This window comes from Desertihabitans brevis, from assembly GCF_003327535.1.
Lineage (GTDB): Bacteria > Actinomycetota > Actinomycetes > Propionibacteriales > Propionibacteriaceae > Desertihabitans > Desertihabitans brevis.
The window spans coordinates 57672-114712 of the sequence record NZ_QOUI01000007.1; the positions used below are offsets into that span (position 1 = coordinate 57672).

Sequence of the window (57041 nt, forward strand, 5' to 3'; positions counted from 1 at the left end):
CCGACCGGCATGGTCTACGCCGACACGACGCTCACCCAGATCGCCGAGCTAGCGGTGCAGCACGACTTCACGGTGCTGGCCGACCAGCTGTACTGCCGACTGGTTTACGACGGCGAGGCCTTCACCCACCTGGCCAACCTGCCCGGGATGTCGGAGCGGACGATCACCCTGCTCGGGCCGTCGAAGACGGAGTCGATGTCGGGCTTCCGGCTCGGCGTCGCGCTGGCCCCGGATGCGCTGGTGGACCGGATGGAGGACGTCCAGTCCTGCACCGCCCTGCGGGCCCCGGCCTACGCCCAGCACCTGCTCACGCGCTGGCTCGCCGACGACCAGGACTACCTGCGGCTGCGGGTCAAGGAGTACCAGGCCCTGCGCGACACCACCGTGGCCACCCTCAACGGCTCCGGGCTAATGCGGGTGCGCCCGTCCTACGGCACCTCCTACGTCTTCCCGGAGGTGCTCACCGACGTCGGCGACCGCGAGCTGTCGCTGCGGCTGAAGGCGGATGCCGGCGTCGTGGTGAACCCCGGGTACCAGTTCGGTGAGGCGGGGTTGGGCCACCTGCGGCTCTGCTTCGCGCAGGACGAGCAGGTCTGGGAGGCCGCCCTGGGGCGGATCCTCGACGTGGTGGGTCGGTACCCGCTGCGATGAGGTGCCTCGACCTCGGTGCCGCGGCCACCGACCCGGCCGTCGCCCCCGGCGCGGCCGCTCCCCGGCCCGGCCGGCTGCGTCCGTGGCGGCTGCGGTGGTGGACCGTGCGCCACCGACTCGCCAGCCCGCTCGACCACGCCTCCGCCCGCGCCGAGCACCTAGAGTCGCTCGTCCTGGTGGTCGACTTCGCCGAGGGCGTCCCGGGTCGGGCGGAGGTCCGCACGAACGGGACCTACGCCACCGGTGAGGACACGGGCACCGTCCTCTCCGCGCTGACCGGTACGGCCTGCACCGGGCGGCAGGTCGACGAGGTGCTGGCGGACCTGCTTCCCGCATCAAGGCTCGCCGCTATGGCCCTCGACGTCGCCGCCCACGACGCGGCGGGCCGTCTGACGGGACAGCCGCTGCACCGGCTGCTCGGCGGGTCGGGCCCCGTCCGCTGGCCCACCCACGCACAGATCCCCTTCGGCACCGTCGCGGCGGCCGGAGAACGGGCCAGCCGCGCCGTCGCCGCGGGCTTCGGGCGGGTGAAGATCCGTGTCGGCGGGGACGTCGATCACGACCTTACGCGGGTCTCGGCCGTGCGCCGCGCCGTCGGCTCCGAGGTCGAGCTGCTCACCGACGCCAACGCCGCATGGGACGTCCGCGGTGCCGTCCGGGCCGCGGAGGGCCTGGCCAGGCTGGACGTCGCCTGGCTCGAGCAGCCCGTCGCCTCCATGACGGACCTGGCCCGGGTGGGCGCCGCCTCACCGGTCCCGGTGCGGGCCGACGAGTCCGCCCGCGACGCCGACTCGGTCCGGGCCCTGGCCGGGACGGTCGCCGGCGTCCACCTCAAGCTCGAGAAGGCCGGCACCGTCGCACGGCTGCGCGAAGCCGTGACCGCAGCGCGCGAGGTGGGCCTGGCCGTGGCGCTCGGCCAGATGGACCAGGGCCGGCTGGGCTGCGCTGCCACCACCGCGTTGGCCGTCGGGCTCGATGTGGCCGAGGCCGAGCTGTGGGGGTGCGCCGACATCCGTCCTGCCGACGACGTCGCCACCGGCCTGCCCCTGGTCGACGGTTCGGTCCTGGTGCCCACCGGTCCCGGACTGGGCGTCGACCTGCACCTCGACACCACACCGACAGGAGAGCTCCCGTGATCACCACCGACCGATCGACCGCCCCCGTCGCCGCGACGGACGCGCTCGACGTCGTCGCCCTTACCCAGCAACTCGTCGCCGTCGACTCCACCAACCCTGGTGGTGACGAGGTCGCGGCACTGGACGTCCTGGGCGGCTGGTTCGCCGCTCGCGGTCTGCAGGTGGAGGTCGACCGCTACCGCGACGGGCACGCCAACCTGGTCGTGCCGGTCGACTTCGGCCCGGGCCCCACGCTGATGCTCAACTCCCACATCGACGTCGTCCCGGCCGGCAGCGGCTGGAGGCAGCCACCCTTCGCACCGAGCGTCGTCGACGGACGCCTGTACGGCCGCGGCAGCGCCGACGCCAAGGGCAGTCTCGCCGCGATGGCGGTGGCGCTGCTGCAACTCGTCGAGGAGCGGGCTGAGCTGGACGGCACCGTGGTCTTCACCGCCGTCGGGGACGAGGAGGCCGGCAGCACCGGCGCCCGCCACCTGGTGCAGGGGCTGCACCCGGACGCCTGCGTCGTGGGCGAGCCAACGGGCCTGCAGCTGCTGTCGGCGCACAAGGGCTCTGTGCGGCCGGTGGTCGAGGTCCGCGGCGTGCCTGCCCATGCCGCCACCCCGCACCAGGGCGTCAACGCGGTCGAGGGCGCCGCACTGCTGCTCGGCAGGCTGCGCAGGTTGTCCGAGCAGCTGCTCGAGCGTAACCACCCGCTGACCGGTGGTCCCACCATGACGCCGGTGCTGATCGACGGCGGGGAGGCACCCAACGCCGTCCCGGAGCGCTGCCGGATCACCCTCGACCGACGGCTGGTCCCTGGTGAGTCGGATGCGGACGCCCTGGCGGAGGTGCAGCAGGTGCTCGACTCCTTCACCGCCGAGCACCCGCGCTGGCAGGCCTCGGTGGTCGCGTGCGCGCCCAGCACCGGCGGGCCGTCGGAGACCCCCCGCGACCACCCGTTCGTCGCCACCGCGCTCGCGGCGATGGAGTCGGTCGGCGAACGGACCGATCTCGGCGGGCTGGTCGTCAACTGCGACATGACCACCTTCCGCGCCGCCGACATCCCGACGGTGGTCGTGGGCCCCGGCACGCTGGCGGTGATGCACGCGATCGACGAGCACGTCGAGGTCGACCAGCTGCAGCGGGCGGTCGCGGTGCACCGCGCGATCATCGAGCATTACCTGGGGTCCGGGCGGTGAGGCTCGCCCTGGCCCAGTGCGCGGCACTGCCCGACGCCGCACCGGGCGACCAGGCGGTCCGGGCCGCGGTCGCGGCGGTGGCCGACGCCGTGGCCGAGGCGGCGGGACGAGGTGCGGACCTGCTCGCCACCAGCGAGCTGGTGATCGGCGGCTACCGCGCCGACCGGTTGCACCGCGGTGAGCTCGACACGGTGCTGGACGGGCCCGACGACGCCCGGCTGCAGCCGCTGCGCGAGGCCGTCCGCACCCACCGGCTGGACACGCTGGTCGGGGCGGCCGTCGCCACCGGGAGCGGTGTACACAACGCCCTGCTGCTGCTCACCGCCGACGGCTCCGTGCGCACCGTCTTCGCCAAGGTCCACCTGTGGGGGCCCGAACGCACGGTCTTCACCGCCGGGCAGGGCCCGGTGCTGCTCGAGCACAGCGGCCTGCGCACCGGACTCGGCATCTGCTACGACGCCGGTTTCCCCGAGTACGCGCGGGCGCTGGCCCGCCATGCCGACCTGCTGCTGTTCAGCTCGGCCTACGCCACCGGCGAGGAAGAACGCCGCTACGACGTCTACCACCCCGCCCGGGCCCTGGAGTCGGGCGTGCACGTCGCGGTCGTCAACGCCGTCGGGAGGCAGGGTGGCGCCGAGCTCTTCGGCCGCAGTCAGCACCTCGACCCCTGGGGACGGGTCGTCGCTGAAGCCGGCCCCACCCCCGGTGTGCTGGTCACCGACGTCGACGTCGCAGCCGTCCGCGAGGCCCGTGCCGACCTCACCTACCTGGCAGACCTGCACCCGCAGTACCGAGTCACCACCGTCGGAAGGACCTCACGATGACCCCCGTCTTCACCCGCGAGGAGCAGGAGCAGCGCCTGCAGCGCTTCCAGACCGCCCTGCAGCAGCAGTCGCTCGACCTGGCCGTGGTCAACACCCCGGAGAACATTTGCTGGCTCACCGGGCACGAGACCTCCGGCTACTACACCTACCAGTGCCTGGTCGTCCCGGCCGACGGCGAGCCCACCCTCCTGCTGCGGGAGACCGAGGTCGTCAACGGCGAGCAGACGACGTACCTCTCCGACGTCCGCGGCTTCGCCGACGTCGAGGACCCGCTCCAGCGGACCTCCGAGTTGGTGCGCGAGCACGGCGGCGGAGCGAGGGTGGGACTCGAGTCGCGGTCCTGGTTCTTCGTGCCCGAGCACCACGCCCGGCTGACCGCCCTGCTAGACGGTGCAGAGGTGGTCGCGGTGGACCAGCTCGTGGCCCAGCTCCGCGTCGTCAAGTCCGCCGCCGAGATCGACCGGCTCCGGGCTGCCGCGGCCATCACGAACGCCGGCGTCCGGGCTGCCGCCCTCGCGGCCGTGCCCGGGGCACGAGAGCGCGACGTCGCCGCGGTCGCGCTGTCCACCATGGTCTCGGCCGGCTCGGAGTACCTGGGGATGGAGCCGTTCGTGGCCTCCGGCCCACGCGCCGGCAACATCCACGCCTCGTGGTCGGACCGGGTGATCCACGAAGGCGAGGGGGTGCTGCTGGAGATGGCTGCCTCGGTCGGGCGCTACCACGCACCGCTGATGCACACGGTGTGGAGCGGTGACCTGGATCCGCAGGCGGCGGCGATGGCCGAGGCCTGCCAGGCGGCCCGGGACGCCACCGTCGCGCTGGTCCGGCCCGGGCACACGCCCGCGGAGGCGCACGCCCGTTGCCGGGAAACCATCGACTCCTTCGGGCTGCTGCACACTTACCGCAAGCGCAGCGGGTACTCCGTCGGGATCGCCTTCGCCCCGGACTGGGGCGAGGGGCACATCCTCTCGCTGCAGGAGACCGAGCACCGGCAGTTCCAGCCCGGCATGGTGGTCCACGTGGTGCCGACGCTCCGGCTGGCCGGACGGGCCGGTCAGGGCTTCTCCGCCACCGTGCTGGTGACCGCGGGGGAGCCCGAGGTGCTCACCCGCTGCGACGCCCGTCCGGGATCCGAGGGGTGACCATGACCCGTGCGGAGGCGCAGGACCCTGACGTCCCCCGGCCGGCTGCCCGCTACCGGGTCGCCCTCCGCCACGGTGACCAGGTGTTCGTGGCCGGGATGACCCCACGCGAGGGCGACCACCTGCTCGCCGTCGGTCGGGTCGGGACGGAGATCGACGTCGGCACCGCACGAGAGCTGGCCGGCGTCGCCGCGGCGCGGTCGCTAGCCGCCGCCGCCAGCTGCCGCGTGGCGGGCGAGCGGCTGGTACCGCTGTCGATGACGGTCTACGTCAGCACCGTCGACCCCACCATCGCGATCTCAGAGGTGGCCGACGGCGCCTCCGACCGGCTGGTCGAGGCGACCGGCTCTCTCCCGGTCCGGGCCGCCGTCGCCGTGGCCGGCCTGCCGGGCGGCGCCCCGGTCGAGGTGTCGCTCGTGGTCGGGGTGGTTCCCGAGGGAGGCGCCCGTGGCTGAACGCCGGCTCACCGTCCTGCAGGGTGAGGTCCCCGTGCCCGCCCTCGACGACCTGCCCGAGCAGGTCGCGGTGACCGTGGTGGACGCCGACGGGCTCGACGCGGCGCTGCAGAGCACGCAGGCGCTCTTCCTCTGGGACTTCTTCTCCGCCGCCGCGACCGACCTGACCCAGCGGGCGCCTCGGCTGGAGTGGGTGCACGTGGCAGCGGCCGGCGTCGATCACCTGCTAAGCCCGGAACTGTCGGCCTCCGGGGTGGTCGTCACGAACGCCGCCGGGGTGTTCGACCGGCGGATCGCCGAGTACGTGCTGGCCTGCGTCGCCGCCCACACCAAGGATCTGGCCGGCACCTGGGCGGACCGGCCAGCGCGGGCGTGGCGGACGCGCGAGACGGGTGACCTGGCAGGGACGTCGGTGCTGGTGGTCGGTGCCGGCGGGGTGGGTCGGGCCTGCGCCCGTCTGCTGCGGGCGGTGGGGATGAAGTGCCGGCTGCTCGCCCGCTCCGCCCGGACGGACCCGGAGCACGGACGTGTGCTGGGGGTGTCGGAGCTCGCCACGGCGGTCGCCACCGCCGACGTGGTGGTGATGGCTGTGCCACTCGCCCCGGGTACCGTGTCGCTGCTCTCGGCCGACATCATCGCCCGGATGCGGCCGGGCAGCTACCTGGTCAACGTCGGCCGCGGACGCACCGTCGACCAGCGGGCCCTCACCGAGGCGCTCCTCTCCGGACACCTCGCCGGGGCGGCTCTGGACAGCTTCGAGGTCGAGCCGCTGCCACCCGGCGACCCGCTCTGGACGCTCCCCCAGGTGCTGGTCTCCCCGCACACCTCGTCGCGGACCGGCCGGTGGCGTACCGACCTGATCGCCCAGTTCACGAGGCTGTGCGCTGGCTGGGCGTCCGGTCTCCCGCTCTCGCCCCAGGTCGACACCCGGCTGGGCTTCGTCCCCGGGAACCGCTGACCGGTCGGCCGTCTGGATTGACGTCGAGCACCGTCCGGGCGGGGGCCGCCCAGGAGCGGCTGCTGAGCCCGCGTCGCGCGACCAGGGACGAGCGCCGCCGCCTTCTGGGCGCGGCTGGCCGGGCTCGCGGTGCGGGCCGTGCTGCGGCTGGGTCGACCGGCTCCCGCCGCTTGACCCCGCCCCTTGGGCAGGACGGATGGTGGACGTGCACCGACGACGACCGAGGAGAGGCATGTCCCGACAGATCGGCCCCGCCGAGTTCGCCCTGGCCACCGGCCTGACACCGAAGGCGCTGCGGCTCTACGCCGAACGCGGCATCCTCGAGCCCGCCTCGGTCGCCCCCGGCTCGGGCCACCGCGGCTACTCCGCCGAGCAGCTGCACCACGGCCAGCTGCTCGGGCTGCTCCGCCAGGCCGGCGTGCCGCTCAGCGAGCTCGGCTCGGCCCGCGACTTCGACCACGCCCGGTGGCGCGACCAGCTGGCACTGCGCCGCCAGCTGGAGGACTTCCACCTCGCGGTCGCCGAGCGGCTCGCCGAACCCGACCTGGACGCCCTCCGGCCGACCACCCGGACGGCGCCCGCCCAGCCGTGGGTCGGCGTCGTCTGCCGCTTCGAGCTGCCCGAGGAACCCGAGGGCCAGCTGCAGACCTTCGCCGCCATGGCCGCCGACCTGCCCGGCGTCCGCCGGACGCTGCACGAGTGGTCCGACGCTCCTCCCGCCCGCTGGTGGACGGCCGCGCCCGACAGCCCGGCCCCGGCCAGCTCGCGGGTCCACGAGATGGTGGTGGCTCGGGAGTCCGCGACCGCGCTGGACGCCGACGCCGAGCGCGCCTTCGCCGAGCACGTCCGGGCCCACCTCGGTGAGCGTGCGGTCCCCCGCACCGGCGTGCTCCCCGAGCGGCGGGAGATCACCTTCGCCCCGGTCGAGCCGCGCCCGCTCGACCCGCTGGAGGAGGCCACGACGGGGTACCTGGAGCTCTTGGCCTTCGAGGAGCACCGGCGTCGCCACCAGCTCGACCCGCTCGGACGGGGTCCGCGGCGGGTGAGCCCCAGCGCCCTGGTCTCCCCGCCGGGGCAGGAGCCACCGACGACGGTGTTCGACGTCCGTCCCGCCGCGGTGGAGGGCTGACACCGAGCGGCCGCGGTCCGGCGTCCGCGTCGGGACCGCGGGTGGGCGCCGGCCCGGGCACAATGGCCCCCATGACCGAGCACGACCAGCGCAGCACCCGGACCGGCGGAGGCCGCCCGTGACCTCCTCGACCCTGCAGCGACGGGGAGCCGCCACCGGCTCCCAGCCGCTCGGCCGGCGGCTGCGGCTGGGCGCGGCCGTGCTCGCCGGACGGGCCGCCGCCCTGGCCTCCCGGCTGTCCGGGCGCGGCAGCGGCGCCTCCATCCGCGGCCAGGTCATGCTGCGGCTCGACCCGACCGCGCTGGCGACGCTGCTGCAGGGACGCCGGATCGCCGCCGTCTCCGGCACCAACGGCAAGACCACCACCACCCACCTGCTGGCGGCGGCCGTCCGCGCCGGGCTGGGCGCCGACGCCGACCGGGTGGTCACCAACGCCGACGGCGCCAACCTGCACCACGGCATCGCCTCCGCCCTCGGGCAGGCGCCGCACGCCGACGTCGCCGTGCTGGAGACCGACGAGCGGGTCGTCGCCGACGTCGTCCGGCTGGGACGTCCGGAGGTGCTGGTGCTGCTCAACTTCAGCCGCGACCAGCTCGACCGCCACCACGAGATCAAGGCGCTGGGTCGCTCGTGGCGCAACGCCCTGGAGGCCGCCGGGGCCGACGGGCCGGTGGTGGTCGCCAACGCCGAGGAGCCGTTGATCGTGTGGGCCGCGCAGACCGCCCGCGAGGTGGTCTGGGTGGACACCGCCAGCCGCTGGCAGCAGGACGCCTCGCTCTGCCCGCAGTGCGGCGCCGGGCTGGCCCGCACCCAGCCCGACCCCGAGACCGGCGAGGGCGGCGACTGGAGCTGCACCGGCTGCGACCTGGCCGAGCCGAGGGCGGCGCTGAAGGTGCGCGACGGGCAGATCATCGACACTGACGGACGCCGCTGGGACCCCCGGCTGCAGGTGCCCGGCGGGTTCAACGTCGGCAACGCCGCCCACGCCCTGGCGGCTGCGCACCTGCTCGGCGTGGGCACCGAGGATGCGCTGGCCGGGATGCGCACCGTCACCTCCCCCGGCGGACGCTTCGCCACCGCCACCATCGCCGGCACCACCGTCCGGCTGGTGCTGGCCAAGAACCCCGCCGGCTGGGCCGAGGCGCTGCCGCTGGCCCGGTCGGAGACCGTGGTGCTGGCGATCGACTCCGCCGCCGCCGACGGCCGCGACGTCTCCTGGCTGTGGGACGTCGAGTACGAGCAGCTGCGCGGGCGCCGGGTGGTCTGCACCGGACCCCGGGCGCAGGACCTGGCGGTCCGGCTGACCTACGCCGAGGTCGACTTCGCCGTCGAGCCCGACCTGGCCGAGGCACTGCGGCTGGCCCGGGCGCACGGATCGGCCGAGCGGTCGGAGCCCTTCGACGTCATCGCCACCTACACCCCGTTCCAACGGCTGCGCCGGATCGGAGGCATCGCATGAGCACCCCCGAACGCGTCCACGTGGCGCTGGTCTACCAGTCCCTGCTCGGCATCTACGGCGACCGGGGCAACGCGACCGTCATCGTCCAGCGGCTGCGCTGGCGCGGCTTCGACCCGGTGCTCACCGTGGTCGAGCCGGGCGACCCGCTGCCCGACGACGCCCAGATCTACCTGCTCGGCGGTGGGGAGGACGCCGCCCAGATCTCCGCGGTCCGGCTGCTGCGCGCCGACGGGGCGCTGGAGCGGGCGGCCGAGCGGGGCGCGGCGGTGTTCGCGGTCTGCGCCGGCTACCAGATCCTCGGCCGCACCTTCACCGTCGGCGAGCACCAGGACGTCACCGACGGGCTGGGCCTGCTCGACGTCACCACCACCCGCGGCCCGCACCGGGCGGTCGGGGAGCTGCTCGGGTGCTGGACCGCCCCGGACGGCCAGGTGCACGAGATCACCGGGTTCGAGAACCACGGCGGCTGGACCGAGCGCGGTCCGGACGCCGAGCCCTTCTGCACCGTCGAGGTCGGCATCGGCAACGGCGACGGCACCGACGGCGCGGTCAGCGGCTCGGTGATCGGGCTCTACCCCCACGGCCCGCTGCTGGCCCGCAACCCCGCGCTGGCCGACCACGTCATCTCCGTCGGGCTGGGACGCGAGCTGGAGCCGCTGCAGCACCCCGAGATCGACGAGCTGCGTCGCCAGCGTCTGGCCGCCGTCCGCGCGGGCCGCTGAGTCGCCCGATTTCGCTCCCGCGACCGCCTGCGGTAGAGTGCTCACTCGCGCGCACCGCTAGCTCAACTGGCAGAGCAGCTGACTCTTAATCAGCGGGTTCAGGGTTCAAGTCCCTGGCGGTGTACCACCTCCAGATCCCCGTCCGGCTCCTGCCGGGCGGGGATCCGTCGTTCCCGGGCGGCCCCTCCCCCGGCTCCTCGCCGTGCGGCAGACTTCCTCCCGCAGGCCGACGGTCGTCCGCGCCGGACGGCCGTCCGATCGGAGGAGGCACGGATGGGCCAGGACGGCACCCGGCAGCTGCTCGTCAGGATCGACGACTACGTCGCCGACCTGTTCGCCCCGCAGGACGAGGCGCTGGAGGCCGCCCGGCGCGACAGCGCGGAGGCCGGGCTGCCCGCGATCAGCGTCTCGGCCGCCCAGGGACGGCTGCTGCAGCTGCTGGCCGGGATCAGCGGCGCCCGACGGGCCCTGGAGATCGGCACCCTCGGCGGCTACAGCGCCATCCACCTCGCCCGCGGGCTGGCACCCGGCGGCACCCTGCTCACCCTCGAGCTCGAGGAGCGCCACGCCGAGGTGGCCCGCCGCAACCTCGAGCGGGCGGGGCTGTCGGAGCGGGTGGAGGTCCGGGTGGGCGACGCCCGCACCAGCCTCGCCGCGCTCGCCGACGCCGGCGTGGAGCCGTTCGACCTGGTCTTCATCGACGCCGACAAGGACGGCTACCCCGACTACCTCGAGGCGTCGCTGCGGCTCTCGCGGCCCGGCACCCTGCTGCTGGCCGACAACACCCTCCGCGACGGCCGGGTGCTCGACCCGACCGACACCTCGACGGCGGCGATCCGCGAGTTCAACCAGCGGCTGGCCGCCGACCCCCGGGTCGAGGCGGTCGTGCTGCCGCTGCTGCGCGAGAAGGTCGACGGCATCGCGATCGCCCGGGTGGTCGGCTAACCGGCGACCGCACCACGCCCGGACGGCCGGCCGTAGGAGAGCCGCCGCAGCAGCGTCTCGGCCGGACCCCGCTCGCCGCGGCGCTCCAGCAGCACCGCACCCGCCACCGTCACCAGCCACACCCCGACCGCGAACAGCGCCGTCGCCGCGCTGCCCAGGACCGCCCCCAGACCCAGCCCCCAGGCCGCCAGCAGCGGGGCGCAGAGCACCGACTGGGCCAGGTAGCACGACAGCGAGCGCTTGCCCACCGCCGTCACCGCCCCGACCACCGGACCGGGCTGATGTCCTCTCAACCGGGCCGCCAGCAGCCCGAACACCGCCACGTAGCCCAGGCCGCCGGCCAGACCGCTGCTGCCCTGCAGCACGCTGAACACCCACGACACCGAGTCCGGGACGGGCAGCACCCCCAGGTGGTCCAGGGCGTGCGCGAGACCCACCACCCAGGCGACCGGCAGACCGATGGCGGCCACCCGGCGGAGCAGGGTCAGGTGCTGCTCGGGGTGCTCCAGCACGCCACGGCGGGCAGCCCAGAACGCCGCCAGCACCGCGACCGGGATGACCAGCGTGAACAGGCCCTGGCCGAGCACCAGCAGCGGCCAGAACGTCAGCCGCGCCGGCACCGAGGCCGGCCAGCTCTCGATCCCGTTGATGGCGGTGATCATGCCGAGCCCGGCGAACGCCGCCTCCGGGGCCGGCATCTGCGCGACCAGGGAGGCGCCGACCACGGCGAGCAGCGAGCCGATGACGATCAGCCCGGTGAGGACCGCGAGCCACACCACCAGCGTGGTGTCGCGGCGCCGCAGGAACCCGGCCACCAGGATCAGCCCGACCAGCCCGTAGGCGCCCAGGATGTCGCCGTACCACAGCAGCGCGGCGTGCAGCAGGCCGAACGCGATCATCCACAGGTGCCGACGGCGGAGCACCCGGCGAACCGTCGGTTCGTCGCTGCCCCGCTCGCGCTGGCGCCGGTACAGCTGGACGATCCCGTAGCCGAAGAGGAAGGCGAACATCGGGTACACCCGCGAGTCCACCACCGTGATGATGACCAGCTGCACGGCCCGGTCGAGCACGCTGCCGTCGGTGGGGTGGACGGTGGAGCTGCCGGCGGCGCTGCCGTAGAGGTGCCACGGGGTGTTGGCGAGGGCGATCAGCAGCAGCATCGCCCCGCGGGCCAGGTCCGGCGCCAGCGAGCGCTGGTCGCCCCGGATCGAGCTCGGCAGTGGTCCCGCGGCGGTGGTCATGACGGGATGCTGCGCCCGGCGTCGCGCCGCCGGAACCCCCGTGCGGGCGAGTTCAGGGACGGCTACGGGCTGCGCCCGACCCCACCCGCGGCCAGACGTCGACCGGCTCAGCCCTTGACCGAACCGGCGGTGAGACCGCGGACGAAGAACCGCTGCAGCGAGAAGAAGACGATCAGCGGCAGCACCATGGTGGTGAACGCGCCGGCGGTCAGCAGGTGCCACTCGGTGCCGAACTCCCCCAGGAGCGTCTGCAGCTGGATGGTGACCACCGAGTTGTCCGGCTCGCTGCGCAGGAAGATCAGCGCCACCAGCAGGTCGTTCCACACCCAGAGGAACTGGAAGATGCCGAAGGCCGCCAGCGCCGGCACCGACATCGGCAGGATCAGCCGCCAGAACGTCTGGAAGTGCGAGGCGCCGTCGATCGCGGAGGACTCGATGATCTCCTTCGGCAACGAGCTCATGTAGTTGCGCAGGATGTAGATGGCCAGCGGCATCCCGAATCCGGTGTGCGCCAGCCACATCGCCAGGAACGTGCCGTTGAGGTCGTAGTCGACGAAGATCTGCAGCAGTGGGACGAAGGCGACCTGCAGCGGCACCACGAGCAGCCCGACCACGACCATGAACAGCAGGTTGCGCAACGGGAACCGCATGAACGTGAACGCGTAGGCGGCGAACGCGGCGATCATGATCGGGATCACGGTCGCGGGCACCGCCACCGCGATGCTGTTGACGAAGGCGTTGGCCATGCCCTGGCTCAGCACCTGGGCGTAGTTCTCGAGGGTGAAGCTCTGCCCGAGCGGGTCGGTGAAGACCGTCCACCACCCCGTGGACTTGACGTCCTGCTCCTGCCGGAACGAGGAGATCAGCACCCCCAGGGTGGGGATGCTCCAGAGCAGGCAGACCACGGCGAGCACCAGGGCCGCCACCCACGGGCGCCTGGCCCGCTGGCCGCTGCCCATCGCCGAGGTCGTGTCGGTGCGCTCCGACGACGCCGCTGCCGTGACGGTCATGCTGGTCCTCCCCTGCTCGTCCACCGGCGGTCGGGCACCTGCCGGCGCGTCACCGTCCCTGCTCCTCGAGCCGGAACTGACGCACCTGGTAGATCATCAGCGGGATGACCGCGAGCATCAGCACCACGACGACGGCGGCGGCCGTGCCGTTGTTGCCGAACTCGAACAGCTGCTTGAAGAACAGGTTGGCGATGACCTCGGTGTCGGAGCGGCCGTTGGTCAGCACGTAGACGATGTCGAAGATCTTCATCACCAGGATGAGGATGGTCGTGAAGACCACGATCATGGTCGGCCAGATCTGCGGCACGACCACCTGGAAGAAGATCTTCACCTCGTTGGCGCCGTCGATCCGCGCTGCCTCGATGGTGTCGTCGGGCACGTTCTTGATCGCCGCCGAGAGCAGCACCATGGCGAAGCCGGCCTGCAGCCACACCATGATGTTCATCAGCAGGAAGTCGTTGATCGAGAACTGGCTCTGCTGCAGCCAGACCACGGGCTCGCCGCCGAAGGCGGTGACGACGGCGTTGAGCAGACCGATCTGCTGGGACCCGGTGAGGTTGGCGTCGTAGACGAAGTCCCAGATCGTCCCGGCACCGACGAAGCTGATCGCCATCGGCAGGAAGATCAGCGACTTGCTGAAGCTCTCCGCCCGCGGACCGAGCCGGTCGGCGAAGATCGCCACCACCAGCCCCACCACCACGCTGAGGGTGGGGACGATGACGATCCACAGCACGTTGTTCAGCAGCGCCGAGCGGAACCCGGCGTCACCGAACAGGTCGACGTAGTTGCCGAACCCGATGAACCGGGTGCTCTCGTCGTTGGCGAAGCTGTAAACCACGGTCTGCACGGCCGGGTAGACCAGGAACAAGCCGACCACCAGCACCGCCGGGGCGATGAAGATGTAGGGCTTGATCCTGTTCTCCCACGGACCGGGCAACCGCTCGACCAGGGCGTTCAGCAGGAAGTAGAGCAGCGTGATGCCGCCCACCCCGGCGATGATCGCGATGACCGCGCCCAGGAGCTTGATCCCCATCGGATCCTCCTACCCGACGCAGCCGACTACTCCGGCCAGCTCTCCTCGATCGCGGTGAAGGCCGCCTCGAGGTCCTTCTCACCGCCGACCCAGGCCACCGTCTCGTCCCAGAAGGTGCCGGCACCGACCTCGGCCGGCATCAGGTCCGAGCCGTCGAAGCGGAAGACGTCGCCCTCCTGCGCCAGCGCGGCGATCTCGCGGGTGCTGTCGTCGGCGTACAGGCTGTTGTCGAAGGTGGCGTGCGGCGAGAGCCAGCCACCGGCCTCGGCCCAGGGCCCGCCGAACTCGGCCGAGCTCATGAACTCCATCAGCTCCACCACGTCGCTGTCGTTGACGAAGGCCGCGGCCATGTCACCGCTGCCGAGGATCGGGGTGCCGTCGTAGCCGTCCTCGATCGGCGGGAAGACGAAGGTACCGACGTTGGCGGCGAGGTCGGACTGGACCTCGTCGGGGAAGAAGGAGGTGACGAAGCTGCCCTGCCGGTGCAGGTAGCAGGTGGGCGGCTCGTCGAACATGCCGTTGGGCGAGACGTCGAACGGGGTGGTGAGGATGGCCTGCCGGCCGCCGGCAACGTTGCCCTCGGTGAAGGCGATGTCGTCGGCGAAGCGCTGGGCGGCCGCGATGATCTGCGGGTCGTTGAAGGGGATCTCGTGGCTCGTCCACTGGTCGTAGACCTCCGGGCCGGCGGTGCGCAGCACCATCTCCTCGACCCAGTCCGTCAGCACCCAGCCGGTGTCGGCACCGGCCTCGGCACCGATGCACCACGGCGTGTTGCCGTCCTCGCGCATCTGCGCGGTGAGGTCGACCATCTCGCTCCAGGTGGTGGGGGCGGTGTAGCCCGCCTCCTCGAACGCCGGGGTCGGGTACCAGGTGATGCTCTTGACGGCCATCCGCATCGGGGCGGCGTAGACATCGCCGTTCTCGGCGGTGACGGCGTCGAGGAACCCCGGGATCAGTGTCTGCTCGATCGAGCCCACGTCGACCAGGTCGTTCAGTGGCAGGAGATCACCGGACTCCCCGAGCTCGTTGACCAGACCGGGCTGGGGGAAGAGCGCGATGTCGGGCGGGTTGCCGCCCTGCACCCGGGTGCGGATCTCGGTGGTGAAGTCGGTCGAGGGCACGTAGGTCACCTCGATCCCGGACTGGGCCTCGAAGTCGGCCAGCGCCGCCTCGAACCCGTCGGACTCCGGGGCGGGGAAGGATCCGAGGATCTGGATCTGGCCGTCGCCCTCGGCGGTGTCCTCCGGCGCGCCGCCGCCGCCACCGCCCTCCTCGCTCTGCAGGCACCCGGAGAGCAGCGCCGCGCTGAGCACCGCCGCCCCCACTGCCAGTCCGCTCTTCCTCAGATCCGCCATTGATCGCTCCTTCTGGACGAGCCAGCCCTCGACTGGGAGGACACTGGACACCTGCACCTTCTCTTCTACCAACTTCCGATCACACCAATCACGTCCGTGACGACATCGTGATCGATCCTTCACCGCTTCTGGGGTGGCTCTCAGCGTCGGCGGGTCAGCCTGCGCAGCACCAGCACGAAGGTGACGACGCCGGCCACGGCCCCGCCGATCAGCGCGATCCGGTCCCACCGCCAGCCGTGCTCGTCCTTGACGTGGGAGGCGGCCTGGTCGAGTTCGGCACGAGCCTGCGCCTTGGCCTCGTCGACCGAGCGCTGCACCACCCGCTTGGGGTGCACGTCGTCGACCAGCTCCCGGACGTCCTCGGCCACCCGGGCGCGAGCAGCCGCGACCTGGGCCCTGGCCTCGTCGATCGTGATCCTGGGCTGCTTCTCCTTGGCCATGCTCACTCCTTCGATCGGCTGCGGTGGTCAGCCTAGTGGTGCGGCTGCGCCGGGGTCGGGCGGGAAGTAGGGTGACCGCCATGACGAGCCAGCTCGCCCCCGGCGACACCGCCCCCGCCTTCACCTTGAGCGACGCCGGCGGTCGACAGGTCTCACTGGCCGACTTCACCGGTCAGCGTGTCATCGTCTACTTCTACCCAGCCGCGATGACCCCAGGCTGCACCACCCAGGCGATCGACTTCACCGCCGCCACCGACTCCCTCACCGGGGCGGGCGTCAGCGTGCTCGGGATCTCCCCGGACGAGCCGGGCAAGCTCGCCCGTTTCGCCGAGCAGGAGGGGATCAGCTTCCCGCTGCTCTCCGACCCGGGCCTGGAGACGCTCAAGGGGTGGGGCGCCTACGGCTCGAAGATGCTCTACGGCAAGGACGTCCAGGGCGTCATCCGCTCCACCTTCGTGGTCGACGTCGACGACGAGGGCGTCGGCACCGTGGTCGAGGCCCGCTACAACGTGCGGGCCAAGGGCCACGTCGAGCGGCTGCTGCGCGACCTCGGCGTCTGACCCGGCCCGGAGCGAGCGTCACCCCTAGACTGACGACGGCACTCCCGCCGGAGTGGTGGAACTGGCAGACACGCAGGATTTAGGTTCCTGTGCCCCTGGGCGTGAGGGTTCGAGTCCCTTCTCCGGCACCCCGCCCGCCAGGGCCTCCCGGCTGACCGCCCGGCGTGCCACGCTCGGCTGGTGCAGACCCGCCTCCAGCTCACCCGCCGCACGGCCCTGATCCTGACCGCCGTCGGCCTGGGCGGGGTCGTCGGGTGCTCCTCCCGGAGCACCCGCGAGCTCGCCGACCGGTGCCGCGCCGTGCCCGGTGTCGCGGAGGTCGCGATCACCGACCGGGTCGGCTTCGCCTCAGCCGCCCAGGTCTCGCTGCTGCTGGCCGACGGCCTGTCCGCGGCCGGGGCGCACACGGCGGTGGCCGAGGTGTGCCGGCTCTGCGACGCCGACGGCTGGAGCGGTGAGCTGCAGGTGCGACGCGTCCGGGACAGCCCCGAGCGGCTGGTCACCAGCACCACGAGCCCGCCCGCCGCCGCGCTGCTGGCGGACTGGTTCACCGTCGGCGACGCAGTAGAGGGATCGGTCTTCCTCAGCACCACCGGGACGCCCGGTGCCCCGGTGGAGCGCGCGACCTGTCAGGTCCGCAGCGCCGACGTCGCCGCCGACCTCGAACGGTGCGTCGGGCTGGCCACCACCTCCTTCGACCGGTGGGTGCTGGAGGACCCGGAGGCGTGGCAGCGCTGCACCGTGCCCGTCCCCGAGCCCGACGACGTCCGCCATTGGCGGCGGCTGGTCGACTCCACAGAGCCGCTGCCGGCACCGCTCCGGCAGGCCTCCTGGTCGTCCAGCCGGCTGCCCGACCTCCGTCAGCTCGAGCTGGCGCTGCGGCTCGCGGACGACCGCCCGCCGGCGGAGGTCCGCGCGGAGGAGGTGCTGCCGGTGGTCGAGCCCATGCTGGCGGCGGCGGGGCTGACGGCCACGGAGGTGGAGGCGACCGGGCTCATCACCTTCGACCTCACCCTGCTCCGGTTCGAGGGCCGCCGGGAGTACCTGGGCAGCTGGCGCAGCGACGGGCGTCCCAGCTCCTCCGCCCCGCTCGACGCCGATCTCGACGAGCTGCTGCCGCTGCCGGGCTGAGCGGGCGCCGGTCCGCGGGTCGCGGCCCCGAGCTGGGCCACACTGGTCGCGATGGCGACCACGGAGGCGGTGCTGCGGTGAGGGACGGGTTGCTGGTCACCGTGGTGGTGCTGCTCGTGCTGGGGCTGGTCGAGGCCGTCAGCAACACCGTGCACCTGGCCGCCGGGCGGGTCGACACCTGGGGGCGCCGCCAGCACCGCGAGCTGCCCCGCACCGCCTCGGCCGCCGTGGTCCGGCGCAAGGTGCTCGCCATGCTCGCCCTCGGCGTCTTCCTGGTGGTCGCGGTGGTCGGTGCGGTCGCCCTCGACCAGCCGTCGGGGCTGGTCGTGGCCGCGGTGGCCGTCCTCGTCGTCACCGGCCTGGACGCCGTCCGCGCCCGGACGCCCGCGGCCCTGTTGCCAGCGCTGCTCGCCCTGCTGCTGCTGGTGCTCACGGTGCACGCCGTGGCGCCGGGCCAGCCGTCGGCCCCCTGCTCCTGCCGCTGAGGCCACACCCGCCGCTGCGACCACCGGGATACTGCGCCTGGGTCCCGCCCCGTGCCGAGCCCGACCGCGTGGCGCCGCGGGCACCGTCGGGCGCCCGGGCCACCCCGGCGCAGGATCCCGGTGGCCCGGCACAGCCCCGGGCTTCGCAGGGCGGCCCGTCCTGGCCCGCTCGGCTAGACTCCTCCGGGCTGCGCGCCGCCGGCCAGCCCGTCCCCACCACGTCCGGAGAGTGCCCGCATGCCCACACGCCAGGATCTGCGCAACGTCGCGATCGTCGCCCACGTCGACCACGGCAAGACCACGCTGGTGGACGCGATGCTGTGGCAGTCCGGCGCCTTCCGCGAGAACCAGGCCGTCGACGACCGGGTGATGGACTCCAACGCGCTGGAGCGGGAGAAGGGCATCACCATCCTCGCCAAGAACACCGCGGTCGCCCACCGCACGCCGGACGGCCACGACGTCACCATCAACATCATCGACACCCCCGGCCACGCCGACTTCGGCGGCGAGGTGGAGCGCGGGCTGGAGATGGTCGACGGCGTGGTGCTGCTGGTGGACGCCTCGGAGGGCCCGCTCCCCCAGACCCGCTTCGTGCTGCGCAAGGCGCTGGCGAAGAAGCTGCCGATCATCGTCTGCGTCAACAAGGTCGACCGCTCCGACGCCCGGATCGCCGAGGTCGTCGAGGAGACCTACGAGCTGTTCATGGACCTCGTCGACGACTCCCAGACCGATGTCCTCGACTTCCCGGTGGTCTACGCCTCGGCCAAGGCCGGACGGGCCTCGCTCACCGCACCCGCCGACGGCGAGATGCCGGACTCCGACAACCTCGAGCCGTTCTTCGCCACCATCCTCGACACCATCCCCGCGCCGTCCTACGAGGAGGGCGCGCCGCTGCAGGCCCACGTCACCAACCTCGACGCCTCCCCCTACCTGGGCCGGCTGGCGCTGCTGCGGGTGGTGGCCGGGCGGATCGAGCGCGGCCAGACCGTCGCGTGGTGCAAGGCCGACGGCACCATCAGCAACGTCAAGCTGTCGGAGCTGCTGAAGACCCAGGCGCTGGAGCGGGTGCCGGCCGACTCCGCCGGCCCCGGTGACATCGTCGCGATCGCCGGCATCCCCGACATCACCATCGGCGAGACCATCGCCGACCCGGAGGACCCGCGTCCGCTGCCGCTCATCACCGTCGACGAGCCGTCGATCTCGATGACCATCGGCATCAACACCTCCCCGCTGGCCGGCAAGTCGGGCAAGCAGCTGACCGCCCGGCTGGTGAAGGCGCGGCTGGACGCCGAGCTGATCGGCAACGTCTCGATCCGGGTGCTGCCGACCGAGCGCCCCGACACCTGGGAGGTGCAGGGACGTGGTGAGCTGCAGCTGGCCGTGCTGGTGGAGATGATGCGCCGGGAGGGCTTCGAGCTGACCGTCGGCAAGCCGCAGGTGGTCACCCGCACCATCGACGGCAAGCTGCACGAGCCGGTCGAGCGGCTGACCATCGACGTCCCGGAGGACTTCATCGGCGTGGTCACCCAGCTGATGGGGCTGCGCCGCGGCCGGCTGGAGCAGATGGTCAACCACGGCACCGGCTGGGTGCGGGTGGAGTACGTCGTGCCGGCCCGCGGGCTGATCGGGTTCCGCACCGAGTTCCTCACCGAGACCCGCGGCACCGGTCTGATGCACCACGTGTTCGACTCCTACGAGCCGTGGTTCGGCGAGCTGCGCACCCGCCCGACCGGCTCGCTGGTGGCCGACCGCAGCGGCACCGTGACGGCGTTCGCGCTGTTCAACCTGCAGGAGCGGGGCACCATGTTCGTCTCCCCCGGCGCCGACGTCTACGAGGGGATGATCGTCGGCGAGAACGCCCGCGCCGACGACATGGACGTCAACCCCACCAAGGAGAAGAAGCTCACCAACGTGCGCTCCTCCACCGGGGACGAGCTGGAGCGGCTGATCCCGGCGAAGCTGCTCAACATGGAGCAGGCGCTGGAGTTCTGCCGCGAGGACGAGTGCCTCGAGATCACCCCCGAGGCCGTCCGGATCCGCAAGGTCGAGCTGTCGGCAGGAGACCGGGCCAAGAGCCGCAACCGCGCCAAGCGGGGCTGAGGCCGGACGCCGGCGGTGCGGGACGCCGCCGGCGAGGCTGTCGGAGCGGCGCGCTTTGATGGGTGCAGCACCGAGGAGGAGGCACCCATGACCGTCAGCCCGTCCCGCCGCGTCGGGATCGTCCCGCCCTACCTGATCCAGCGGCTGACCGAGCACCCGTCGGCCCACGTGGCCGAGGTGGCCCAGCGCACCCTGCGGGCCGACGAGACCTTCCGCGCCCGCCCGCGCACCGGCGCCCGCCCGACCGCCGCCCCGCGCCGCGCCGACGCCGAGCCGGCGCCCCGGCGCACCGTGCACGACGCGGAGAACGGCACCTCGCTGCCCGGCCGGGTGGCCCGGGAGGAGGGGGCGCCGGCCACCGGCGACCCGGCCGTGGACGAGGCCTACGACGGGTTCGGGGCGACCTGGCAGCTGTTCTGGGACGCCTTCGGCCGCGACAGCCTCGACGGTGCCGGGCTGCCGCTGCTGGGCACCGTGCACTACGACCGGGACTACGACAACGCCTTCTGGGACGGCACCCAGATGGTCTTCGGCGACGGCGACGGCGAGGTGTTCCAGCGGTTCACCCTCGCCGTGGACGTCATCGGCCATGAGCTCACCCACGGCGTCATCGACCACACCGCCGGGCTGGTCTACCGGGGGCAGTCGGGGGCGTTGAACGAGAGCATCGCCGACGTGTTCGGGGCGCTGGTGCGCCAGCGGGTGCTGGGCCACAGCGCCGAGCAGGCCGACTGGCTGATCGGCGCCGAGCTGTTCACCGACCAGGTGCAGGGGGTGGCGCTGCGCTCGATGGCCGCCCCCGGCACGGCCTACGACGACGACGTGCTCGGCCAGGATCCCCAGCCAGGGACGATGGCCGACTACGTCGAGACCACCGACGACAACGGCGGGGTGCACATCAACTCCGGCATCCCCAACCGGGCCTTCCACCTGGCGGCCACCGCGATCGGCGGGAACGCCTGGGAGGCGGCGGGCCAGATCTGGTACGACGTGCTCACCGGCGGCGAGCTGGCCGCCGACTGCGACTTCGCCACCTTCGCCGACCTGACCCGGCGGGCCGCGGTCGCCCGCTTCGGCGCGGGCTCGACCGAGGCCACGGCCGTCGAGCGGGCCTGGCAGGAGGTCGGCGTCACCAGCACCGCGGACGAGGAGCCGCGCCGACCGGTGCCGCTGGGTCCGGACCCGAGCGAGCCGGTGCCCGCGCCCGACCCCACCCCGACCGAGCCGTTCCCGCCGGGGCCGTCGGAGCCGGTGCCGGCTCCCGACCCCGAGCCGGGTGAGCCGGTGCAGCCGCCGGAGCCGCCGCCGATCCCGACCGGCCCGCCGGCCCCCGATGCCGGGGACGCCGGCCGGGCCGCGCCCGACCCGGGTGCCGCGCCCGACCCGGGTGCCGGGCCGGTGGAGCTGATCCGCTCCGGCGGTCTGACCGGCTCGACCCGTCGGGCCACCTTCGTGCCCGACGAGCTCGACCCGCCCGACTCCGAGGAGTGGCGGCTGCTGCTGGGCGAGCGCAGCTTCTGGACCGCACTGCCCGAGCCCGAGCCGCAGCCCGACGCGTTCGTCTACCGGCTGGTCGCGGTGCGGGTGGAGGTCGACGTGACCTTCAGCGAGCGCGAGCTGCCCGAGCCGGTCCGCGGGCTGGTACACCGGACCATCCAGCGCGGCAGCTGAGACGCCAGTGCCCTCTCGGCCGGGGCCGGGAGGGCGCTGAGGACGTGCGGGAGGCGGGTCAGGACTCGGTGCCCGCTCCGGTGCTGCCGGGGCTGGTGTCGGTCGCGGGTGCCGAGGACGGGGCGGTGTTCGACGTGCCCGCCTCGTCGGAGGGGCGCGACGCAGCCGCCGGCCCCGTGGTGGCCGCGCGGGCGCTGGGGGCCTTCTTGGCAGCGGTCGTCGTCTTCTTCGCCGCGCTCTTCCGGGTGCCGGCAAGGCGGTCGCCCGGCGAACCGGTGCCGGTGGAGGTCGGGCGGGAGGCCGACGTGGACGCCGACTTCTTCGCCGCCGTCTTCTTCGTCCCGCCGGTCCGGGACGCGGCCGGCGGGGTGGGCGCGGCCGCGCTGCTGGTGGTCGGCGAGGCGGGCGGGCGGCTGGCCGAGCTCTTGCGGGCCCGCGGGGTGGTGGTGGTCCTGGCGGTCGAGCGGCGCGGCTTCGGCTCGCCGTCCTCGGCCAGCCGGCTGGCGCGCTCGGCCGTCTCCTGCGCCCCGGTGCGGACCGGCTCGGTGGTCTCGGCCACCTTCTCCCCGGCCTCGCGGGCCTGCTCGGCCACGTCCTCGGCTTGCCCGCGGCCCTTGGTGAAGGCGGCCTTGCCGCGCTTCTGCAGCTCCTCGTAGACCTCGCCGGCCTCGGCCAGCCACTTCTCCAGCTGGGCCCGGGCCTCGTCGGGGAAGTGCTTGGCCTGGTCGGGCAGGGTGCGGGCCTGCTCGGGCAGCCCCACCACCCGCCGGCGCATCTCGGCGGCCTGGGCCTCGCGCCGCTCCCGCCGCGCCTTCGCCTCCTCCACGGCCGCCTCGTAGCGCTCGGTCGCCTTGGCGACGAGGTAGTCGGCGGCGCCGAGCGCGGCGTACAGGGTGTTGGTGGCGGCCTCGACCACCCGGTCGGTGTTGAGCTCGTTCGGGTCCTTCTTCTGCTCTGCCATGGTCACTCCTGGTCGGTGCGGGTGGACGGGTGGACGGGCGGCTCCTCCGACGAGGGGCTCTTCCCCGGTGCGGCGTCGACGAAGGCGTCGTAGACGTCGAGCAGGACCTGCTTCTGACGCCCGGTCAGGCGGGTGTCGGCCACGATCGCCCGCGGGACGGTGACGACTGCACCGGGAGGCATGACGTGCTCGTCGGGGTCGAGCAGCCCGGCCCGCACGTACAGCGTCTCCGCCGACACCCGCAGCGCGGAGGCCAGCTGCTGCAGCACCTCCGCCGAGGGCCGGCGCAGCCCGCGCTCGATCTGGCTGAGGTAGGGGTTGGACACCCCGGCGCTGTCGGCCAGCTGGCGCAGCGAGACCCCGGCCTGGCGGCGCTGGGCGGCGATGAACTCACCCACCGTGCTGATCTGGTCACCCAGCGGCTGGGTCAGCCGCCGGCGTCCGTTCCGGGTCGCCACCTCCCCAGTGTGCTTGCTGATGCTAGCAGAAGCAAGCACCCCCGGGGGGCGGCGGGCCGGTGACCGTCGCCGGGTACCACCGTGGGCCCATCCGCCCCCGACCGCGGTCCGTTGTGGGGCCCCGGCAGCCGGGTTAGCGTCCGGGACGGACCCGCACCCGAGCAGGAGGACCCATGACCCAGCACACCACCACCGGCAGCAACGACCCCGTCACCGGGGTCATGGCTGACCTGGTGCGCCGCGCCGTCCGGGACGGCATCGGACCGGTGACGCCGTCACGCCCGTGGGCCCAGGACGTCCTGGAACGCGTCGGCGGGGACGTCGGGGCCGCCGTCGACCGCCTGGTCCAGCAGTCCACGGTGGCCGCCGCGTCCACCGGCTTCCTCACCGGGGTGGGTGGGCTGCTCACCCTCCCGGTCGCGCTGCCGGCCAACGTGGCGGGTTCCCTGGTGGTCAACGCGCGGATGGTGGGCGGCATCGCGCACGTCCGCGGTCACGACCTGTCCGACCCGGCCACCCTCGACCTCATCAGCACGCTCGTCCTCGGCGGCGGCGGTCCGCAGCGGCTGCTGGGCGAGCTCGGCAAGCGCTCGGGGGTGAAGCTGGCCAGCACCGTGCTGCGGGCGGTGCCGGTGGTCGGCGGGCTGGCCAACGGGGCGGCCGACGCCGGTCTGACCGCCGCGCTCGGGCGCAACGCGGCCCGCGCCTTCCCGCAGCGCGGCTGAGCCGACCGCGGCCGCCCGAGCGCCCGCGGCGCGCTCAGTCCTCGAACTGCTCGAGGTCGAAGGCGCGCGGGACGGCGGCGTTGATCCGGGTCCCGTCCTCGCGCTGGCTGCCCACCATCTGCGGGTGCAGGCTGAACCGCGGCAGCCGCGGCCCCTGGTCGGCCAGCGCCACCGTCGCCGGGGCGTCCGGGCCGACGTCGACCCGCGTGCCGCGGACCACGAACGAGGCCTCGCCGCCCTCCTCGACCGCGAACGACAGCGCGTCGGCGGTCAGCTCCACCCGCACCCGGGTGCCGCCGACCCGGATCCGGAAGGTCAGCCGGTTCCAGGTCCGCGGCAGCCGCGGGTCGAAGGTGACCAGCCCGTTGTCGTCGCGCATCCCGGCGAAACCGAACACCAGCGCGCTCCACACCCCGCCGGCCGACGCCACGTGCACGCCGTCGGCGGTGTTGCGGTGCCGGTCGGCCAGGTCGACGAACAGGCCCGCGTAGAAGTAGCTGAGCGCCAGCTCCTGGTGGCCGACCTCGGCGGCGATGATCGACTGCACCACCGCCGACAGGGTGGAGTCACCGGTGGTGATCGGGTCGTAGTACTCGAAGTTGGCCCGCTTCTGCTCGCTGGTGAACTGCGAACCCTGCAGGAACATCGCCAGCACCACGTCGGCCTGCTTGATCACCTGGAACCGGTAGATCACCAGCGGGTGGTAGTGCAGGAGCAGCGGGAAGTTCTCCGTGGGCGTCCGCTCCAGGTCCCACACCTCCCGCTCCAGGAAGTGCATGTCCTGGGGGTGGATGCCCATCCCCTCGTCGAAGGGGATCGACATCCCCTGGGCGCAGTCCTCCCAGGTGGCCACCTCGTCCTCGCCCAACCGCAGCCGCGACACCAGCCGGGCGTACTCCTTGGGCCAGAACTGCTGCATGGTGCGGACGTACTCTGCCGCCTTGCGCAGGTTGAACCGGGCCATCACGTTGGTGAAGAGGTTGTCGTTGACGACCGTGGTGTACTCGTCGGGCCCGGTCACGGAGTCGATGTGGAACGAGCGGTCACCGTTGCTGCGCCAGAACCCCAGGTCGGCCCACATCCGGGCGGTCTCGACGAGGATCTCCGCGCCCTGGTTGAGCTGGAAGGCGACGTCGCCGGTGGCGTGCAGGTAGCGGCTGACGGCGTAGGAGATGTCGGCGTCGATGTGGTACTGCGCGGTGCCGGCGGCGTAGTAGGCCGAGGCCTCCTCGCCGTTGATCGTCCGCCACGGGAACAGCGCCCCGCGCTGGGCCACCTCGGCTGCCCGCTTGCGGGCCGCGGGCAGCATCAGGTGGCGGAACCGCAGCGCGTTCCGGGCCAGCCGCGGGTTGGTGTAGGTGAGGAACGGCAGCACGTACACCTCGGTGTCCCAGAAGTAGTGCCCGCTGTAGCCCAGCGCGGTGACGCCCTTGGCCGGGATGCCCGAGCCCTCCGCGCGCATCGAGGCCTGCGCCAGCTGGAAGAGGTTCCAGCGGATCGCCTGCTGCAGCTCCGGCTGGCCCTCGACCACCACGTCGGAGTCCTCCCAGAAGCGCGTCAGGGCGTCGCGGTGGTCCTTCCAGATCTTCATCAGCCCGTGCTCGGTGGCCCGGTCGAGGGTGCGCCGGACCCGGTCGGTCAGCTCACGCACCGGGACACCGCGGGAGGTGTGGTAGGCGGCGTACTTGACCAGCCGGATCGGCTGGCCGGCGCGGGCGTTCACCCGGTAGACGACCTTGGCGGAGTCGTCGTCGGCGAAGTAGCGGTCGGTGAACTCGTTGGCGGTGTCGAGCACGTGGTGGGCGCCCACGGCGATCGTCATCCGCGACTCCGCGCACCGGTAGCCCAGCATCAGCCGGCCCTTCTCGGCGTAGTGGTACTGCGGCAGCAGCACCCGCCGGTCGAAGGTGCGGCTGCGGCGGGGGTCGAAGCCCTCCCCCATCGCGGCGGCCTGCACGTGGTACTCGTCCTGGCCGTCCTGGCGGTTGAGGATCTGGCTGGAGAGCACCACCGGCGCGTCGGAGTCGAGCACGGTGATCTCCATCGTCATCACCGCCAGGTGGCGCTCGGCGAAGGAGACGCAGCGGGTGCTGGTCATCTGCACCCGCTTGCCCGAGGGGGTGCACCACATCAGCTCGCGGCGCAGCATGCCGTCGGCGAAGTCGAGGCTGCGCTCGTAGCTCTCCAGGTCGGCCACCGAGAGCAGGATCGGCTCGTCGTCGACGTAGAGCTTGATCAGCGCGGTGTCCGGGGCGTTGACGATGGTCTGCCCGACCCGGGCCAGCCCGTAGGCCTCCTCGGCGTGGTGGATCGGGTAGGTCTCGTGGAAGCCGTTGACGAAGGTGCCGTGGCTGTGGGTGTCGCGGCCCTCCTCCGGGCAGCCGCGCATCCCGAGGTAGCCGTTGCCGACGGCGAACAGCGTCTCGGTGACGCCGAGGTCCTCGGCGGAGTACGCCGTCTCGACCAGCCGCCACTCGTCAACCGGGAAGCGGTGCCGGTCCAGCGGGTCGACCGGGTCGGGGCGGACCCGCGAGCTGTGGTTGGTGGCGTCGCTCGTCGCGGTCACCGGGTCGCCTCCGCGGGGACGAGCTGGGCGAGGTCGTCGACGACGACGTCGGCGCCGGCGGCGGTGAGGGCGTCCCGACCCGCGCCGCGGTCCACCCCGACGACGTGGCGGAAGCCGCCGGCCCGGCCGGCCTCGACGCCCGACAGCGCGTCCTCGAGGACCACCGCGGCGGAGACCGGCACACCGAGCAGCTCGGCGGCCCGCACGAAGGTGTCCGGACGCGGCTTGCCCGGCAGCTGGTCGCGGGCGGCGACCACACCGTCCACGACGACGTCGAAGCGGGTGCGCAGCCCGGCGCGCTCCAGCACCGGGACGGCGTTGCGCGAGGACGACACCACCGCGACCCGGACGTCGGTGCCGGCCAGGTGGTCGAGCAGCGCCACCGACCCCGGGTAGGGCTGCACACCCTCCTCGGCCAGCACGGCGGCGAAGGCGTCGTTCTTGCGGTTGCCGAGCCCGCAGACGGTCTCCCGCTCCGGGGCGTCCGTGGGATCGCCCTCGGGGAGCGTGAACCCGCGGGAGGCGAGGAAGTCGCGCACGCCGGCGTAGCGGGGCTTGCCGTCGACGTAGGCGAAGTAGTCCTCGTCGGCGTAGGGCTCCGCGACGCCCTTGGCGCTCAGGTAGTCGTTGAACATCCGCGACCAGGCGCGCATGTGCACCTCGGCCGTCGGGGTCAGCACTCCGTCGAGGTCGAACAGCGCGGCCCCGACCGAACTCCACTCCACGGTCGTCACGACTCCGAGCCTAGGGGACGTCGGCCGTCCTCCCCGCCTCCGCCGGGCGCGCCGCGACGCGGGCCGACCCGCTCAGCGGGTGAGGTCCTGCAGCAGCCCGGGCACCACCCGGACCTCGCCGACCGGACGGCCGTGCCCGAGCACGGGGACGGTGCGCAGCCGGTGCAGCGCCGGGGCGTCGTGGCCGAGGGCGAGGAGCAGCTCGGCCATCAGCAGCGGGACGCCGCGCGGGCCGCCGTCGACGACCTTCAGCGCCAGCCCGCGACCGTCGGCCAGGCCGACCGCGTACACCGCCTCCGCGCCGGCCTTGCCCACCGAGCCCGGGACGGCGCGGTGGATGGCGGCCTCCTCCCGGCGGGTGCCCGAGGTCCACTCCGGGTGCTGGCGGATGGCGTCGGCGACCTTCAGCTCGGGGCCGGCGTCCGCGGCGGCGATACGGCCGAAGGCACGGGCCAGCCCGGCCAGGCTGATCCCGTGCAGCGGCGCACCGCAGCCGTCGACGGCGTCGGCCGCCACCTCCTCACCGGCGAGCTCGGCCACCGTCTCGCGGCAGCGCCGCTGCAGCGGGTGGGACGGGTCGAGGTAGTCGCTGCGCGACCAGCCGTTGTGCCGGCAGGTGCGCAGCATCCCGGCGTGCTTGCCCGAGCAGTTCATCGCGATCGCCTCGCGGTGGTGGCCCTCGCGGATCCAGCGCTCGCGCTCGACCTCGTCCGAGGGGTGGTCGACCGTGTTCTGCAGCTCCGAGACCTCCAGCCCACAGCCGCCGAGGATGCGCCGCACGCCCTCGCGGTGGAAGCCCTCACCGGAGTGGGAGGCGGCGACCAGCGCGAGCAGCTCGCCCTCGACGTCCAGCCCGGCGCGGACCATCGCCACCGCCTGCAGCGGCTTGTTGCTGCTGCGCGGGAACATCGGCGCACCGACGTCGCCGAGCGCGTGCTGGACCGCGCCGTCCGGGCCGGTGACGACCACCCGGGCGCGGTGCACCGACTCGGTGAACCCGTTGCGGACGACCTCGATCGCTGCCACGTCGCTGCTGCTCACCGGACGACCCTATCGGCGCCCGCGACCCTCCCGACCCCCCTCACACCCCTTCGCGGCACGGCACACACGCTGCAACACGGGTGCGGGCGCACGAAGGTGTGTGCCGCCCGCATCGCCCCGCCGGCAGCGGTCCCCTTCACACCCCTTCGCGGGACCGCACACACGCTGCAGCATGGGTGCGGGCGTACGAAGGTGTGTGCGGGGTGAGGCGCGGGTCGGCGGGGACGCCGGTCGCGGCGGTCAGAGGCGGGCGCGGACGTGCAGGCCGACCTCGGGGTCGACCAGCACCTCCTGCGACGCGGCGACCCCGCCGGCGACCAGCGGTGCGGTGACGTCGGTGTTGCGCTTGACCAGCCCGAGCGCGATCGGGCCGAGCTCGTGGTGGCGCGCCGAGGTGCCGACCACGCCGACGGTGCGGCCCGGGACGATCCCCTCCGGTGACGGCTCGGCCAGCGCGAGGTCGGAGCCGCGGGCCGGCAGGGTGTCCACGCTGCCGTCGAGGTGCAGCAGCACCAGCCGGCGCGGCGGACGTCCGAGGTTGTGCACCCGGGCCACCGTCTCCTGGCCGCGGTAGCAGCCCTTGTCCAGGTGGACGGCCACGCCGAGCAGCCCGGCCTCGTTGGGGATCGTGCGGTGGTCGGTGTCCAACCCGATCCGCGGCACGCCGGCCGCGATCCGGCGGGCCTCGTAGGCCCAGGTGCCGGCCGGGGTGGCGCCGGCGTCCAGCTGGGTGCTGAGGAAGTGGTCCAGGTGGTCGCGGGGCACGAACGACTCGTGCCCGCCCAGGGAGTCCTGCCCGGCGCGGGTGATCCGCTCCCCCGCGGGCGCGGGCCCGGCCTGCCACACCACGGCGAGCATGTCGGTGCGGTCGGCGACCTCGACCCGCAGCATGAACCGCATCCGGTCGAGGAACCCCACCAGTGCCGGCGCGGCCCCGGGCTCGGTGTGGGCCCAGAAGGTCTCGCCGTCGTCGACGCCGTAGAAGGCGTGCTCGAGGTGGCCGTTCGGCGACAGCACCAGCCCCGTGGTGCCCACACCCGGCGCGAGCTGCTCCAGGTGCTGGCTGGTCAGCGAGTGCAGCCAGGAGAGCCGGTCGGGGCCGGTCACCGAGATGACGCCGCGGTGGGAGAGGTCGACCATCGCGGTGCTGTCCATCGCCCGCTGCTCGCGCATCGGGTCGCCGTGGTGCCAGGCGACCCCGGCGTCGGGGCCGTCCTCGGCCAGCACGGCCGTGTCGTTCCAGCTCATCGGTGCTCCCTCGTGTGGGCCGTCGCTCAGGCGGCGGACTGGCGCTGCAGCCGGGCCCACATGTAGGGCTGCAGCGGCTGGTCGCTGGTGGCGCGGTCGAAGGCCCACAGCAGGTCGTGCTCGACGTTGCCGTAGAGACGCTGACCGGCGGTGTAGTCGGTGCTGCTGGAGGTGCGCACGACGGCGTCGGTGGTCAGCTCGATCTTGGCCCCCTCGATCTTGCCGACCCACACCTCCGACCAGCCCTCGGGCGAGCACATGACCACCTCGACCTCGCCGTTCGGCTTGGGACGCCAGAAGCCGGTCTCCATCGAGCGGGGCTTGAGCGCCTTGCCCTCGGGGTCGACCTCGAAGGTCTGGGAGAGGTAGTGCAGGTAGGGCCCGCCGTTGTGGGCGAAGTCGACCTGCTGGCCGTACTCGAACTCCCCCTCACCGGGCCACTTGCCCTTCCCGGTGCCCTCCCACCGGCCGATCATCCACGCCAGTCCCATCAGGTCGGGGTGCAGGTTGTCAGGGATCTCGAACGCCATGGGAGCGAGTCTAGGACGCCGTCAGGGGGCGTCCGGGCGCTCGGCCAGCCAGAAGGCGGCGGTGCGGGCGACCAGCGGGTCCGGGTCGTCGCGCAGGGCGGTCAGCCGGGCCCGGGCCGGGGCACCGGGCAGCACGCCGAGCGCGCCGGCCAGCCGCTGCCGCGCCGGCGGGTCGGCGTCGTCGAGCCGCTCCGCCACGGCCCGGGTGACCGCCTCGGCGAGGCCGTGCTCGACGGCCAGCGCCTGCAGCACGTCGGTCGCCTCGACGTCGTCGCTCCCGGCGGCGACGAGCGCGACCAGCCCGGCGACTGCCTCCGCGCCACCCCGGCGACCGAGGGCCAACGTGCCGCGGGCGGAGACCACGGGGTCGCCCGACCCGGACGCCGCGGCGAGCACCGCCTCGGCATCCGGTGAGCCGAGCCGCGTGAGGGCCGCCAGCGCGCGGTGCCGGCGGGCGGTCTCGGGTGAGCCCAGCGCGTCGGCCAGCGCCGGCACCACGCTCTCCCCGGCCTGGGCCAGCGCCCAGTGCAGGGCGCCGGCGACCACCGGGTCGTCCTCGCCCAGGACCGCCTCGACGAGGACGCCGCCGTGGCGGTCGTCCCCGGCCAGCGACAGCACCGAGCGCTGCCGCGCCGACGGGCTGGCGGCGTCCAGCCCGCGGAGCAGCGCGATGGTGCGCAGCACGTCCGACCAGGCGGTCGGGTCGCTGCCGCGCACCCGCTCCAGCCGGCGCAACAGCTCCTGCTCGCGGGCCAGCCGCTCCCGGGTGCGGGCGAGCAGCTGGTCGACCACCGTGGCGGGGTCGAAGGTGAGGTCGGCCAGCGCCTCACCGACCTCCTCCAGGGTCAGCCCGAGCGCGCGCAGCGCCTCGACCTGGAAGAGCCGGCGGACGTCGTCCTCGGCGTAGCGGCGGTAGCCGGCGGACGAGCGCCCGCTCGGTGAGACCAGGCCGATCCGGTCGTAGTGGCGCAGCATCCGGGCGCTGATCCCCGAGCGCTCGGCCACCTCCCCGATCAGCACCGGCCTCAGTCGTCCTGCAGCGGCGCCCCGCGCAGCGCGACCACCCGCTGGGCCTCCGCGACCGCGTCGTCGAAGTCGACGTCGGGGTCGCGCACCAGCTGCTGGGTGGCCAGCGCGTGCGCGCGGACGTCGGGGTCCGGATCGGTGGCGGCCCGCTCCAGCACGGGCGCCGACGCCTCACCCAGGGCGGCCAGTGCGCGGCTCAGGCTGCGGTGCACCCTCCGGTCGCCACGGCCGAGCTGGGTGATGAGCACCTCGGCCAGCGCCGCCTCCTGCCCCTCCGGCACCAGCGTGGCCGCGGCCCGCCAGGCCGTCCGGGCCACCTCGTCCTCGGTGTCGTGCAGCAGGTCGAGGGTGATGGCGGGGTAGGCCCGGCGGTCGCCGATCTTGGACAGCGTGTGCAGGGCCTGGCTGCGCGCCTGCGGGAACACCGAGCCGAGCTCGGCCAGCAGCCGGTCGACCGTGGCCTCCGCCGGGTGCCGGGTCAGTGCCCAGGTGAGCATGTCGCGGACGAAGAAGTCCGGCTCGACCGCGGACCGCTCGACCAGCACCTCGACGTCCTCGGGCTCCGGACGCGTCCCCGCGGCCATCGCCGCCTGCAGCCGCGCCGTGGCGTCCGGCACCTCCAGCGCCGCCCGCACCCGTGTGGCGCGTCCCTCCTGCTGGGTCATCTCGACCACCTCCTGCTCCCAGGGAAGACCTTGTCACGGTGTCAAGGTCAAGTCACCGGGCTCGTCGGAGCCCGCTCCGGCGTCACAGCGGGCGGCGCAGCACCGTGGTCATCGTGCGGTAGGTGCTGCCGTCGTCCAGCGGCCAGGACTCCTCGCGCCGTCCGACCGCGGTGTAGCCGAGCCGCTCGTAGAGCCCCCGGGCCCGCGGGTTGTCGTCCTCGACGGTGAGCTGGACGGCCGCCCGTCCGGCGCGGCGGGCGACGTCCTCGAGGGCCTCGACCAGCAGCGTGCCCACGCCGAGGGACTGCCAGGCCTCGTGCACCGAGAGCATCCAGAGCTCGCCGGTCTCCGGCTCCTTGACGAGGTCGACCGCGCCGACCGCCACCAGCCGGCCGTTGGAGGCCTGCAGGCAGAGCAGCCCGACCTCACCGTCGAGCGTGCGCTGCCAGGCCTCCGCGAGCGCCCGCAGGTGGGCCGACCCGCCCGACCAGTGCAGGTCGGGCAGGTCCTCGGGCTCGAGCGAGCGGACGGTGAGCGCGACGGTCAGGCTGCGGTGCACGCCGGCAGTCTGCCGCCCGCGGTCAGGCCACCGGGCCGCGGTCCCGCACGTCGGCCACCGCGGTCATCGCCGAGCGCAGCTCGCGCAGCCACTCGTCCTCGTGCTGGGCGACCAGCCGGACGCACCAGGCCAGCGCCTCCGACCGGGAGCGGGCCACCCCGGCCTCGACCAGGGTGTCGAGCACCAGCCGCTGCGGCTGGCGCAACCGGGTCATCACCGGCACCGCCAGGTGGGTGAACCGCTCGGTGCGCTCCCCCATCCGCACCGCCCAGGCCACCTTGCGCTCGTAGCGGTGCTCGGCCTCGCGGGCGATCTCGATCCGCTGCTCGCGGGTCTCCTCGCGCCAGGCGCTGATCCGCCCCGCCCGGGCCTCGTCCCGCTCGACCTCGCTGGCGTCGGCCAGCTCCACGTCGGGCAGCGGCACCTCGACGGTGACCTCCTCACGGTCCACCGTGATGGTGGCCCCGCGCCACGCCTCGGGCAGGCGGCCGGCGAACCAGCCCCGCACCCGTGCTTCTTGCTCGTTCGTCATCATGTAATGAACATTACGCCCTTGCGCACGAGCCCGGTACAGCGTGGGCGCCGGTAGCCTGCGCGACGTGCGAGCGGTGCTGCAGCGGGTGAGCTCGGCCGACGTGACGGTGGCCGGGGAGGTGGTCGGCGCGATCGACGGCCCCGGCCTGCTCGTGCTGCTCGGCGTCACCCACACCGACACCGCCGAGGTCGCCGCGCGGCTGGCGGACAAGATCTGGCGGCTGCGCATCCTGCCCGGGGAGCGCTCGTGCGAGCAGGAGGGTGCCCCGCTGCTGGTGGTCAGCCAGTTCACCCTCTACGCCGACATGCGCAAGGGCCGACGTCCGTCCTGGAGCGCTGCCGCCCCGGGACCGGTCAGCGAGCCGCTGTTCGAGGCCTTCGTGGCCGCGCTGCGCGACCTCGGCGCCCACGTCGAGACGGGCGTCTTCGGTGCGCAGATGGCGGTCCGGCTGGTCAACGACGGCCCGGTGACCCTGGTGCTGGACGCCGACTGACCCCCTCACCGCCCAGGACGCCGGCCCTCCGGCTCAGGTGTCCGCGGCGTCCTCGCGCAGGACCACCACGTCGGTCGCCTCGAACCGGAGCCGCTCGCCCGCGGTGATCCGGCGACCGGTGAGCAGGTCGGTGCCGTTGGCGTGGGCGGGCACCTCGACGGCGTCGGTCCGGTGGTTGAGCAGGAACGCCGTGCGCTGCCCGTCCCGCACCCGGACCGCGCACTCGAGGTCCTCGACGTCGGCGTAGGGGCCGAGCAGGTCGTGGCGGGCGAGCACCGCGCGCACGACCGCGGCCGTCCCGGCGTCGTCGAGCAGGGTGGCGACGTACCACGCCTCGCCGTCGCCGTGCCGGTGCCGGGTCACCGCGGGACGGCCGGCGTAGAAGTCGTCGGTGTAGGTGCCCAGCACCTCCGCGCCCTCGGTCACCGGCAGCTCGAACACCAGGCCCGCCTCGCTGACCACGCCGTCGAGCCCGTCGAGCCGCACCCGGTTGACCACCCCCGGGGGCTGGCTGTCGGTCTCCTCCACCCGCAGCCCCACCAGCGGCGCCAGCGGCCCGGGGACGTCGGTGAGGAAGGCGTTGTCGTCCTCGTCCACCCGACCCGACAGACAGGACGTCAGCACCGTCCCACCGCGCGCGGCCACCGCGGCCAGCCGCTCGGCCACGTCGCCCTTGACCAGGTGCAGCAGCGGCGCGACCACCACGTCGTAGCGCGACAGGTCCGCGGTCACCGCCACCACGTCGAGATCGGCACCGGCCTGCCACAGCGCCCGGTGGTAGGCCATCACCACCTGCGGGTACTTCACGTGGCGGTTCAGCCCGTCGGTGATCTCGCTGGCCCACCAGCTGTCCCAGTCGAACAGCAGCGCCACCCGGGCGGGTGTGCGCGCCCCGAGCACCGCGTCCCCGAGCTGCTCGAGCTCGGCCCCCAGCGCCGCCACCTCGGTGAAGGTGCGGGTGTCGGTGCGACCGGCGTGGTCGAGCACGGCGCCGTGGTACTTCTCGCAGGCCCCGCGCGACTGGCGCATCTGGAAGTACAGGACGGCGTCCGCGCCGTGGGCCACCGACTGCCACGACCAGAGCCGCAGCACCCCAGGGCGCTTGAGGGGGTTGACGTCCCGGCTGGCGGTCGTGCTCGGGGTCTGCTCCATCACCCAGAACGGGGCGCCCTGCTTCAGCCCGCGCATCAGGTCGTGGGTGAGCGCCATCCGGGCGTGCTCGCGCATCCCCGGCGGGTAGTTGTCCCAGGAGGCGAAGTCGAGGTCGTCGGCCCAGCGGTGGTAGTCGAGCGGGCGGTACATGCCCATGAAGTTCGTCGTGACCGGGGTGGTCGCGTCGTGCTCTCGGATGGCGGCCTTCTCGTCGCGGAAGTTCTGCCGCATCGCGTCGGAGGTGAACCGCAGGTAGTCCAGCGTGATGCCCTGGAAGGCCGTGTGGTCGGGTCCGCGCCAGTGCTCGGTGAGCGCGTTCGGCACCTCGACCTCCTCCCAGTCGGTGAAGGTGTGGGACCAGAAGGTGGCGTTCCAGGCCGCGTTCAACCGGTCCAGCGTGCCGTAGCGCTCCCGCAGCCGGGCGCGGAACGCCGCCGCGCACAGGTCGCAGTAGCAGGCGCCGCCGTACTCGTTGCCGACGTGCCAGGCCACCAGACCCCGACGCCCGGCGTAGCGTGCGGCGATCCGTCCGGCCAGGGCGGCCGACAGCCGCTGGAAGACCGGTGAGCTCGGGCAGGCGTTGTGCCGTTGGCCGTAGCGGTGCCGGCGTCCCTCGAAGTCGGTGCGGTTGACCTCGGGGTGCCGTCGGGCCAGCCAGGGCGGGAGCGCGCCGGTCGAGGTGGCCAGCACGTACTGGCGTCCCGACGCCTCCACGTGGTCGACGACCGCGTCCAGCTGGGTGAAGTCGTAGCGGTCCTCGGCCGGCTGCAGCTGCGCCCAGTCGAAGACGCCGAGGGTGAGCGTCTCGATCCGGGCCAGGTCGAAGGCGCGGGAGTCGGCGTCCCACACCTCACGCGGCCACTGCTCGGGGTTGTAGTCACCCCCGTAGCGGATCTTGGTGCCGACGGGCAGCGAGGCCGGGGTGGTCATGCGACGTAGGTCTCCTCGATGTGGGTGAGCACGGGACGGTCGAGGTGGAGCAGCAGGGCGAGGACGGGGGCGGCGAGCAGGGCGAGCACCCAGTCCGAGCCGACCAGCAGCACCCCGGCGGCGCACACCCCCAGCGCCAGCACGGCGGTGCTGGCGCGACGCCGGGCCAGCTGCCAGGCGGCCAGCCGGAGGACGTCACGGCCGCGGACGGTGTAGAGCGAGGTGATCACCAGCGCGTGGGCCGCCACCACCCCGACCAGGGCGAGCACCAGCACGGTGGCGACCTGCAGCCCGACCAGGGCCGCACCTGCGGCGACCGCGGGCAGCTGGCCGAGGTTGATGCCGAGCACCGTGCCGACCGCGACCACCGGCAGCCACCAGCCCAGCACCCCGAGGGCGTTCAGCCGGTAGCCGCGCAGGAAGTGCCGGGCCGGGGCCAGGTCGTCCTCGGCGGTGCTGCGCTGCCAGCCGTAGAGGACGGCGGACGCGGCCGGGGCGAGCGGCAGCGCGGCCAGCCCGAGCAGCGGGGCGTTGGACGGGTCGGGCACCAGCAGCGCCGCCGGCACCAGCCCGGGAGCCGCGGCGAGCACGAAGAGCACCTGCAGCACCAGCAGCCGGTAGACCACCGCCGACCCGCGGGCCAGCATCCCCGGCCCGACCTCCGCCTCGCTCCACGTCGACATCGCCATCGTCCCTCCTCCGTCCGACCCCCCGACTCCGGCCGCGCACCGCGCCCGCCGGGCCCCACACCCCTTCGCCGGCCCGCACACCTGCCGCAGCGGGTGTGCGGGTGCGCGAAGGGGTGTGGGGCCGACCGGAGGCGTCAGCCGTTGCCCTCGGCGAAGCGCTGCTGCGCCTCGTTGACCAGCTGCAGGTACTGCCCGGCGCCCTTGGCCTCGACCTCGGCGACGTAGGCGTCCCACTCCGCGAGGTCGCGCTGGCCGAGGATGAACTGCAGGGTCTGCTGGGTGACGAAGTCCTCCAGCGGCGTCTCCACCAGCGTCGCCTGCTCGCGCTCGACGTCGGTGAACGGGTACGGCGGCTCCAGCGGCAGCAGGTCCTTCTTGAGCATCTCGGCCTGGAAGGCCAGCTCCTCCTCGCTGAAGGTGGACTGCAGCAGCGCGGTGCTGCCGCCGTAGGCGAAGTTGCCCCCGGCGAAGCCGAAGTCCTTCTGCAGGTGCTTCGGCGCACCCGGGTTCAGCCCGACGTAGTCGACGTCCTCGGCCAGCGTGTACTCGCCCTCACCCTGCTTGGTGTAGGTGACGCCCTCGACCCCCCACTTGGTCAGCTCCAGGCCCTCCGGGGAGTACCAGAGCCAGTCGATGAACTGCATCATCGCCACGAAGTCGTCCCGCTCGGCGGCGGCCGCGCTGATCATGATCCCGTTCTCGATCTTGGACCCCGAGCTGATCACGTTCCCGGCCGGCCCGGCCGGCAGCGGCAGCTTCGCCACCGTGGCCCCCTCGACGTTGTCCTGCAGCGGGCCGCGGTAGTCGTTGACCAGCGACTGGGCGTTGCTGGAGATGGCGTAGGACTTCCCCGAGACGAACTTCGAGATGGCGGTGTCGTCGTCCTGGGTGAAGCTCTCCGGGTCGAGCAGGCCCTCCTCGACGAGGGAGTGCATGAAGGTGACGAACTCCTTGTACTCCGGGCTGGTGCCGGTGGTGACGTAGGCGTTCTGGTCGGCGTCCCACTGGGCGTTCTGGTAGCCCCAGCCGGCGTGCGTGCCGTAGGTCATCGAGACGATGTTGAGCAGGTTGCCGCCCGGGTCGGTCTCGCTGAAGCGGTCCGACATCGGGTAGCCGTCGGGGTGCTCGGCCTTGATCGCCCGCAGCACGTCGCGGAAGTCCTCCCAGGTCTGCGGCGTCTCCAGCCCCAGGTCCTCCATCACGTCGGTGCGGATGGCCACCGTGTAGTCCTGCCACGGGTTCTCGTGCAGGCCGGGCAGCACGTAGAACTTGCCGTCGGCCTGCCGCAGCTGCTCCAGGTTGGGCTCCAGCCCCCACTCGGCGACCTTGGCCTGGAAGTTCGGCATCAGGTCGAGGTAGTCGCTGACCGGCAGGATCGCCCCGGAGGAGACGAACGGGGTCTCCTCACCGGGGTAGGTCTTGGCCATGATCAACGGCGCCTCGCCCGAGCCGATCAGCAGGCTGCGCTTCTGGGAGTAGTCGCTGAGCGGCACCACCGTCGGCTCCAGCGTGACGCCGGTCCGCTCGGTGATCTCCTGCCACAGCAGCCAGTCCTCCTTGATCGGGTAGTTCGGGTGGTCGTTGTAGAGCATCGCGAAGGTCAGCGGCTCGGTCGCGGTGAACTGCGTGCCGACGGCGTAGTCGGTCATCGCGCCGCGCTGCTTGTCGCCCAGCTCGACGGCCTCCTCCCCTCCCCCGTCGCCGCTGCAGGCGACCAGCGAGGCCGCCAGCAGGACGGCCGTCGCCGAGGCGGCCATCGTCTTCAGTCTGGTCATCGTGGGTTCCTTTCCTTCCCGACCACTGCGTCGGGGTCCGGGGTCGTGGGCCGCTCCGGGCACTGCGCGGACGGCGGTCAGCCCTTCACCGAGCCGAGCATCACGCCCGACACGAAGTAGCGCTGGATGAACGGGTAGACGCAGACGATGGGCAGGATGGTGAGCACCATCGTCACGGACTGGATGTTGGCCGCGACCTGCGCGACGTCGGCTCCGGCACCGGCGGAGGTGGCGGTGCTGGCCCCGGCGATCAGGTTGCGCAGGTAGACCGTCACCGGGAACAGCTCGGAGCGGTCCATGTAGAGGAAGGCCTGGAACCAGGAGTTCCAGAACGACACCGCGTAGAACAGCACCATGGTGGCGATCACCGCCTTCGACAGCGGCAGCACCACCCGCAGCAGCGTCGAGTAGGTGTTGAGGCCGTCGATCTGGGCGGCCTCCTCGAGCTCGGCGGGCAGGTTCTCGAAGAAGGCCTTCATCACCAGCAGGTTGAACACCGAGATCGCGTTGGGCAGCACGATCGCCCACAGCGTGTTGCGCAGGCCCAGGCTGCTGATCAGCACGTAGTTGGGGATGAGACCGCCGTTGAAGAACATCGTGAACACCGCGATGCCGATGAGCAGCGAGCGGCCGCGCAGGTGCCGCTTGCTGAGCACGTAGGCGTAGCAGGTGGTCAGCACCATGGCGATGGCGGTCGCCACCACGGTGTAGACGACGGTGTTCTTGTAGTTGGTCCAGAACAGCGAGTCCTGCATGACCAGCTGGTAGGTGGTGGTGTTGAACCCGACCGGCAGCAGGTTGACCCGACCGGCCCGGATCGCGGACTCGTCGCTGAAGGACTGGGCCAGGATGTTGAGGAAGGGGTACAGCGTCACCGCCACCACCCCGAGCAGGACGACGTAGTTGACGACGGCGAAGGCGCGTTCACCCCGGGTCTGGCCGGCCGAACCGGCACCCGTGCGGCGCCGTCGTCGGCGCTCGGACTCCGGTGCCGCTGGCAGCGTCACGGTGGGCTTGTCGCTCGGGGCCGGACGGCCCGTCGGCTCGGTTCTGCTGGTCACCACAGGCTCGTCCCCACGAGTCGGCGCGAGATCGCGTTGGCGGACAGGATGAGGGTGAGGCCGATCAGGGCCTCGAACATGCCGATCGCGGCGGCGTAGCTGAAGTTGTTCGACTCCAGCCCGACCCGGTACAGGTAGGTCGAGATGACATCGGCCGTCGGGTAGGTCAGCGGGTTGTAGAGGAGGAGGATCTTCTCGAAGCCCACCGCCATGAAGGTCCCGATGTTGAGGATCAGCAGGGTGACCATGGTCGGGCGGATGCCGGTGAGGGTGATGTGCCAGGTCTGGCGCCACCGGTTCGCACCGTCGATCCGGGCCGCCTCGTACAGGTTGGGGTCGATGGTGGTGAGCACCGCGAGGTAGAGGATCGTGCCCCAGCCCACCGTCTGCCACACCTCGGAGGAGACGTAGATGGTGCGGAACCACTCCGGACGTTGCATGAAGGGGACGGCCTCCCCGCCGAGCCCGGTGACGACCTGGTTGATGGTGCCGTCCAGCGACGTCAGCTGCATGACCATGCCGGCGACGATGACGATGGAGAGGAAGTGCGGCAGGTAGGAGACCGTCTGCACGAACCGCTTGAAGGCCCGGGTGCGCACCTCGTTGAGCAGCAGCGCCAGCACGATCGGCGTCGGGAAGGTGACCACCAGCGTGATCGCACCGATCGCCAGGGTGTTGCCGAAGACCTGCCAGAAGGTGGGGTCGTTGAGGAACAGCTCGACGTAGCGCAGCCCCACCCAGTCCTCGCCGAAGATGCTGCCGCCGGGGCTGAACCGGCGGAAGGCGATGACGTTGCCGGCCATCGGCACGTAGCGGAACACCAGGAAGAACAGCAGCGGCAGCACGGCCAGGGAGTAGAGCTGCCAGTCGCGTCGCAGCGCCTTGCGCCAGGGCGTCCGCCCGGAGCGGGGACGCCGGGCGCGCGGGCCCTCGCTGGCGCCGCGGGTGGCGTCGACCGCCTGGGTGGGTCCGGTCGCGCGTGCGCCGTCGGCGGCGACCGCGGGATCCTGCAGGGTCATCGCGCCCCCTCCGGTGGCAGCGGGGTGACCTCGACCTCGCTGACCAGCTCGCGGCCCGGGCCGACCTGGCGCTCCGGGCCGACCATCGTCAGGGCGATCCGGGTGTGCACGTCGGCGCTGGAGCGGGCCACCTGCAGCTCGACCGCGCCCGGCTCGACCACGCGGGTGCCGTCGCGCCCGGTGAAGGAGGCCAGGTCGGCGGGCACCCGGATCCGGACCCGGGACGAGGCGCCCGGCTCGAGCTCCACCCGGGCGTAGCCCACCAGCCGCTGCACGGGGCGGACGACCTGGGCGACCGGGTCGTGCAGGTAGAGCTGGACGACGTCGGCGCCGGCCCGGGCGCCGGTGTTGGTCACCGTCAGCCCCACCTCGACCGCGCCGTCGACGGCCCACTCCGTCCGCCCCGAGGTCTCGCCCACCTCGCTCCAGGCGAAGGTGGTGTAGCCCAGACCGTGGCCGAAGGGGAACAGCGGGGTCGGGTCGACGTCGGAGACGCCGCTGCGCCGGCCGAGGGCTGCGGTGAGGTAGGTGCTCGGCTGCGAGCCGGGACCGGCCGGCACGCTGACCGGCAGCCGGCCCGAGGGTGGCACCTCACCGGTGAGCACCTCGGCGATCGCCCGGCCGCCGAGCTGGCCGGGGAAGAAGGTCTGCACCACGGCGGCCGCGCCGGCGGTGAAGCCGAGGGCGTAGGGACGTCCGGTGACGAGCACGACCACCGTCGGGGTCCCGGTGGCCAGCACCCGGCGCACCAGCTCCTGCTGACGTCCGGGCAGGGCGAGGTCCTCGGCGTCGCAACCCTCGCCGGAGGTGCCCCGGCCGAACAGCCCGGAGCGGTCGCCGAGGACCACCACGCAGACGTCCGCACCGGCCGCCACCCGCTCGGCCTCGGCCAGCGCGGCCTCGGCGGCGCCGGCGGCGGGCTGGTCGGCGTGCTCGTCGTCGACCCCGCAGCCGGGCGCGGAGGCGACCTCGAAGCGCGCGGCGAGCTCGGCGAGCACGGTCGGGATCTCCACGCCGGTGGCGACCTCGGGGTGCTGCCGCCCGACGTGCACCGGGAAGGCGTAGCAGCCGAGGAAGGCCATCGGGTCGTCGGCCAGCGGACCGACCACCGCGAGCCGGGGGGCCGGCCCCCCGTCCGGGTCGAGGGGCAGCAGACCGTCGTCGCGCAGCAGCACCACCGAGCGGCGGGCCAGCCGCAGGGCCAGCTCCTGGCTCTCGGCGGTGTCCAGCACCAGCTCGGCGGCGGGTTCCTCGTCGGGGCGGCGGTCGAGCAGTCCCAGCTCGATCTTCTGCCGCAGCACCCGCAGCAGGGCCCGGTCGACCAGGTCCTCCGGCACCCGGCCGTCCTCGACCGCCTCCCGCAGCGGGTGGCCGTAGGCGTCCACGGTGGGCAGCTCGACGTCCACCCCGGCCCGCAGGGCGAGCCCGGCCGCGGCGGCGGCGTCCTCGGCCACCCCGTGCAGGCTCTGCAGGAACCGGACGCCGAAGTAGTCGGCGACCACCGTGCCGTCGAAGCCCCACTGCTCGCGGAGCAGGTCGGTGAGCAGCCGCTCGTCGGCCGCGCTGGGCATCCCGTCGAGGTCGGTGTAGGAGTGCATCACCGACCGCGCCCCACCGAGCCGCAGCGCGGTCTCGAACGGCGGCAGCAGCACGTCGGCGAGCTCGCGCGGTCCGATCGAGACCGGGGCCAGGTTGCGTCCCGAGCGCGAGGCGGAGTAGCCCGCGAAGTGCTTGAGGGTGGCGACCACGCCGGCGCTCTCCAGGCCCCGCACGTAGGCCGCGCCGATGGTGCCGACCAGGTAGGGGTCCTCGGCGATGGTCTCCTCGGTGCGTCCCCAGCGCAGGTCGCGGCTGACGTCGAGGACCGGTGCCAGCCCCTGGTGCACACCGGCGGCGCGCATCGAGGCTCCGATGGTGGCCGCGACCTGCTGCACCAGCTCGGGGTCGAAGGCCGCCCCCCAGGACAGCGGGGCGGGGTAGACGGTGGCCTGCCAGGCGGCGAAGCCGGTGAGGCACTCCTCGTGCACCTGGGCCGGGATGCCGAAGCGGCTGGCGGCGACGACGTCCCGCTGGGCGGCGGCCAGCGACCGGGCGGCCATCGCCGGCGCGACCGGCCGGGTGCCGTAGGGGCGGGTGAGCTGCCCGAGGCCGTGCGCGATGGTGGTCGACCAGTCGACGGCGCCGGTCATCTCCGCCTGGTGCGGCGCGACCCCGCCGCCGCTGGCGTCGGCGCCGACCCAGAGCCCCACCAGCTGGGCGAGCTTCTCCGGCAGGGTCATCCGCTGCACCAGGTCCCGGGCGCGGGCCTCCGGGCTGCACGAGGCGTCCTGCCAGATCTCCGTGGTGGCCGGCTCGGCCACGCTCACGTCCACCATCCGACTCCCTTGTCTCCGCCGATACTCCGCAACTTTCGTGCTGGTATCGGTACGCCTGGAGCGTAGGTGCGGGTCGGCGAGCACGTCAATGCCCGGCGTCGCGAAAGTTCACCGGATCCCGCTGCCACCGCCACAGACCGCGGGTGGCGGCTGCTTCCCGCCTTCTCCGGACCGCGGTCCGGTTGATGTGGCGGCGCAGTTTGCGGACGACGGCTCGCGACTTTCGAGAACCTGGCGTCGGCACCCAGGTCACCGCGAGGTGCTAGCGTCTCGATACTTGCGCAACCGCAGACACAGACAGGTGCATCGGTGACCACCACCTCTTCCCGCAGTGCGAGCCCTACCATCGCGTTCATCGCCGAGGAGCTCGGTGTGTCCGTCCCCACCGTGTCGAAGGTGCTCAACGGGCGTCCCGACGTCTCCCCCGCCACCCGGGAACGCGTCGAGGAGGCGCTGCGACGGCACGGCTACAAGCGCCGCCGCGCCGTCACCCCCACCGGGGCGCCGCCGTTGGTCGACCTGGTGATCCACGAGCTGGGCTCGGTCTGGGCCCTGGAGATCATCCAGGGGGTCGAGCGCGCGGCGGCCGAGGCCGGCGTCGGCGTCGTGCTGTCCACCCTGGGCGGCAGCCACCACCCCGAGCAGGACTGGTTGGACCGGGTGCTCGCCCGACGCCCGGTCGGCGTCATCCTGGTGATGTCCCGGCTCGACCCGGTGCAGCGCCACCAGCTGGAGAGCCGCTCCATCCCTTTCGTGGTCGTCGACACCGACGGCGAGACGCCGGCCGACGTCGCCACCGTCGGGTCGAACAACTGGCACGGCGGGCTGTCGGCCACGCGGCACCTGCTCGGCCTCGGGCACCGACGGGTGGCGGTGGTCAGCGGCCCGGACGACGTGCTGTGCTCCCGGGCCCGGATCGACGGCTTCCGCAGCGCGCACGAGGAGCTGCGGCTGAGCGTCGACCCCGGGCTGGTCCGCTACGGCAACTTCGCCGTCGAGGGCGGCTACCGGCAGGGCCGTGAGCTGCTGGACCGGCCCGACCGGCCCACCGCCATCTTCGCCGGCTCCGACATGCAGGCCCTCGGGGTGCTGCGCGCCGCCCGCGAGCTCGGGCTGCGGGTGCCCGAGGACCTGTCCCTGGTCGGCTACGACAACCTGCCGCTCTCGGCGTGGGTGGACCCGCCGCTGACCACCGTCAACCAGCCGCTGCACGAGATGGCCGCGACCGCCACCCGGATGCTCGTCGACACCGGCACCTCCCAGGGCGGACGGCTGCGCCGGGTCGACCTGGCCACCGACCTCGTGGTGCGCGGCAGCACCGCCGCACCGCCGGAGGGCTGAGCCGTGGCCGAGTTCGACCTGCCCCTGGAGCAGCTGCGGGCCTACCGCCCCGACGTCGTCGAGCCCGAGGACTTCGACGCATCCTGGGCCGCCACCCTGTCGGCGGCCCGGGCGCACCACCCGCTGCGGTCGGTCGAACCCGTCGAGAACGGGCTCGAGACGATCCGCACCCTCGACGTCGAGCTCGCCGGCTACGCCGGGCAGCCGGTGCGCGCCTGGTTCTCCCGCCCCGCGCCGATCCCCGGCGAGGCCCCGCGGGCGGCGGTGGTGGAGTTCCTCGGCTACGGCCGCGGGCGCGGGCTCCCGCACGAGCGGATCACCTGGGCCGCCGCCGGCTACGCCCACCTCGTGGTCGACACCCGTGGCCAGGGCGGCCAGCACGGCAACGGTGGCGACACCCCCGACCCGTCGGGGGCGGGGCCGTCGGCACCAGGGTTCCTGACCCGGGGCGTCCTCGACCCCGAGGAGCACTACTACCGCCGGCTGGTCACCGACGCGGCCCGCGCGGTGGACGCCGTCCGGCAGCTGCCCGGTGTCGACCCCGACCGGGTGGCGGTGGTCGGCAACAGCCAGGGCGGGGCGCTCGCGCTCGCGGCCGCCGCGCTGCGGCCGGAGGTGTCGGCGGTGCTCGCCGGCGTCCCGTTCCTCTGCCACCCGCGGCGGGCGCTCGCGCTGACCGACGCCGATCCCTGGGCCGAGGTGGTGCGCTACCTGGCGGTGCACCGCGACGCCGAGGAGGCGGTGCTGCGCACGCTCTCCTACGTGGACGGGGTGAACTTCGCCAGGCGCGTGCGCAGCCCGGCGCACCTCTCGGTCGGGCTGCGTGACACCGTCTGCCCGCCGTCCACGGTCTTCGCCGCTTTCAACCACCTCGGCACGCTCGCCCCCTCGCCTGCGGAGCGGACCATCGAGGTGTACCGCTACAACGGCCACGAAGGTGGGGACGCCGTGCACGTGCGCCGCCAGCTGGACTGGTTGCGCGATCGGGTGCCGCCCCGCTGACGCCGACGCGGGACCCGTCCGGCCCGGCGGGGCCTGCCCGGTCTGCGGGCACCGACCGTCGCACAATGGGATCCCGACCGGAAGGATTCTCGTGAGCGACGTCCCGACCCACTCCGTCGACACCCAGGTGGAGGAGCTGCTGGCGGCGATGACGCCGGCGGAGAAGGCCGGCCAGCTGACCCAGTACTTCTCCTTCGGCCCGTCGGTCGGCGACGGCGGGCCGCAGCGGGCCGGCGAGGTCGAGGAGGCCCTCGGACGCGGTGGCGCGGGGTCGCTGCTCTTCGTCACCGACCCCGCTGAGACCAACCGGCTGCAGCGTCTGGCCGTCGAGGGGAGCCGCCACGGGCTGCCGGTGCTGTTCGGGTTCGACGTCATCCACGGGCTGCGGACAGTGCTGCCGGTGCCGATCGCGCTGGCCGCCAGCTGGGACCCGGAGACGATCGAACGCGGCCAGGCGGTCGCGGCCCGCGAGGCGCGGGCGGTCGGCATCCACTGGACCTTCGCCCCGATGGTCGACATCGCCCGCGACCCGCGCTGGGGGCGGATCGTCGAGGGCGCCGGTGAGGACCCCTACCTCGGGTCGGTCGTCGCGGCGGCGCAGGTGCGGGGTCTCCAGGGCGGTGGGCTGGGCACGCCGGAGCGGGTCATCGCCGGGCCGAAGCACTTCGCCGGCTACGGCGCGGCCCTCGGCGGGCGCGACTACGACGAGGTCGACCTCTCCGACGCCCAGCTGTGGAACGTCTACCTCCCGCCGTTCCGGGCCGCAGTCGAGGCCGGGGCGGGCAACGTGATGACGGCCTACATGCCGCTCAACGGCGTCCCGGCCACCGCCAACCGCTGGCTGCTCTCCGAGGTGCTGCGTGGGCACTGGGGGTTCGAGGGGTTCGTGGTCAGCGACGCCAACGCGGTCCGCAACCTCACCACCCACGGCTTCGCCGTCGACGCCACCGACGCCGCCGTCCGCGCGGTCGAGGTGGGTCTCGACCTGGAGATGGCCATCACCGAGCCGGCCTACGCCTCGCTGCCCGCGGCGGTCGAGGCCGGTGCGGTGGACGAGGCCGCCCTGGACGCCTGCGTGCGGCGGGTGCTCACCGCCAAGCTCCGGCTCGGTCTGCTGGACGACCCCTACGTCGACGAGCAGCGGGCCGCGCAGGTGCTCAACGACCCCGGGCACCGCGAGGTGGCGCGAGTGGCGGCCGAGCGCGCGGCGGTGCTGCTGCGCAACGAGGGCGGCCTGCTCCCGCTGGACGCCGACCGGCTCGGCTCGGTCGCGGTGCTGGGCCCGCTGGCCGACTCCCGCCGCGACACCCTGGGGCCCTGGGTGTTCGACTTCGACCTCGACGAGACGGTCACCGTGCTGGACGGCCTGCGCACCCGGCTGACCGGCGTCGACGTCCGTTCCGCCCCCGGCGTCCGACCCGCCCAGCGGCGCTTCCCCTCGGTGTTCGACATGTTCCCCGGCAACACCCCGCCCGACCCGACCGACTTCGACGACGAGGCCGAGCTGCAGCGGGCGGTCGAGCTGGCCCGCGACAGCGACCTGGCGGTCCTGGTGCTCGGGGAGTGGCAGCAGATGATCGGCGAGGCGGCCTCGAGGTCCTCCCTCGAGCTGCCCGGCCGCCAGCAGGAGCTGCTGGAGGCGGTGGTGGCCACCGGGACGCCGGTGGTGCTGCTCCTGCTCAACGGACGTCCGCTGGACCTGCGCTGGGCGGTCGAGCACGTCCCCGCCATCCTCGACCTCTGGTACCCCGGCACGGCCGGCGGCACCGCGGCGGCGAACCTGCTGCTCGGCGACGTCAGCCCGGCCGGACGGCTGCCGTTCACCTGGCCGCGCACGGTCGGGCAGGTGCCGATCACCTACGCCCACACCACCTCCCACGAGCCGCAGAACCAGGGCCGCCGCTACTGGGACGAGGAGAGCACCCCGCTGTTCCCGTTCGGGTTCGGGCTCTCCTACGGCCGGTTCACCTACAGCGACCTCACCCTCGACCGGGACGTGGTCGGGGTGGACGAGACCCTCACCGCCTCGGTCACCGTGGCCAACGTGGGCGAGCACGACGCCGACGAGGTCGTCCAGCTCTACCTGCACCAGCGCTCCGGGACCGCGGCCCGGCCGGTGCGCGAGCTCAAGGGGTTCCAGCGGGTGCACGTGGCGGCCGGGGAGTCGCGGACGGTCCGCTTCGCGGTCGGCCCGGACGAGCGGCGCTACTGGAACGCCGCCGTCCGCGAGCACGTGCTGGACGCCTCGACCTTCGACCTGTGGGTGGGCGGCAGCTCCACCGCCACCCTGGGCACCACCTTCACCACCACGACCTGACCCCTCTCAGGGGTGGATGCGGCGGCCGTGCTCGTCGGGGATGCCGGAGTGGCGCCAGAAGTAGGTGCACAGCTGGTCGCGCCACTCCCGGGCCGAGCGCAGCTGCTCGGCCAGCCGCTCGGTCACCTCGGCGTGGACGTCCTCCTCGAGGCGTCCGCGCAGCGCCGCCCACTCCCCGACCATCTGCTCGACCGCCTCGACGCCGGCGAAGTGGGTGTCGTAGACGTGCTGGACGACCGTGGTCCCGCTGGACAGCCGGTGCCCGTAGGGGACGTGGTGGAAGAACAGCAGCAGCTCGTCGGGGCAGGCGTCCAGGCTCTCGTAGCGCGAGCGCCACGGCTCGGGGTACTGCCCGGTGTAGCCGGTGCCGGTGGCCATGGTGCGGTCGACGCCGATCCCGTCGCGGTCGGCGAAGTGGTAGGTGCCCCAGGGCGTGTACTCATAACCGTCGACGTCGGGCCCGTAGTGGTGCCCGGGCCGGACCATGAACCCGACGCCGAGCGGGGCGGTGTAGCTCTCGTAGACCTGCCAGGAACAGGCCATCAGCCGGTGCACCGAGGCCCGGACGTCCGGCGCGGCTTTCGGGAACGTCAGGTGCACCCACTCCTCGAGCAGCCGGTCGGGGTCGACGGACGGCTCGCAGGCCAGCCGGCCGAAGGCGTACAGGTTGGCCTGGGCCAGGGGGTGGCCGGTCCAGAACGGTGAGGTGCCGGCGTTGCTCACCGCCGCCAGCCCGCCGGTCGCCCGGGTGGCGACGCTGTCACCGGCGTCGTCGAAGGCGAACCGCAGCACCTGCGACCAGGCCGGGCCGAGGTAGCAGACGTGGCGCTGCTGGCCGGTGTACTCCTGGGTCACCTGCAGCTCGACGGCCAGCGCGGTCCGGGGCATCGCCGCGATCACCGGCGAGACGGGTTCGCGCACCTGGAAGTCCATCGGCCCGTGCTTGACCTGCAGCACCACGTTCGGCTCGAACCGGCCGTCCAGCGGGGCGAAGTGGTCGTGGGCAGCGCGGGCCCGGTCGGTGGAGCGGTCCCGCCAGTCCTGGCGGTGGTCGTAGACGAAGGCGCGCCAGTGCACGGTGCCGCCGTGCGGGGCCAGCGCCCGGGCCAGCACGTTGGCGCCGTCGGCGTGGTCGCGCCCGTACCCGAACGGGCCGGGCTGGCCCTCGGAGTCGGCCTTGACCAGGTAGCCGCCGAAGTCGGGGACGGCGTCGTACACCCGGGCGGTGGTCGCCGCCCACCAGGCGGCGACGTCGGGGTCGAGCGGGTCGGCGGTGGGCAGTCCGCCGAGGGTGACGGGGGCGGCGAAGCCGACCGACAGGTGGGTGCGGATCCCCCACCGACGCAGCACCTCCGCGACCCGGGCGACATCGGGCAGGTCGTCGGTCAGCAGCCGGGCCTCCCGCGCGTGCACGTTGACGTTGTTGATCGCCACCGCGTTGATCCCGGTCGAGGCCAGCAGCCGGGCGTAGCGCTCCACCCGGGACAGGTCGGCGCGGACCCCGTCGTCGTCGAAGAAGAGCGAGTCGCCGGCGTAGCCCCGCTCGACCCGTCCCATCACCGGGTGCGCGCCGATGTTGTCCCAGTGGTCGAGCATCCGCACCGGGTGGGCGGGCGCCTCGCCGACCACGTCGCCGTCGAGGAGCGGGCGGCGCAGCAGCGCGAAGGCGCCGTGCAGGAGGGCCGCGGGGTCGTCGCCGACCACCACCGTGACACCGGACCTGCGAGCCGTCACCCACCGGCCCGGCCGGGGACGGGCGGTCACCAGCTCACCGGGTCGCCGGTCGGCGTCCAGGGCGTACCGGACGGCCTCGACCCGCGCCGCGACGGCACCGGCGGTGCGTCGGGTGAGCAGGAGCAGGTCGGCGGTCTCCGGGCGGTCGGTGAGCCGGCCACCGTGCACCGCCGTCGCGTGCTCCACCTCCCCGCGCAGGGTGTCGGTCAGCGGCCCGTCGTCGGGGAGGTGCACCAGACCGGTGCCGAGCGGGGCGAGCGCGGCGTCGGGCAGCCAGGCGGGAGAGGGTGTGGTGACGGTGCTCATCAGCGTCCTCGCTGGTCGGGTTCTCCACCGGACGCTACCGGGCGCCTCACCCCGCTCCCGAAACTGTCCGTGCGATCACGAAACTGTCGAGATGGGCCGGAGGGGAGGTTCCGAGCGGGTCAGCCGCCGGCGAAGGGCGGCAGCAGCTCCACCTCGGTGTCGCCGGCGAGGGGCTCGCCGAGCCGGGAGCGGTGCACCGCCCGGCCGGACGACAGCAGGCTGCAGACGTCCACCACGCGCGCGAACCCCGGGTCGTCGGCGCGGGCCGCCTTGGCGGCGGCCAGCGCGTCGGCCAGCGAGGACGCCTCCACCTGCTCGGTCTCGACGCCGGCGGCGGCCCGGGCCCCGGCCCAGTAGCGCAGGGTGACACGGTGCATGGCTGTTAGTCTCTCCCTGCCCTCAAGCAGCCAGGCGATGGGGGCCGAACCACTGGGGGCACGGACACCGAGAGGCAGGCATGGCGACACTGCTGCTGCTGAGCAAGCGCGCCACCGCCGCCGAGGACGTCCTGCCGTCGCTGTCCCTGCTGAACCACAAGGTGCAGGTGGTGCCCGCCGAGGCGTCCTCGCTGCTCGAGGGCCCGCGGGTGGACGCCCTGCTGCTGGACGCCCGCACCGACCTGGCCGCCTGCCGCGCGCTGTGCCGGGTGATCCAGACCACCGGCAAGGACCTGCCGCTGCTGGTGGTGGTGACCGAGGGCGGGCTGACCGCGATGTCCAGCGACTGGGGGTTCGACGACCTGGTGCTCGACACCGCCGGCCCGGCCGAGATCGAGGCCCGGCTCCGGCTGGCCACCACGCCGGCCCAGGGTGAGCGCGACGTCATCGCCTCCGGCGGGGTCGTCATCGACGAGGCCGGCTACGCCGCCCGGCTCAACGGCCGCCAGCTCGACCTCACCTACACCGAGTTCGAGCTGCTGAAGTACCTGGTGCAGCACCCGGGCCGGGTGTTCAGCCGCGAGCAGCTGCTCTCCGACGTGTGGGGCTACGACTACTACGGCGGCACCCGCACGGTGGACGTCCACATCCGTCGGCTGCGGGCCAAGCTCGGCCCCGAGCACGAGTCGATCATCGGCACCGTGCGCAACGTCGGCTACCGCTTCGTCGTCAAACCCTGACGCCCGCTCCCCCTCCGCCGCCGCGGCCCCGCCCCGGCGCGCCCACACCCGCACCCCGCACACACCTTCGCCAGGGGCCACCCATGCTGGAGCAGGTGTGCCGCCCGGTGAACGTGTGTGCCGGCGCCGTCGCGGAAAGCCGGCACACACCTTCGCGTCCCCGCACACAGGCTGCAGCATGGGTGCCGTCCCGCGAACGTGTGTGAAGCGCCCCACCCGGGGGTGGTCATTCAGCCACGGAAGGCGAGCTCGAGCCGCCGCCGGAGGCTCCGCTGGTCGAAGAGCTCGCTCCAGATCCACCGGACCACCGTCCACGTCATCGGTCGGATGGCGTCCTCGCGCAGCTTCTCCGCGAACACCACCTCCCCGGGGTCCTGGCCCGGCTCGAGCAGACGGCCGTACTTCACCCTGCCGTCGAACTCACCGACCACGCGGCGCGCCGGCCAGGCGAAGTCGACACGTCGGACCTCGCCGTTGACGTCGACGATCTCCAGCTGCAGCTCCTGGGCCGGGAACCCCAGGGCCGCCAGCACCAGCCGGCTGATCGACTCCCCGACGCTCTCGCTGCGGCCGTCCATCTCGGTCACCGCCCGACGTGCCCTGCCGATACCCGGCCACGTCCGGCAGACCTCCAGGACCTCGGCCAGCTCCGCTGCGGTCGCCAGCTCGTGGTGGAGCGCGTGGTCGCCCGCGGCCACCGCCTGGTAGAGGCTGCCGGCGCGGGCCAGGTCGACCACCGTGCGGGCGGGACTGGTGACCTGCCGGCCACCGATCGTCGTCAGGTGGTGCTCGGGGAGGCCTGCCGTCCGCAGGTGCACCGGTCCGGCGATGCGACCACCGCTGCGCCGCGCCCGCGTCAACGCCACCTTGGTGAGGTCCGCCCGGTAGAGCGGGATCTCGTGCAGCAGGGCCGCCGAGTGGTGGCTGATCACCGGGCCGGACGGCTTCAGCCGCAGCGTCGCGTCCACCAGCTCGCGGTGGCGGGTCTCGACATCGGGCAGGTCATCGCCTCCCGCACCCAGGACGTAGGCGCCCCGGCGCACCCGCCGGGCCGGTCCGCCGCGGGTGGCGCGCCTCAGCTCGTCATGGGACCAACCACTCCGCACCAGGTCGCGGGTGAGCCGCACGTCGTCCATGGAGACATCTCAGGTCACCCCGGCGGCCGGCGGACCTCCCCCAGCGAGATCTGTGGACAACTCCGCGACGCTCCCCCGGCCCCACGTCGCCCAGCCGGCACACACCTTCGCCACCCGGCACCCATGCTGCAACGTGGGTGCGCTGGCACGAAGGTGTGTGCCGCTCCCTCCGTGGGCGACCGCGGGCGTCGGTCGGAAGCCCTACGGTGGGGCCATGCACGTCCAGCCCGTCCCCGCCCTCGACGAATCCACCCGCTCCGCGGTGCTGGCGCTGCGGCACAGCTGCCAGGCGACCGACCGGACGTCCCCGCTCAACGAGGCGGCGGTGCTGGCGCTGGGCCGACCCAGCGGGGACGGCCTGCAGCACTGGCTGCTCCGCGACGACCAGGGCCAGGTGCTCGGCTACGCGCAGGCGGAGTGGATCGACCCGACCCGGGACGGCGAGCACCCCAGCACCGCCCAGCTCTGCGTGCACCCCGAGCACCGCCGGCGCGGTGGCGGCACCCGGCTGCTGTCGGCGGTCCGCGACGCCCACACCGGCCGCGGCCCGGTCGGCACGCTCGGCTTCTGGGCGTTCGGACGCCTGCCCGCGGCGGCCGAGCTGGCGCTGCGGGAGGGCCTGGAGTCCTCGCGCGAGCTGCTGATGATGGGCCGCGACCTGCTCACCTCCCCCGTCACCGACGAGCCCGAGGTGCCCGCCGGCGTCACCCTGCGCACCTTCCGGCCCGGGGAGGACGAGGCCGGCTGGCTGGCCGTCAACGCCCGCGCCTTCGCCCACCACCCCGAGCAGGGCCGGATCACCGCCGAGGACCTGGCCGCCCGGATGGCCGAGCCGTGGTTCCGCCCGCAGGACTTCCTCGTCGCCGAGCGGGATGGCCAGCTCGTCGGCTACCACTGGATGAAGGCCGAGGGTGAGCTGGGCGAGGTCTACGTCATCGGCGTCGACCCCGACGCCGCCGGTAGCGGGCTCGGCCGGGCCCTGCTCACCGCCGGACTGCGGCACCTCGCCGAGCAGGGCTGCACCCGGGTCGTGCTCTACGTCGAGGCCGACCAGCAGCGGGTCGTCCGGATGTACCACTCGGCTAGTTTTGTCACCGTGCACCGCGACGTCCTGTACGTCGCCGGTCAGCCCGCAGACCAGGAGACGTCCATGAGCACCGACCAGGCCGCGCCTGCTCGTCCCGCCCCCACCGCACCGGACGCCCCGTCGTCGGCCCCGCAGGCCGCGGCCCCGCAGGCCCCCGCACCCACCCGGGACGACGCGGCCCCGGACCGACCGGCCACCGTCTCCCAGACCCTCGCCCCCGAGCCGCCGGTCGAACCGGGCGGCATGGACGACGAGGAGTTCGCCGCGGCCCTCGCCGCGCTGCCGGCGGACCGGTTCGCCGACCGTGAGCTGTCCTGGCTGGCGTTCAACCAGCGGGTGCTCGAGCTCGCCGACGACGAGCACCGGATCCCGCTGCTGGAGCGCGCCCGGTTCCTGGCCATCTTCAGCTCCAACCTCGACGAGTACTACATGGTGCGGGTGGCCGGGCTGAAGCGCCGGATCGCCGCCGGCGTCGCGGTGGCCGGGCCGAGCGGGCTGCTGCCGCGTGAGCTGCACGAGGCGATCCTCACCCGCACCGCCGAGCTGGTCGCCGAGCAGGCCCGGATCTTCCAGGACGAGGTGCGCCCGGCGATGGCGGCCGAGGGCATCCAGATCCTGCCCTGGCAGGACCTCACCGATCCGGAGAAGGCCGCCATGCGCCGGCTCTTCGCCGAGCGGATCTTCCCCGTGCTCACCCCGCTCGCGGTCGACCCCAGCCACCCCTTCCCCTACATCTCGGGGCTCAGCGTCAACCTCGCGGTGCTGCTGAAGAACCCGCACACCGGCGCCAGGCAGTTCGCCCGGGTCAAGGTGCCGACGATCCTGCCGCGGTTCATCGACCTCGGCGGCACCCGCTTCGTGGCCATCGAGGACGTCATCGCCCGCCACCTCGACCAGATCTTCGGCGGCATGCAGGTGCTGGAGTGGACCACCTTCCGGGTCACCCGCAACGAGGACCTCGAGGTCGAGGAGGACGACGCGGAGAACCTGCTCTTCGCGCTGGAGAAGGAGCTGCTGCGCCGCAAGGTCGGACGCCCGCCGGTGCGGCTGGAGGTGCAGGAGGACACCGACCCCGCCATCCTCGAGCTGCTCGCCTCCGAGCTCGACATCTCCGAGCGCGAGATCTTCACCGTGCCGGCCCCGCTCGACCTGCGCGGGCTGTTCACGCTGGCCGACATCGACCGCGAGGAGCTCAAGTACCCGGCCTTCCTGCCCTCCACCCACCCGCACCTGGCCGAGGTGGAGACCGCGCGCCCCGCCGACATGTTCGCCGCCCTCAAGCAGCGCGATGTGCTGCTGCACCACCCCTACGACTCCTTCGCCACCAGCGTCCAGCGGTTCGTGGAGCAGGCCGCGCAGGACCCGCACGTGCTGGCGATCAAGCAGACGCTGTACCGCACCAGCGGCGACTCCCCGATCATCGACGCCCTGGTCGAGGCCGCCCAGGCCGGCAAGCAGGTGCTGGCGCTGGTGGAGATCAAGGCCCGCTTCGACGAGCAGGCCAACATCCGCTGGGCCCGCACCCTGGAGGAGGCCGGCGTCCACGTCGTCTACGGCGTGATGGGGCTGAAGACGCACTGCAAGCTGTCGATGGTGGTGCGCGAGGAGCCGGACGGGTTGCGCCGCTACGCCCACATCGGCACCGGCAACTACAACCCCAAGACCGCCCGGCTGTACGAGGACATGGGGCTGCTGACGTCCAACCCGGTGGTCACCGAGGACGTGGCCCGGCTGTTCAACCACCTGTCCGGGATGACGCAGGAGACCCGCTACCGCCGGCTGCTGGTCGCCCCGCACGGCATCCGCACCGGGTTGATCGACCTGATCCGCGCCGAGATCGACCACCACCGCGCCGGCCGGCCCGCCGGCATCCGGATCAAGGTCAACTCCGCGGTCGACGAGGACGTCCTGGACGCCCTCTACGTCGCCTCCCAGCAGGGCGTCCCGGTCGACCTGTGGGTGCGCGGCATCTGCACCCTCCGCCCGCAGGTGCCGGGCCTGAGCGACAACGTCCGGGTGCGCAGCATCCTCGGCCGCTTCCTCGAGCACAGCCGGCTGTTCGCCTTCACCGGCGGCGGACGTCCGGTGGTCGGGATCGGCTCGGCCGACCTGATGCACCGCAACCTCGACCGGCGCGTCGAGGTGCTCACCTCGATCTCCAACAAGGCCCATGTCGCCGAGATCGAGGCGCTCTTCGCCCAGGCCTTCGCCGAGGACACCGTCGCCTGGCACCTGGACGCCGACGGGCTGTGGACGGCCCACACCATCGCCGCCGACGGCTCGCCGCTGGTCGACATGCAGGAGCAGCTGATCAGCGCGAAGAGCAAGCGCCGCGCGAAGTGAGACCGGCCCACCCAGGAAGGACCCCGTGAGCCCGAAGCGAGACGCCGACCTCCCGGCGGAGCGCCGGGTCCTCGCCGCCGGCGCGGTGGTGCTGCGACCCACCGCCGGTGCGCCGGAGGTGGCCGTGGTGCACCGACCGCGCTACGCCGACTGGTCGCTGCCCAAGGGCAAGCAGGACGTGGCCGCCGGCCCTTCCGGCGGCGTCGAGACGCTGCCGGAGACGGCGGTGCGCGAGCTGGCCGAGGAGACCGGGCTGCAGGTCGTGCTCGACTGCCCGCTGGACCGCCACGTCTACCCGGTGGCTGCCGGCACCAAGGAGGTGCACTGGTGGCGCGCCACCGCGGTGGCCCAGCAGGAGCGTCTGCCCGACGAGGAGGTCGACCAGATCGCTTGGTGGCCGGTCGAGGAGGCCCATCGCCGGCTGACCTACGCCGCCGATGTCGCCCTGCTCGAGCAGGCCCTCGCGCTGCCGCCGACCCGGGTGGTGGCGTTGGTGCGCCACGCGAAGGCGATGGCGCGCTCGGACTGGTCGCTGGCCGACGCGATCCGACCGCTCACCGACCGTGGACGCCAGCAGGCGGTCGACCTGATCGGCCTGCTGGGCTCCTTCGGCGTGCAGCGGGTGCTGAGCTCCTCCTCCACCCGCTGCGTCAGCACGGTGCTGCCCTACGTCACCGCGAGGGGGGTGGCGCTCGAGCGGTCCAGCCGGCTGAGCGAGGAGGAGGGCGCCGAGCGAGCCGAGTCGGTGCAGCAGGTGGTCGAGGAGTTCGTGCAGCGCACCGCCGACGCCGGGGAGAACGTGCTGCTGTGCGGGCACCGACCGGTGATCCCGCACATGCTGGCGGCCCTCGGCGTCCCGGACACGGAGCTGCGCACCGCCGAGCTGCTGGTGCTGCACGTCGACGCCTCCGGTGAGGCGGTCGCCCGGGAGCACCACCGCCCGTCTCGCTGAGCCGCGTCGCGTCCCGGTCACAGGGGCCCTCCAGCGGAGGTACATCACGGGGTGGTCACGACATGGTGCGCGGACTCACACAGTCATTCATCTTCTGTTCATGTTCGATGACGCAACCAGTCACGCGCCGCTCCTAGCGTCACCTCCGGACACCGGGAGACGACTCCCCGTCCCGTGCTCTGTAGCCCAGCAATGGAAGGCATTCCGTGAAGACTTCACGCGCAGGCGCCCTGATCGCCCTGCTCACCTCTGCGACCATCGGCCTCGCCGCGTGCAGCTCCGACGCGCCGGAGGCCCCGGCCCCCGGTGGTGACGAGAGCGCCGGCGGCGGCGCGTCCGCGCCCGCCCAGGTCTCCGGCACACTCACCGGTGGCGGCGCCTCGTCGCAGGAGGCCGCGATGACGGCCTGGACCCAGGGTGTCACCAGCGTCCAGCCCGAGCTGCAGGTCCAGTACAACCCGGTCGGGTCCGGCTCCGGTCGCGAGGGCTTCCTCGCCGGGCAGTACACCTTCGCCGGCTCCGACGCGGCGATGGACTCCGAGGAGTACACCCAGTCCCAGCAGATCTGCGGCCCCGACGGCGCCTTCCACGTCCCGGCCTACATCTCCCCGGTCGCCGTGGCCTACAACCTGCCGTCGCTGACCGAGCCGGTGAACATGGACGCCGACACCATCGCGCGCGTCTTCACCGGTGAGATCACCACCTGGAACGACCCGGCCATCGCCGAGCAGAACGAGGGCGTCGAGCTGCCCAGCACCGGCATCACCGTGGTGCACCGCGCCGACTCCTCCGGCACCACCGAGAACTTCACCGACTACCTGACCGCCGCCGCCCCCGAGGCCTGGACCTACGACGTGGTCGAGGACTGGCCGGCCGACATCGCCGCCGAGAACGCCCAGGGCACCTCCGGCGTGGTCAACCTGGTCTCCCAGACCGAGGGTGCGATCACCTACGCCGACGCCTCGGCGATCGGCGACCTCGGCTCGGTCGCCGTCCAGGTCGGCGAGGAGTACGTCCCCTACTCGGCCGAGGCCGCCGCGGCCGCCGTCGAGGCCAGCGAGAAGGTCGGCGGGGGCGCACCGAACGACATGGCCGTGGAGCTGGACCGCACCAGCACCGAGGCCGGCACCTACCCGATCGTGCTGGTGTCCTACCACATCTACTGCTCGGCCTACGCCGACCAGGAGACCGCCGACCAGGTCAAGGCGTTCGGCACCTACGTGGTGTCGGAGGACGGCCAGGCCGCGTCGGCCGAGGCCGCCGGCAGCGCCCCGCTGTCGCCCGCCCTCTCCGAGGAGGCCACCGCCGCCATCGAGGCGATCACCGTCCAGTGACGGTCCCGGGGGTCGCCGGTGCCGCTGCGGCGCCGGCGACCCCCACCCTTCGTCGCGGTGCTCCGCTCCAGCGGGGCGCCGCGCGAACCGTGCATGATGTGAAGGAGCGCGTGTGAGCACCCAGACCCGAGGGAGCAAGGTGGCGCAGTCAACCGAAACCCAAGTCGAGACGCAGCCGCCCGCGCCGCGGCCCCGTGACAAC

At 73.4% G+C, this 57041-nt stretch carries 51 protein-coding genes, 2 tRNA genes and 1 pseudogene (2 of these 54 cut by a window edge); 29 read left to right on the plus strand and 25 right to left on the minus strand.

Annotated features, from left to right (window positions below):
- From DT076_RS12030 to DT076_RS12085, 12 genes are all read left to right on the plus strand, one after another.
- Nucleotides 1-651, plus strand: partial view of a pyridoxal phosphate-dependent aminotransferase gene (locus DT076_RS12030; protein WP_114126932.1) — the 3' portion only. It extends 561 nt beyond the left edge of the window; the window shows 651 of its 1212 coding nt (coding positions 562-1212); the start codon falls outside the window, past its left edge; it ends in the stop codon at nucleotides 649-651.
- Nucleotides 648-1787, plus strand: coding sequence for a mandelate racemase/muconate lactonizing enzyme family protein (locus DT076_RS12035; protein WP_114126933.1), 1140 nt, complete (start codon nucleotides 648-650; stop codon nucleotides 1785-1787). The genes DT076_RS12030 and DT076_RS12035 overlap by 4 nt, the downstream gene beginning before the upstream one ends.
- Entirely contained in the window at nucleotides 1784-2968 is a 1185-nt protein-coding gene (locus DT076_RS12040; protein WP_233493910.1) for a M20 family metallopeptidase, read from the plus strand. The genes DT076_RS12035 and DT076_RS12040 overlap by 4 nt, the downstream gene beginning before the upstream one ends.
- Nucleotides 2965-3792, plus strand: a complete 828-nt coding sequence (locus DT076_RS12045) for a carbon-nitrogen hydrolase family protein (protein WP_114126934.1) — start codon at nucleotides 2965-2967, stop codon at nucleotides 3790-3792. The genes DT076_RS12040 and DT076_RS12045 overlap by 4 nt, the downstream gene beginning before the upstream one ends.
- Entirely contained in the window at nucleotides 3789-4934 is a 1146-nt protein-coding gene (locus DT076_RS12050) for a M24 family metallopeptidase (protein WP_114126935.1), read from the plus strand. Before DT076_RS12045 ends, DT076_RS12050 begins: the two co-directional genes overlap by 4 nt.
- A 2-nt stretch (nucleotides 4935-4936) precedes the next feature.
- On the plus strand, nucleotides 4937-5389 hold the full coding sequence (locus tag DT076_RS12055; RefSeq protein WP_147264139.1) for a RidA family protein: 453 nt from the start codon (nucleotides 4937-4939) through the stop codon (nucleotides 5387-5389).
- Nucleotides 5382-6347: a D-2-hydroxyacid dehydrogenase gene (locus DT076_RS12060; protein ID WP_114126937.1), complete on the plus strand. Its 966-nt coding sequence runs from the start codon at nucleotides 5382-5384 to the stop codon at nucleotides 6345-6347. The genes DT076_RS12055 and DT076_RS12060 overlap by 8 nt, the downstream gene beginning before the upstream one ends.
- 232 nt (nucleotides 6348-6579) lie before the next feature.
- Nucleotides 6580-7476 (plus strand): MerR family transcriptional regulator, encoded by an 897-nt coding sequence (locus DT076_RS12065; RefSeq protein ID WP_158548116.1) that lies wholly within the window; start codon nucleotides 6580-6582, stop codon nucleotides 7474-7476.
- 280 nt (nucleotides 7477-7756) lie between these two features.
- Nucleotides 7757-8935, plus strand: a complete 1179-nt coding sequence (locus tag DT076_RS12070; RefSeq protein ID WP_114127117.1) for a MurT ligase domain-containing protein — start codon at nucleotides 7757-7759, stop codon at nucleotides 8933-8935.
- A complete protein-coding gene (locus tag DT076_RS12075) occupies nucleotides 8932-9657 on the plus strand; it encodes a type 1 glutamine amidotransferase (protein WP_114126939.1) in 726 nt (241 codons plus the stop codon). Before DT076_RS12070 ends, DT076_RS12075 begins: the two co-directional genes overlap by 4 nt.
- 51 nt (nucleotides 9658-9708) lie before the next feature.
- Nucleotides 9709-9784: transfer RNA gene (locus tag DT076_RS12080), tRNA-Lys, on the plus strand.
- Between the two features lie 146 nt (nucleotides 9785-9930).
- Nucleotides 9931-10602: an O-methyltransferase gene (locus DT076_RS12085; RefSeq protein ID WP_114126940.1), complete on the plus strand. Its 672-nt coding sequence runs from the start codon at nucleotides 9931-9933 to the stop codon at nucleotides 10600-10602.
- On the opposite strand, the gene DT076_RS12090 is transcribed toward DT076_RS12085, so the two are convergent.
- From DT076_RS12090 to DT076_RS12110, 5 genes are all read right to left on the minus strand, one after another.
- Entirely contained in the window at nucleotides 10599-11843 is a 1245-nt protein-coding gene (locus tag DT076_RS12090; protein WP_114126941.1) for a DUF418 domain-containing protein, read from the minus strand. The two genes, DT076_RS12085 and DT076_RS12090, sit on opposite strands and share 4 nt — an antisense overlap.
- A gap of 107 nt (nucleotides 11844-11950) precedes the next feature.
- Entirely contained in the window at nucleotides 11951-12853 is a 903-nt protein-coding gene (locus DT076_RS12095) for a carbohydrate ABC transporter permease (protein WP_114126942.1), read from the minus strand.
- Nucleotides 12854-12902: 49 nt separating this feature from the next.
- Nucleotides 12903-13886, minus strand: coding sequence for a carbohydrate ABC transporter permease (locus DT076_RS12100; protein ID WP_114126943.1), 984 nt, complete (start codon nucleotides 13884-13886; stop codon nucleotides 12903-12905).
- A gap of 26 nt (nucleotides 13887-13912) precedes the next feature.
- Complete coding sequence (locus DT076_RS12105; protein ID WP_114126944.1) at nucleotides 13913-15241, minus strand: ABC transporter substrate-binding protein; 1329 nt, start codon at nucleotides 15239-15241, stop codon at nucleotides 13913-13915.
- 140 nt (nucleotides 15242-15381) lie between these two features.
- Nucleotides 15382-15681, minus strand: coding sequence for a DUF3618 domain-containing protein (locus tag DT076_RS12110; RefSeq protein ID WP_114126945.1), 300 nt, complete (start codon nucleotides 15679-15681; stop codon nucleotides 15382-15384).
- Between the two features lie 80 nt (nucleotides 15682-15761).
- Between DT076_RS12110 and DT076_RS12115 the strand changes: the two genes are divergently transcribed.
- The 6 genes from DT076_RS12115 (at nucleotide 15762) to DT076_RS12140 (ending at nucleotide 21628) form a co-directional block, all read left to right on the plus strand.
- Nucleotides 15762-16241 carry a peroxiredoxin gene (locus DT076_RS12115; protein ID WP_114126946.1) on the plus strand — a complete coding sequence of 160 codons (480 nt, stop codon included), beginning with the start codon at nucleotides 15762-15764 and terminating at the stop codon, nucleotides 16239-16241.
- A gap of 46 nt (nucleotides 16242-16287) precedes the next feature.
- Nucleotides 16288-16369: transfer RNA gene (locus DT076_RS12120), tRNA-Leu, on the plus strand.
- Between the two features lie 52 nt (nucleotides 16370-16421).
- The gene (locus DT076_RS12125; protein WP_114126947.1) at nucleotides 16422-17372 is read left to right on the plus strand and encodes a hypothetical protein; all 951 of its coding nucleotides are present in this window, start codon (nucleotides 16422-16424) and stop codon (nucleotides 17370-17372) included.
- Between the two features lie 77 nt (nucleotides 17373-17449).
- Nucleotides 17450-17857: a hypothetical protein gene (locus tag DT076_RS12130; RefSeq protein WP_147264140.1), complete on the plus strand. Its 408-nt coding sequence runs from the start codon at nucleotides 17450-17452 to the stop codon at nucleotides 17855-17857.
- A 237-nt stretch (nucleotides 17858-18094) separates the two neighbouring features.
- Nucleotides 18095-19957: a translational GTPase TypA gene (typA, locus tag DT076_RS12135; protein WP_114126949.1), complete on the plus strand. Its 1863-nt coding sequence runs from the start codon at nucleotides 18095-18097 to the stop codon at nucleotides 19955-19957.
- An 87-nt stretch (nucleotides 19958-20044) separates the two neighbouring features.
- On the plus strand, nucleotides 20045-21628 hold the full coding sequence (locus DT076_RS12140) for a protealysin inhibitor emfourin (protein ID WP_114126950.1): 1584 nt from the start codon (nucleotides 20045-20047) through the stop codon (nucleotides 21626-21628).
- Between the two features lie 58 nt (nucleotides 21629-21686).
- Here DT076_RS12140 and DT076_RS12145 read toward each other — a convergent pair whose 3' ends face one another.
- On the minus strand, nucleotides 21687-22589 hold the full coding sequence (locus DT076_RS12145) for a hypothetical protein (RefSeq protein WP_114126951.1): 903 nt from the start codon (nucleotides 22587-22589) through the stop codon (nucleotides 21687-21689).
- Between the two features lie 2 nt (nucleotides 22590-22591).
- Nucleotides 22592-23047 carry a helix-turn-helix domain-containing protein gene (locus DT076_RS12150; protein WP_233493912.1) on the minus strand — a complete coding sequence of 152 codons (456 nt, stop codon included), beginning with the start codon at nucleotides 23045-23047 and terminating at the stop codon, nucleotides 22592-22594.
- A gap of 173 nt (nucleotides 23048-23220) precedes the next feature.
- Between DT076_RS12150 and DT076_RS12155 the strand changes: the two genes are divergently transcribed.
- Nucleotides 23221-23772 carry a hypothetical protein gene (locus tag DT076_RS12155; RefSeq protein ID WP_114126952.1) on the plus strand — a complete coding sequence of 184 codons (552 nt, stop codon included), beginning with the start codon at nucleotides 23221-23223 and terminating at the stop codon, nucleotides 23770-23772.
- Nucleotides 23773-23806: 34 nt separating this feature from the next.
- Here DT076_RS12155 and DT076_RS12160 read toward each other — a convergent pair whose 3' ends face one another.
- The 9 genes from DT076_RS12160 to DT076_RS12200 form a co-directional block, all read right to left on the minus strand.
- Nucleotides 23807-26338 (minus strand): glycoside hydrolase family 65 protein, encoded by a 2532-nt coding sequence (locus tag DT076_RS12160; RefSeq protein ID WP_114126953.1) that lies wholly within the window; start codon nucleotides 26336-26338, stop codon nucleotides 23807-23809.
- Complete coding sequence (locus tag DT076_RS12165; protein ID WP_114127119.1) at nucleotides 26335-27063, minus strand: HAD family hydrolase; 729 nt, start codon at nucleotides 27061-27063, stop codon at nucleotides 26335-26337. Before DT076_RS12165 ends, DT076_RS12160 begins: the two co-directional genes overlap by 4 nt.
- An 81-nt stretch (nucleotides 27064-27144) precedes the next feature.
- Nucleotides 27145-28113 (minus strand): asparaginase, encoded by a 969-nt coding sequence (locus DT076_RS12170; RefSeq protein WP_114126954.1) that lies wholly within the window; start codon nucleotides 28111-28113, stop codon nucleotides 27145-27147.
- Between the two features lie 240 nt (nucleotides 28114-28353).
- A complete protein-coding gene (ygfZ, locus tag DT076_RS12175; RefSeq protein ID WP_114126955.1) occupies nucleotides 28354-29361 on the minus strand; it encodes a CAF17-like 4Fe-4S cluster assembly/insertion protein YgfZ in 1008 nt (335 codons plus the stop codon).
- A 26-nt stretch (nucleotides 29362-29387) separates the two neighbouring features.
- The gene (locus tag DT076_RS12180; RefSeq protein ID WP_114126956.1) at nucleotides 29388-29891 is read right to left on the minus strand and encodes an FABP family protein; all 504 of its coding nucleotides are present in this window, start codon (nucleotides 29889-29891) and stop codon (nucleotides 29388-29390) included.
- A 21-nt stretch (nucleotides 29892-29912) separates the two neighbouring features.
- Complete coding sequence (locus tag DT076_RS12185; protein WP_114126957.1) at nucleotides 29913-30911, minus strand: MerR family DNA-binding transcriptional regulator; 999 nt, start codon at nucleotides 30909-30911, stop codon at nucleotides 29913-29915.
- 5 nt (nucleotides 30912-30916) lie between these two features.
- Complete coding sequence (locus DT076_RS12190) at nucleotides 30917-31582, minus strand: HEAT repeat domain-containing protein (protein ID WP_114127120.1); 666 nt, start codon at nucleotides 31580-31582, stop codon at nucleotides 30917-30919.
- An 82-nt stretch (nucleotides 31583-31664) separates the two neighbouring features.
- Nucleotides 31665-32141, minus strand: a complete 477-nt coding sequence (locus tag DT076_RS12195; RefSeq protein ID WP_114126958.1) for a GNAT family N-acetyltransferase — start codon at nucleotides 32139-32141, stop codon at nucleotides 31665-31667.
- 22 nt (nucleotides 32142-32163) lie between these two features.
- Nucleotides 32164-32676, minus strand: a complete 513-nt coding sequence (locus tag DT076_RS12200; RefSeq protein ID WP_199539148.1) for a hypothetical protein — start codon at nucleotides 32674-32676, stop codon at nucleotides 32164-32166.
- 64 nt (nucleotides 32677-32740) lie between these two features.
- On the opposite strand from DT076_RS12200, the gene dtd reads away from it, so the two are divergent.
- Nucleotides 32741-33169 carry a D-aminoacyl-tRNA deacylase gene (gene dtd, locus DT076_RS12205; RefSeq protein WP_114127121.1) on the plus strand — a complete coding sequence of 143 codons (429 nt, stop codon included), beginning with the start codon at nucleotides 32741-32743 and terminating at the stop codon, nucleotides 33167-33169.
- Between the two features lie 33 nt (nucleotides 33170-33202).
- On the opposite strand, the gene DT076_RS12210 is transcribed toward dtd, so the two are convergent.
- The 6 genes from DT076_RS12210 to DT076_RS12235 all read right to left on the minus strand — a co-directional run bounded on the left by DT076_RS12210 (nucleotide 33203) and on the right by DT076_RS12235 (nucleotide 42170).
- Nucleotides 33203-35251 carry a beta-galactosidase gene (locus DT076_RS12210; RefSeq protein WP_114126960.1) on the minus strand — a complete coding sequence of 683 codons (2049 nt, stop codon included), beginning with the start codon at nucleotides 35249-35251 and terminating at the stop codon, nucleotides 33203-33205.
- Nucleotides 35248-35940 (minus strand): DUF624 domain-containing protein, encoded by a 693-nt coding sequence (locus DT076_RS12215; RefSeq protein WP_114126961.1) that lies wholly within the window; start codon nucleotides 35938-35940, stop codon nucleotides 35248-35250. Before DT076_RS12215 ends, DT076_RS12210 begins: the two co-directional genes overlap by 4 nt.
- A 134-nt stretch (nucleotides 35941-36074) precedes the next feature.
- Nucleotides 36075-37715 (minus strand): ABC transporter substrate-binding protein, encoded by a 1641-nt coding sequence (locus DT076_RS12220; protein ID WP_114126962.1) that lies wholly within the window; start codon nucleotides 37713-37715, stop codon nucleotides 36075-36077.
- A gap of 77 nt (nucleotides 37716-37792) precedes the next feature.
- Nucleotides 37793-38776 (minus strand): carbohydrate ABC transporter permease, encoded by a 984-nt coding sequence (locus DT076_RS12225; protein WP_199539149.1) that lies wholly within the window; start codon nucleotides 38774-38776, stop codon nucleotides 37793-37795.
- A complete protein-coding gene (locus DT076_RS12230; protein ID WP_114126963.1) occupies nucleotides 38773-39795 on the minus strand; it encodes an ABC transporter permease in 1023 nt (340 codons plus the stop codon). Before DT076_RS12230 ends, DT076_RS12225 begins: the two co-directional genes overlap by 4 nt.
- Nucleotides 39792-42170 carry a beta-xylosidase/alpha-l-arabinosidase gene (locus tag DT076_RS12235; RefSeq protein ID WP_114126964.1) on the minus strand — a complete coding sequence of 793 codons (2379 nt, stop codon included), beginning with the start codon at nucleotides 42168-42170 and terminating at the stop codon, nucleotides 39792-39794. Before DT076_RS12235 ends, DT076_RS12230 begins: the two co-directional genes overlap by 4 nt.
- 309 nt (nucleotides 42171-42479) lie before the next feature.
- Here DT076_RS12235 and DT076_RS12240 point away from each other — a divergent pair, with 309 nt between their 5' ends.
- The 3 genes from DT076_RS12240 (at nucleotide 42480) to DT076_RS12250 (ending at nucleotide 46830) form a co-directional block, all read left to right on the plus strand.
- Nucleotides 42480-43511 (plus strand): LacI family DNA-binding transcriptional regulator, encoded by a 1032-nt coding sequence (locus tag DT076_RS12240; protein ID WP_199539150.1) that lies wholly within the window; start codon nucleotides 42480-42482, stop codon nucleotides 43509-43511.
- A gap of 3 nt (nucleotides 43512-43514) precedes the next feature.
- Nucleotides 43515-44513, plus strand: coding sequence for an acetylxylan esterase (locus DT076_RS12245; RefSeq protein WP_114126966.1), 999 nt, complete (start codon nucleotides 43515-43517; stop codon nucleotides 44511-44513).
- 91 nt (nucleotides 44514-44604) lie between these two features.
- Nucleotides 44605-46830 (plus strand): glycoside hydrolase family 3 N-terminal domain-containing protein, encoded by a 2226-nt coding sequence (locus tag DT076_RS12250; RefSeq protein WP_233493913.1) that lies wholly within the window; start codon nucleotides 44605-44607, stop codon nucleotides 46828-46830.
- Nucleotides 46831-46836: 6 nt separating this feature from the next.
- Here the strand turns inward: DT076_RS12250 and DT076_RS12255 are convergent, their stop codons facing one another.
- Both DT076_RS12255 and DT076_RS12260 read right to left on the minus strand, forming a co-directional pair.
- On the minus strand, nucleotides 46837-48870 hold the full coding sequence (locus DT076_RS12255) for an alpha-glucuronidase (RefSeq protein WP_114126967.1): 2034 nt from the start codon (nucleotides 48868-48870) through the stop codon (nucleotides 46837-46839).
- Nucleotides 48871-48989: 119 nt separating this feature from the next.
- Complete coding sequence (locus DT076_RS12260; protein WP_114126968.1) at nucleotides 48990-49247, minus strand: MoaD/ThiS family protein; 258 nt, start codon at nucleotides 49245-49247, stop codon at nucleotides 48990-48992.
- Between the two features lie 80 nt (nucleotides 49248-49327).
- Here DT076_RS12260 and DT076_RS12265 point away from each other — a divergent pair, with 80 nt between their 5' ends.
- Entirely contained in the window at nucleotides 49328-49987 is a 660-nt protein-coding gene (locus tag DT076_RS12265) for a winged helix-turn-helix transcriptional regulator (protein WP_114126969.1), read from the plus strand.
- Nucleotides 49988-50217: 230 nt separating this feature from the next.
- Here DT076_RS12265 and DT076_RS12270 read toward each other — a convergent pair whose 3' ends face one another.
- Entirely contained in the window at nucleotides 50218-51123 is a 906-nt protein-coding gene (locus DT076_RS12270; protein WP_114126970.1) for a hypothetical protein, read from the minus strand.
- 214 nt (nucleotides 51124-51337) lie between these two features.
- Here DT076_RS12270 and mshD point away from each other — a divergent pair.
- From mshD to pstC, 5 genes and pseudogenes are all read left to right on the plus strand, one after another.
- A pseudogene (gene mshD, locus DT076_RS19985) lies at nucleotides 51338-52228 on the plus strand (mycothiol synthase); the annotation flags it as partial.
- Between the two features lie 225 nt (nucleotides 52229-52453).
- Complete coding sequence (locus tag DT076_RS12275) at nucleotides 52454-54553, plus strand: RNA degradosome polyphosphate kinase (RefSeq protein WP_233493936.1); 2100 nt, start codon at nucleotides 52454-52456, stop codon at nucleotides 54551-54553.
- 25 nt (nucleotides 54554-54578) lie between these two features.
- On the plus strand, nucleotides 54579-55505 hold the full coding sequence (locus DT076_RS12280) for an NUDIX hydrolase (protein ID WP_114126972.1): 927 nt from the start codon (nucleotides 54579-54581) through the stop codon (nucleotides 55503-55505).
- Between the two features lie 206 nt (nucleotides 55506-55711).
- Complete coding sequence (locus DT076_RS12285) at nucleotides 55712-56839, plus strand: phosphate ABC transporter substrate-binding protein PstS (RefSeq protein WP_114126973.1); 1128 nt, start codon at nucleotides 55712-55714, stop codon at nucleotides 56837-56839.
- Between the two features lie 112 nt (nucleotides 56840-56951).
- Nucleotides 56952-57041: the beginning of a phosphate ABC transporter permease subunit PstC gene (pstC, locus tag DT076_RS12290; protein ID WP_233493914.1), read on the plus strand. Its footprint extends 903 nt past the window's final position; the window shows 90 of its 993 coding nt (coding positions 1-90); it begins with the start codon at nucleotides 56952-56954; the stop codon falls past the right edge of the window.

What these genes read in the sequence shown, in the direction of transcription:
- DT076_RS12200 (WP_199539148.1), bottom strand. Translation starts at nt 32,676, where the DNA reads ATGATGACGAACGAGCAAGAAGCACGGGTGCGGGGCTGGTTCGCCGGC.
- DT076_RS12260 (WP_114126968.1), bottom strand. Translation starts at nt 49,247, where the DNA reads ATGCACCGTGTCACCCTGCGCTACTGGGCCGGGGCCCGGGCCGCCGCC.
- DT076_RS12095 (WP_114126942.1), bottom strand. Translation starts at nt 12,853, where the DNA reads ATGACCGTCACGGCAGCGGCGTCGTCGGAGCGCACCGACACGACCTCG.
- DT076_RS12255 (WP_114126967.1), bottom strand. Translation starts at nt 48,870, where the DNA reads ATGAGCACCGTCACCACACCCTCTCCCGCCTGGCTGCCCGACGCCGCG.
- DT076_RS12035 (WP_114126933.1), top strand. Translation starts at nt 648, where the DNA reads ATGAGGTGCCTCGACCTCGGTGCCGCGGCCACCGACCCGGCCGTCGCC.
- DT076_RS12055 (WP_147264139.1), top strand. Translation starts at nt 4,937, where the DNA reads ATGACCCGTGCGGAGGCGCAGGACCCTGACGTCCCCCGGCCGGCTGCC.
- DT076_RS12065 (WP_158548116.1), top strand. Translation starts at nt 6,580, where the DNA reads ATGTCCCGACAGATCGGCCCCGCCGAGTTCGCCCTGGCCACCGGCCTG.
- DT076_RS12215 (WP_114126961.1), bottom strand. Translation starts at nt 35,940, where the DNA reads ATGGCGATGTCGACGTGGAGCGAGGCGGAGGTCGGGCCGGGGATGCTG.
- DT076_RS12050 (WP_114126935.1), top strand. Translation starts at nt 3,789, where the DNA reads ATGACCCCCGTCTTCACCCGCGAGGAGCAGGAGCAGCGCCTGCAGCGC.
- DT076_RS12180 (WP_114126956.1), bottom strand. Translation starts at nt 29,891, where the DNA reads ATGGCGTTCGAGATCCCTGACAACCTGCACCCCGACCTGATGGGACTG.
- DT076_RS12235 (WP_114126964.1), bottom strand. Translation starts at nt 42,170, where the DNA reads ATGGTGGACGTGAGCGTGGCCGAGCCGGCCACCACGGAGATCTGGCAG.
- DT076_RS12140 (WP_114126950.1), top strand. Translation starts at nt 20,045, where the DNA reads ATGACCGTCAGCCCGTCCCGCCGCGTCGGGATCGTCCCGCCCTACCTG.
- DT076_RS12155 (WP_114126952.1), top strand. Translation starts at nt 23,221, where the DNA reads ATGACCCAGCACACCACCACCGGCAGCAACGACCCCGTCACCGGGGTC.
- DT076_RS12270 (WP_114126970.1), bottom strand. Translation starts at nt 51,123, where the DNA reads ATGGACGACGTGCGGCTCACCCGCGACCTGGTGCGGAGTGGTTGGTCC.
- DT076_RS12105 (WP_114126944.1), bottom strand. Translation starts at nt 15,241, where the DNA reads ATGGCGGATCTGAGGAAGAGCGGACTGGCAGTGGGGGCGGCGGTGCTC.
- DT076_RS12115 (WP_114126946.1), top strand. Translation starts at nt 15,762, where the DNA reads ATGACGAGCCAGCTCGCCCCCGGCGACACCGCCCCCGCCTTCACCTTG.
- DT076_RS12220 (WP_114126962.1), bottom strand. Translation starts at nt 37,715, where the DNA reads ATGACCAGACTGAAGACGATGGCCGCCTCGGCGACGGCCGTCCTGCTG.
- DT076_RS12265 (WP_114126969.1), top strand. Translation starts at nt 49,328, where the DNA reads ATGGCGACACTGCTGCTGCTGAGCAAGCGCGCCACCGCCGCCGAGGAC.
- DT076_RS12075 (WP_114126939.1), top strand. Translation starts at nt 8,932, where the DNA reads ATGAGCACCCCCGAACGCGTCCACGTGGCGCTGGTCTACCAGTCCCTG.
- DT076_RS12085 (WP_114126940.1), top strand. Translation starts at nt 9,931, where the DNA reads ATGGGCCAGGACGGCACCCGGCAGCTGCTCGTCAGGATCGACGACTAC.
- DT076_RS12145 (WP_114126951.1), bottom strand. Translation starts at nt 22,589, where the DNA reads ATGGCAGAGCAGAAGAAGGACCCGAACGAGCTCAACACCGACCGGGTG.
- DT076_RS12190 (WP_114127120.1), bottom strand. Translation starts at nt 31,582, where the DNA reads ATGACCCAGCAGGAGGGACGCGCCACACGGGTGCGGGCGGCGCTGGAG.
- typA (WP_114126949.1), top strand. Translation starts at nt 18,095, where the DNA reads ATGCCCACACGCCAGGATCTGCGCAACGTCGCGATCGTCGCCCACGTC.
- DT076_RS12110 (WP_114126945.1), bottom strand. Translation starts at nt 15,681, where the DNA reads ATGGCCAAGGAGAAGCAGCCCAGGATCACGATCGACGAGGCCAGGGCC.
- DT076_RS12100 (WP_114126943.1), bottom strand. Translation starts at nt 13,886, where the DNA reads ATGGGGATCAAGCTCCTGGGCGCGGTCATCGCGATCATCGCCGGGGTG.
- DT076_RS12210 (WP_114126960.1), bottom strand. Translation starts at nt 35,251, where the DNA reads ATGACCACCCCGGCCTCGCTGCCCGTCGGCACCAAGATCCGCTACGGG.
- DT076_RS12090 (WP_114126941.1), bottom strand. Translation starts at nt 11,843, where the DNA reads ATGACCACCGCCGCGGGACCACTGCCGAGCTCGATCCGGGGCGACCAG.
- ygfZ (WP_114126955.1), bottom strand. Translation starts at nt 29,361, where the DNA reads ATGAGCTGGAACGACACGGCCGTGCTGGCCGAGGACGGCCCCGACGCC.
- DT076_RS12230 (WP_114126963.1), bottom strand. Translation starts at nt 39,795, where the DNA reads ATGACCCTGCAGGATCCCGCGGTCGCCGCCGACGGCGCACGCGCGACC.
- DT076_RS12275 (WP_233493936.1), top strand. Translation starts at nt 52,454, where the DNA reads ATGGACGACGAGGAGTTCGCCGCGGCCCTCGCCGCGCTGCCGGCGGAC.